Raw genomic sequence first — 57671 nt, forward strand, 5'->3', positions numbered from 1 at the left:
GGTCCGGCCTACAGTTCGCGATGTCAATGACGCGGGCCTTACGATCAAGCTTGCCGTGCTGCTGTGACATGCGGCAAAGAACGTGATTGCTCACTTGGTTTCTCGCGTCAGGCACCCGCGAGACACGTCGTTGCCTCACACCTGTTTGAACCGCCAAGCGTGTTCCGGGAGTCGGATTTCAGGGTTGGCTTGCGCCAATGCGGCGTAGAGCTTGGCTCGGTTGTAGTGATAGTTGTTCGTGATTTGAATCCGCTCGCCCGATCTCATCTGCATCATGATCGTGTTGTGATTGCCATGCTTTTGGTGGTTCTGTTGGATCTCAACGATCTCATTCACCGGAACGGAAAAGGAGAATGAGTCAAAGAGCGGATCGTTGGTTTCAAAGCGTTCGGTATCCACGGTGATTCGGAACGTCCCGTTTTTGATCCAAAAGTAGACGGCGGCCAGCAACAGGCACAGCTCCACCACCGGAACGACGATGTTCGCCCAATAGAACAATTGCCTGCTCGCTTCGGACGGTTCGATCAGCCACCGAGCGGCCAGATACATTGCCAGCAACACAAACATGTTGAGAACGAGGATCGCTGCGGTACGGCGTTGTCGACTCTCGTAACGAAAGAGTTCATTCATGGGGACGATTGTCGGGTGAGTAGGCGGAATCGTGTGTCGTGGTCTCGCTGTTTCCAGGCTTTCGTGGATCCGGTCGGTCATGCTCGGTTCGGTCACCACAACATGATAGACTGATCGGTTGTCACCTCCACATTACCAGTGTCGTGGTCTCCGAGCTAGCGTTTGTCTCTGAGCTAGCGTTTGGTGACCCCAAGACGGTGACTGGGTAGAATGGCGAATCACTCCCGACCCACTTTGGTTGGCCCTTTCCTGCTTCATGATTCACGATATGGCTGGATGCTCATTGATAACACGGTGCTGTAGTCGCTGCGGACACGGTTGGCGTCCGTGGATAGCGGTTCTCCTGCTGGTGTCGCTCGCGGTCGGTTCGTTTGCGGAATCGCCCAGCGACGTCGAAGTGGAACAGTGGCGAAGCCAGAAATTGCAGACGCTTGCCACCAAGATTCGAAACACCAACTCGGATGACGAGCGTCTGGAGTATTCGGCCAGGCAATCATGGCTTCGCCGATGGGAACCCGGGCAAATGCCCACGGCACCCGCCGATGCACCGGATGAATCGGGCCTGGTCGAGGAGCCGTTGCTAAAAAAATTGGAACGTCCGGAAACACTCGAAGCGAATGTTTGGCGAGGCATGATCGCTTTGCAGACTCGGTTGCTCGAGGTCGACAACGACGATGAACGCAAAGACAATTTGCGGACAACCATTGAATTGTCCGGCCAACTTGAAGCCGCCCTTTCGACGGAGCTTCCGTCTGATTCGCAGACGTTGGCAACGCCGACATCTTGGGTGCTCGCCTACACCCGTTACCGCTTGGGGCGAGCATTGGCTTACCGCGAATTGCCAGAGGTCGCAGAAGTTTGGCCGATATCCGATCCAGACCGTTATGAAGAACAGCTGTTATGTGTCTATGAACGCCTGATCGAGCAAACGAAGGGCAATCGTCGCGAGTTCATTTTGTTGCAGGACCGGATGTATCGGCGATCCGGCAAGAAGGGCCGGGCCCTCGAATTGCTGGAAGCGAACCGGCAGTCGATCGATCCCAAATGGTACCTCAAAAAGCGGCGTGATCTGCTACAGGAACTCGGTTGGGAACCGCCCTATCAAGAAGCCGCCCGATTGTACTTGCAAGCCGGCTATGATGATGAGTCGTGACCTGCCTTCGTCTTTAGCGGAGCGGCGCAAGCCGCCCGGTGTGTTACCTAAACGCTCCGGTGTGTTCTCGATGGGCACGCCTGATCGCAGCATTCACAAAGACCGAAATGGTTTCCCTGCGAGCGTTAGGCCAAGAATCACGCCAGACGACCTGACTTCGATCTTCTCCCAAACTTCTTTTTCTACTCCAACAAGCGACCTGTCTTCCTTGTTAGCGGAGCGGCGCAAGCCGCCCGGTGTTTTACCTAAACGCTCCGGTGTGTTCTCGATGGGCACGCCTGATCGCAGCATTCACAAAGACCGAAATGGTTTCCCTGCGAGCGTTAGGCCAAGAATCACGCCAGACGACCTGACTTCGATCTTCTCCCTGACTACTTTTTTTACTCCAACAAGCGGTCATTCCTCCGCATGATGCTTTCCCTTTCTAGCACTGATATCCAGCTTCCGACTCCGCAACCGGTGGGGCTTGCCAAGTACCACGATCTGACCGAGATGGCGCGGGGTGGTAACGGAGTGCTGTATTCCGCCTACGATCAAATTGTCGGTCGCACCGTGGTGCTCAAGATGTTGCTACCGGAGCATCGCTTGGACCGCGGATTTCGACGCCGTCTGTTGCGTGAAGCCCGGGTGACGGCGCAGTTGGAGCACCCCGGAACGGTCCCGGTGCATGAAATCGGCGAGGACGAAGAATACGGTATCTACTACGCGATGAAACGTATCTCGGGCGAGAACTTTTTCGCAGTGCTGCGTCAGCTCGCTAAGGGCGACGAGAATGTGGCTGATGCGTTCCCGCTGCACCGACGGATTGAGATCATTCGGGACACCTGTCAAACCCTCGACTTTGCACACGCATCGGGTGTGATTCACCGCGATGTGAAGCCAGAGAACATTTGGGTCGGTAATTTTGGTGAAGTCACGCTATTGGACTGGGGGTCGGCAAAGGTGTGGGGCGAGCCTGCGTTTGGCGACGGTCGGTATCCGGTCTCAACCGTTCGACGCCGTGAACCGGCTGACGCATCGTTGACGGTCAAGCACGAAGAGCAAAGCTACGAGGTACCGCCGCTGACACCTGTCGACCAGTTGGTTGGAACACCGACGTACATGTCACCGGAACAGATTTCCAATCGAGACATCGATGAACGCAGTGACGTGTTCTCAGCGGGTGTCTGTCTGTACGAGGCGATGGCGATTGCGGAACCGTTTCGGGGAAGAGACCGTGATGAAACGTTCGACAACATTTGCATGCGGCAGCCAACGCCACCAAGCGAACGCTCACCCAAACAACGCATCCCACCTGAAGCAGACCGGATCGTTTTCAAAGCCATCGCCAAACAAAAAGATCGTCGATATCAGTCGATGCGTGAACTGATTGCGGAACTCGACGAATTGTTATTAATCGTCCGCCAAGAAGAAACGGAGTAACGGTCCTCACAGCGACGCGGCGGTGGAGATTTGAATGGCTGGTTGTTGCGCCCATCGTCGCCCATTTGCTCCGCAAATGGTTCGGGACACATTATCCATTTGCGGAGCAAATGGGCGACACTCTATTTCCAACCGTCGCCCATTTGCTCCGCAAATGGCCAGCGACCAATCGTCCATTTGCTCCGCAAATGTTTTGGAATAGATGGTCCATTTGCGGAGCAAATGGGCGACTGTTTGCCGCTTGTCGTGCATACGAAAAAGGGCCGCTGCAGGTGGGAGAAATCCCAACCCGCAGCGGCCCGTGTGATAGTGAGTGGGAGACTGTCGACGTCGCTCAGTTTTCGCTTTCAGCGTCCGCTGCTTTGGCGGTGTCTTCCTCTTCCTTGGCCGCTGCTGCTGGTTGCTCCTGCTGTTGGCGTTCTTCCTTACGCTCTTTTCGTTCTTTCGCCAACGCTGCATTGGCCTTCTGTAGCTCGTCCTTCGCAGTCTTCAGTTGCTGTTGCAAATCTGCGGTTTTCGATTGCAAATTCTTTTTGAGATTCGCAATCTGCTGTTGCTGTTTCTTTTGCTGTTGCTGAGCTTCTTCTTGGGCCTTTTCGGACGCCTGGTTCGCTGCCACCAGCTTCGCCTGAGCCGCTTCGGCTCGTTTGGTTTGAGCGGCAACTTTGGCCTTCAATGCAGCCAGTTCGTCTTTCATCGCCGCCAGGGCTTGGTCGGCTTCCGCGATCTGGGTGTCTTTCGCTTCGAGCGATTCGTTGGCTTCCGCAACTTGCTCTCGCAGCGCCACCAATTCTGTCGTCAGAGCCACGTTCAGTTCGCTGGGGTTGTCAACGCTGCCCATGTCGTGAGCGGACATTCCCCCGGAACCAGCGGCGCAACCCACCGGCTGGCTGGAGCAGGCGGACTGGGCCGCACAGGGGGTGCTGCACGTCGATTTGCGAAAACAATTCCCGGCAAATGCGGGAGCGGCGAACGACATCGCCATGGCCAAAACGGCCGTCGTGGTGTTCTTCATCATGAGTGAAACTTCAAAGGTGGGTCAAAATGGTGGGAGGCCGAGCCGGTCCTCGACCCGACTGGTCGAATCCCATCTTAATTGCGACCGACCGGCTCACCGAAAAATCTGAAGCAAAAAATCAACCTCGCACGACATCGGTTGATCGAGAGAGTCGTCGGAGGGCAAACGCCGACGAATCATTCCCCGGGCCATTCCAACAGCTGGCAACAAAGCGACAAGAACCGCTGACAGGCATGCGGCCAATCGTCGCCCTTTTGCTTGGGGCGTCGACTTCGTCACCGCGGGACCGGACGGCTTGCGAGGTTCCGCTAAAAAATTGTCGCCCATTTGCTCTGCAAATGGACAGTGCTTTACCGAATCATTCAGGGCGTTTGACCCGGAGGCCTCGCTGGCAGTTGATTGACTGGCCAGCGGCTCAAGCAAGTCAATCCGTTGCTCCATTTGCTGTCGCGCCAGGCTGATATTGATCCCCGGAGCAGTCCCATACGACCCAAACAACAGCCCGCGATCCGTCCGGTGACGCGGGACCGGACGGCTCGCGCCGTTCCGCTAAAAAATTGTCGCCCATTTGCTCTGCAAATGGACAGTGTTTTACTGAATCGTTCTGGGCGTTTGACCCGGAGAACTGGCGCCCCGCCGCTGACAAACCTCGTGGGATACCGCGAGCCGAATTGTCGCATTTCGGAGTTTTGATGCCGGCAACGCACCGAGAGCCAAAACGAACGGCTCTCATATGCCGGCGGCCGATGAGAGCGCACGTGATCACTTTTGCGTGAGCCGCTTAGTTTTGTGCGGCTTGAACTTCGAGTGCGGTCTTGACCGCTTCGCGTAAAGATTCGCCACGGAGGTCGCGGGCAACGATCTTGCCATCGGGGCCGATGAGCCAGATCGATGGAATCGTTTGAATGCCATAGGCTTCGGCGATTTTTTCGTGTCGTTCGGTATCTCCCACCCAACCCTGACGGTATATCGACGGGCTTTCTTCGAGCAATTCTCGGGGAAGGTCGATGGATTCATCAACGCTCAAGCCAACCAGCTCGAGACGCTCACCACAGTATTCTTCGTAAACAGCTTCGAGGTTGGGGAATTCAGCTCGGCACGGCCCGCACCAAGTCGCCCAGAAATCCACCAGCACAAATTTGCCACGGAAGTCCGACAATTGAAATTCGGTGTCGTCGTATGCGGTCGCAGTCCAGTCCGCGGCAAGGTCGCCAGGCGCCGGTACGTTCTTGAGCTTGAGCGTCATGTCGGCACGAAAAGGCTTGTCGACGTTTTTGATGATGAACTGCCGCATGGCATAGCCCCGCGCCAAATGCAACGTTCGCTCACCTCCCGCATAGGGATGCATGATGGTGGCGGTCAGCTGGTACCAAGCGGGTTTGATGTTTTCGAAAGTAAAGGTGCCATCGGCCGCAAGCTTCGTTTGGTGGGTTTCTCGTTTTGCACGGGCCTCTTCGACTTTGCGGAGATAGTCTTTGTAGTCGTCCGATTTCATGTAAGCATTACGCCACTCAGATCGTTCTTCGGGCTCCATTGAACTCCACTCCGCAGGATAGGGCATGCGAGGGTGCTTGTAGTTGCCTTCCAGCGTCACCACGACTTGGTCGAGTGATAGTCCTTCGGTGTGAATGCCTTCGGATACATCTTTGGGCATCGAGACCTTTCCTTGCACAGAACACGTGACAACCTCAGCAGTCTCCGATTGAGGCGGCGAGTCTGCCTTCGCATCGCTTTGAGCGGAAGCCTCGAATGCACAAACGAGACTGAGCATCAACGAGAGAATCGACTTCGTGTTCATGGAAAGACTCATGACAAGCTTCTTTATTTGAGATGGGCACATGGGAACTGGGGTGCGGTGTGGCCAGTTTAGTGCAGGAGCAGAAAAGATGTCAGTGATCAGTGACGACATGTTTTGCGGGACCTGAACAAAAGCTCTCAGACGCAACTGACGGGTCAGCAAAAGGTGAGGTGGAGGGGGGCCGGAGACTCACGCATTTTGGCCCACGGGAGCAGTCCGGGAGTTAATGTTGGAATCGTTGGTTTGCGTGATCGTTTCGGTTGAAGCACCCATCGGTTTTGATGGTTGTGGGGCTGCGCCAGCGTGTATGTATTGACGACTCGCGTGCTACACTACGGCCGACCTTCGTCGCTTGTCTCAACCTCGTTCCGCCCAAGGTGTTCGCTGATGTCCGATAACCGTTACTCGCTGCAAGCTTTTCTCGAAAAGACCGCTGATCGTGAACTCAATCAAGGGCTTTTTGAACTCGAGACGGAACGGATGCTTGACATCAACCTCAACGGTGAAGTCTGGACCAAACTCGGGGCCATGGTGGCCTACACTGGTAATGTCAAGTTTGAGCGAGAAGGGATTCTTTCACGTGGCATTGGGAACTTGCTCAAGAAAGCGGTGTCGGGCGAAGGATCGTCTCTCACCAAAGTGAGCGGTCGCGGTTCGGTGTTCTGCGCCGACGCGGGAAAGAAGATCACAATATTGCAGTTGAACAATGAAGCAATCTGTGTGAACGGCAACGATCTGCTCGCGTTTGAAACGTGTCTATCCTACAACATCAAGTTGATGAAACGGATGACCGCGATGCTAGCGGGTGGACTCTTTAACGTCCGGCTCGAAGGCACGGGAATGGCCGCGATCACCAGTCACTACGACCCGGTGACCCTGCCCGTCACGCCAAACCAACCCGTCGTCACCGATCCAAATGCGACGGTGTTATGGTCAGGAAACCTCGAGCCGGAACTAAAGACTGACTTGCAGTTCAAAACGTTTCTGGGACGCGGTTCGGGCGAGTCTGTGCAGTTGCTCTTCCGTGGCCACGGCTTCGTTGTCGTTCAGCCCTTCGAAGAGGTTTATTTCCAACACACCAATTAGGACCATGGGTGCGGGACTGAAATTGTCCTAATTCGATTGTTTAGCAGCCAGGATGCAAATCCAACGAATGCTTGCCATCTGACCAAATCAAATAATTGCTCTACACTGGGTGAAAACAGACATTCACGCGAGTGCTTCGTCTAAGCTGATACTTGAGGGGTGCCTGAACCGAAGGGCTCGCGCCCAATACCATCTACTTTCGCACTAACCGGGTGTTTTAATAGCGGAGCGGCGCGAGCCGCCCTGTAAATTTCGAACATCTTACGCGCTGCAACCGGGCGGCTTGCGCCGCACCGCTACCAAAGTAGAAGGCATTGGACTCACGCCCTGCCGCTAAATGACTTAGCGGAACGGCGCAAGCCGTCCGGTGTCACACCAAATTTGAATGCTGACAAAGTACTCGCAACGCACGCAATAATCGGACTGAGTTTCAAAGCATGATCGCCATTCACGTCAATGGAAAAGAGGTTGAGATCGAACGAGAGATGTCAATCGAAGAGTTGTTGCAGACCGTCGAGGTGCCGAAGAACTACTTGGCCGTGGAAGTCAATGAAGACGTGGTTGCCAAAGAAGACCACGGCAAGGTGATGGTCAACGAAGGCGATCGTGTCGAAGTCGTGACTCTTGTCGGTGGCGGTTGAAAGCGGTCGATGGCCCGCAAGTCATAACGCAATCAGACGCTTGTTTAGCGCCGATGCATTTGCTATTCGTGGACGCGTCGCAAGGCTTCGTTTTGCGAAATGGGTTAGCTAGAGACACACTTTCTGTCAGGCACATTGGAGCGTTCGCCTCTCACCTAGCGGAGCCTCTTCGAGGCTCCGAAAATGCGTTGCGCTTTCAATTCTCATAATGGGGACAGCGATGGTGGTAGTGCTCTTCTTAGCGGAACGGCGCAAGCCGTCCGGTCCCGTGTGACCGAGCAGCTCGCGCCACTCCGCTACTTTTGAAATCCCGCAGTAATTGAATCGACGTCCCGAGGCGAAGCAACGTGGCCGTTTGCTCCGCAAACGAAGCTTGTGGGAACGCTCGTTCGCGGAGCGAACGGCCACGCTAATAACTTCACAACCTCTCCGAGGCTCCGAAAACGCGTTGCGCTTTCAATTCTCATAATGGGGACAGCGATGGGTGTAGTGCTCTTCTTAGCGGAACGGCGCAAGCCGTCCGGTCCCGCATTACCGGACGGCTTGCGCCGTTGCGCTACTTTTGAAATCCCGCAGTGATTGAATCGACTTCTTGGGGCGAAGCAATGTGGCCGTTTGCTCCGCACACGAAGCTTGCGGGAACGCTCGTTCGCGGAGCGAACGGCCACGCTAATGGCTTCACAACCTCTCCGAGGCTCCGAAAACGGGTCACGCTTTCAATTCTTATAATGGGGACAGAAGTAGGTTTAGGCTTTTCTTAGCGGAACGGCGCAAGCCGTCCGGTCCCGCGCGACCGAGCAGCTTGCGCCGCTCTGCTACTTTTGAAATCCCGCAGTAATTGAATCGACATCTTGAGGCGAAGCAATGTAGCCGTTTGCTCCGCAAACGAAGCTTGCGGGAACGCTCGTTCGCGGAGCGAACGGCCACGCTAATAACTTCACGACCTCTCCGAGGCTCCGAGAGCGGGTCATGCACGCAATTCTCAGACTCGGGGACAGCGATGGGTGTAGTGCTCTTCGTAGCGGCACGGCGCAAGCCGTCCGGTCCCGCATTACCGGACGGCTTGCGCCGTTGCGCTACTTTTGAAATCCCGCAGTGATTGAATCGACGTCTTGGGGCGAAGCAATGTGGCCGGTTGCTCTGTAAACGAAGCTTGTGGGAACGCTCGTTCGCGGAGCGAACGGCCACGCTAATAACTTCACAACCTCTCCGAGGCTCCGAAAACGCGTTGTGCTTTCAATTCTCATAATGGGGACAGCGAAGGGTGTAGTGCTCTTATTAGCGGAACGGCGCAAGCCGTCCGGTCCCGAGTCACCGGACGGCTTGCGCCGTGCCGCTACTTTTGAAATCGCGTAGTAATCGAATCGACGTCCCCCGCATGTGCCCGCATCGACTCTGTCGCCGACGTCGTTGGCGACGATCCGCGGACGGCGAGGCATTTAACTGGACGGTGTGTTTTGAATGAGTAATTCCAACCTCATGTCGCCAATAAAATCTCCATTTTTGATTCCGTCTGTCTACACTTGGACGCCGTTGACTTGTTTGGTAGAACTGCAGGCGTGGGGAGCGAGCCGTCATTCGGTTTCGTGTTAAGTTTGGTTCGTTTTTGTTCAGCTTCGTTTCATCGATCCGTCTCGCCAGATTCCGCTGGCAACACGCCGTTAGCAGTCTCTTACTGCTGGTGATGTCGTTTGGAATCGTGGGGATTCCGCTGACGAATCCCGTTCCGGTAAAAGAAGGCCGGTTCCCTTGCGAGCAATGCCCTTGCGGTTGTGCCACTTCCGAATTCTGTTGGGATCAGTGCTGCTGTCACTCTGATGCCGAGAAGTTGCGATGGGCGGACGACAACGGAGTAGAGCCTCCTGAATTCTTGGTGGCCAGAGTTGCTGCTGCGTCTCGCGTCCCCACGTGCGATGTCGCTGACCGATCCAAGTCCGCTTGTTGTTGCCAGTGTGGCTCGGGGCAATCCGATTCCCGTTCGCAACCGAATGCGACGTGTGGGAAATCGGCTGCGGCAGACAAGCCTTTAGAAGAATCGAGTGATTCGCCCGGGGCTGCCGAGCCAACCGTCTTCCGTCTTGTTCTCCTTGAAAGTGCTGCCAGATGTCGCGGCATTGAACTCGTGTGGACGCTTTTGTCGAGTGTTGTTGTGGATACGCGACGCGTGCTCGTGCCAGAGCCGGATGCGCCGCTTCTTTTTGTAATGCCCATTACAAACGAGTGTGCCGAGTCCGCTGCCGCGAGTGTTGATCCGCCTATCCCGTAGCTGTCGCGAGTGGATCCGCTGGTTTCTTTTTCTCGCTAGATCAGCAGGGATGTTTTTGCGCGCTCACTGCAACGCGTGCAACGTCCGTTGTTGATCAAATCGAGTTTGCGAACCGGCTTTCCTAGCTGACCGATGAGGCGTCTGAAACGGCTCGGGCTCGTTGCGAGTTCAGGTAAGTCGATTCGTTGTCGATCACACCACTGCCACGATGTGAGATGGCATTTTGCTCCGCATGTCTGTGTGGTTCATAGCTGCGCGCATCAATGCGGCCCGTAGTTTGATCGGCTATCGCGACGACGTTCAAGATCGCTGTCGGTCTGTCTATTCGCAACCTGCTTTCACAGCGATGTGTGAGTAGGGGTATGCCCTGTCGCGCGAGCAGCAACGGCTATGTCTAAACACAATCACTCACCATTTATTCGTTCCAATCAAATGCAACAGTACGTTTTCGATCCGGGTGTGAACCTCCGCGTTGGAGGTAAGCATCGCGCCGGCTTTACACTTGTCGAATTACTTGTCGTGATCGCCATCATCGGCGTGCTCGTCGGATTGCTTTTGCCTGCCGTTCAGTCGGCTCGCGAAGCGGCCCGGCGGATGTCGTGTAGCAACAACATGAAGCAGATCGGGCTCGCGCTTCACATGCACCACGACACGCTGAATCGGTTTCCTTCGCAACGCGACCAGGCAAAGGCACCGGTGCCGGTTGCCGAGCAGTCGTTTTATCGCTGGGGACCGCTGGGACTGTTGACGCCCTATCTCGAGCAGTCAGCGATCTATGAAGCGATTGATTTGAAGAAGCCGCTTTACATCTTTTCGCTCGGGCCTCCACCCAGTGTGATTACTCATCCGGACTTGGCGGCGGAGGTCGCCACGCAAGTGCCGACGTTCCTCTGTCCCAGCGATGTCAATTCGCGGGTCAGCGAAGAGTGGGGAGCCACCAACTATCATGCCAACAACGGGACCGGGCAAGACGGCGGTGTCTATGAAAAATGCGACGGTCTGTTTTATATCGATTCGCAGAAAGGCTTTCGCGACATTCTCGACGGAAGCTCAAACACGGCGGCCTTTTGTGAAACGTTAGTCGGCTCCGGATTGGCTGATAGCACGCGGGGAGTCGCGAATTTGGGAGCCGAACGCGTGACGGCATCGGTGTGGAACGCGGTAGCTCCGACGATCGAAGACTCGTGGTGTTTGGACGATGCAAGTCCGGTGATCTTCAAACGCGGAGAAAAATGGGCTGACGGATCAGTTAACGATACTGGCTATCACCATTTTCGCGGTCCAAACGCACGCGAGAACGATTGTTACTCGCGATATGCCGCGATCAAGAGCGGGCGGAGTCGTCACGTGGGTGGCGTCACGGTGCTTTTTGCCGATGGGTCAGTGCGTTTCGTTACCGATTCGGTGGATCTGAAAGCTTGGCGTTTACTCGGTTCGATCGCTGATCGCGAAGTCATACCCGAGTTTTAATTTGACTTCGTTGAAGTGTGAAAGTCCGTCTCGTTTTTAACCAACCAGAATAAGAGTGTGAACAATGAATCGAAATCTAGTTTACTTGATGCCTGCGATCTTCCTGTTTCTTCAACCACCAGGTAACGCTCACGACCTTTGGACTCAATCCAACTCGGCGCAGGTGCGGACGGGAGAAGTCGTGCACGTGGACCTTTGCTTAGGAAATCACGGGAATCACCATCGTGATTTCAAGCTCGCCGGTCGTATTTCGCTCGATTGGATCCATTCGGAATTGATCTCTCCAGATGGAACGCGTGTGGATCTGCGCGAGGGGATGACGTCCAACGCATCGGCGGAGACGGAGGGATGCTGGACGCGGCCCGTGATCGCCGAGTTGCCCGGCGTTTATTGTGCGACGATGACGCTCGATCGCGTCATGAATCATGGAAAGAGCGTTCGGGGTGTGCGGACCGCAAAGACGTATTTCCTAGCGAGTGACTCGTTGGATCGTGCGAAGGTGCCGCAGCACGCTCACGAGCAACCGTTGGGAATGCCGTTTGAGTTGGTTTTAAAAACGTGTCCTTTTACGCAAACGCAAGTTGGTTCGCCGATTCGGGTCCAGGTTTTGCATCGTGGGGAGCCGATGTCGGATGTCGTCGTGAGTTTTATCCCGCAAGGAACGCAACTGGCCGACGAATTTGATCCCGAGTATGAGTCCCGCACTGACAGCGACGGCATGGCAACATTCGTTCCGAAGTCGGGAAATAGGTATCTGGTCGTTGCTCATTACACCGCAGATGACGAGAAAACAGATGCGTACGAATCGACGAGCTACGCTGCGACCATTACCTTACACGTTCCCGTGACGTCACCGCTGGCATCGCGTTAGCGTTGTTGTCAGTCGGTCCCCTCCACGCATTATTTCCGATCGAACAAAGGAACTCGTTGATGGTTTGGTTTGCTCTTCTAGTACTCGGCGTCCTACCCGTCGGTGTCGAATCTTGGCCAGCGTTTTTGGGGGCGGGCTCGCAAGTGAAGCCGGAGGCTTCGCTGCCCTTGGAATGGTCGCCTACCGAAAACGTTGCTTGGCAAGCGACATTGCCTGGGCACGGACAGTCGAGTCCCGTCATTTGGGGCGGGCGTGTGTTTGTGACCAGCGTGGAAGGTCCGAACAAAGATGACTATCACACGATGTGCATTGACCTCGCCACCGGCCGTGAATTGTGGCGTAAGACGATTGCGAATTCGGCGCCCGTGCCGAATAGCTACTACGTCAGCCGGGCAGCACCCACGCCGGTCGTCGATGGCGAGCGACTCGTCGTTCTGTTTGAAAGTGGTGACTGCGTTGCCTACACGCACGACGGTGAGGAGATGTGGCGGCGAAATCTCATTGACGACGTCGGGCCGCTGGTCGCTGAGTTTGGTTTAGGCGCCTCGTTGTGTCAGAATGAAACGCACGCGTTCGCGTTGCTGGAACATGATGGGCCGAGCTATTTGCTGGCGCTCGATAAGTCGACTGGCAAAACGGATTGGAAGGCGGAGCGTTCGGAGCGGCGAAGTTGGAGTTCTCCGGCGATGATGCGGATAGCGGGAGTGCCACAAGTCGTCGTCAGTTCGGCGGGGACGGTCGATGGGTATGACCCCAAAAACGGAGAGCTGCTTTGGTCGTTTGATGAAGTGGGTGGTAACACGGGGACGACCCCGATCGATTCCGGCAATGGTCGCTTTTTGATCGGGGCGTCGCCGGGGCGAAACGGCGAAAACGCGGGCTCGGCGGCTGACTCGAATTGTCTGTTGGAAGTGATGCGAGATGGCGACGGTTGGAAGGTGAGCCGCGAATGGGTTGCCCAAGGGGCTCAGCCGAGTTGGGCGTCGCCGATCGTGCATCAGGGGCTCGCCTACTGGATCAATCGCGCCGGAGTGGTGTATTGCTTTGATGAGCAGACTGGCGAAAAGGTTTTCACCGAGCGGATCGAGCAATCATCTTGGGCCACGCCGATCGGCGTCGGCGACCGTGTTTATTTCTTTGGGCAGCAGGGCGTGGTCACTGTTCTGGCGGCCGGTCGTGAGTTCAAAGTGCTCGCCGAAAACGAGTCTTGGTCTGAGGAAACGTTGCCACGAGAGCTCGAGTTGGCAGGGGAAACAACCGAAGAACGTCGTCGCGGTGCGGCGATGTTCGGCAAGCCTACGCTGTACGGTGCCGCGATCGCTAATGACACGATTGTCATGCGAGTCGGCAACTGCCTGATCGCGGTCCGCTAGCCCGGATATTGCGTAAGCCGGACCGAGATCGCAATAAAACCTGCCGTATCCGCATCAACCTGATTTGCTCGACATGCAGTCTGTGATTTTCAAAATCAATCGATTTGCGACCGAAGTTCCGGCTTGGCAATGGTTAATGCGATACGGCCTACGAATCGCGTGCGATATCCGGGCTAGCCCTGTGTTTTCTGCGACGCGGTTCATTGAGATCTGACGTCGTTTGCTAAAGCGAATGGAAGCCAGTCTCCATGCTCGACGATGGAGACTGGTGCGAGCTAGCGAGCGACGATAATTCGGTAACATCCGTGGCCGGACCGTAGGGAACGGGTTGCGTCTGGAGTTTCGGTAGGGACGCACTGTCGCAGGATTGGCGAGTCAAGGATTGTGCCGAGAGACATTGGTTTGATGACATACGAGGGTTCAAATTTAGCGGAACGGCGCGAGCCGTCCGGTGACTCGGGACCGGAAGTCTCGCACCGTTCCGCTAGAAAACATGGGAACAAGCAACGTCCCATGAAGCGGGGATGGCCGAATTGACGGGATTGGGATCGTGTGATTCCACGTTGGAGAGGCCGGTTTTTGAGTAGTTGGTGCTAAGCATTTCGGGGCGTTGATTGCAGTCGCAACGTGGCGGACGTAAACTCGTACCGTCTGAAACGGTTACCGATCGATCACCCTGCACCCCGGCTTCGAGAAGATGTGTTCCATTTTTGCCCGACTTTTGACATCCATCTGTGTCTGCGCGAGCCTATTTAGCTTTGCTGAAGCTCAAGAAACCAAACTCGCCAAACTGCTTGAGGAATCACCTTCTCCAGCCAATGCGATCGCTTACGTCAATGTTCCCTCGCTGAACAAGCTGATGAGCGACGCGGAATTTTCGTCGCGATTGACGGAACAGGTAAATGACATTTGGTTAATTTCCGATTTGGATTTGGCGAATCTGCGGCCTCGCTGGGAAGCCGGTTACGCAACGATGAAAATGGCACCTGATGCTAAAAAGATCGCTTCGGTGACTGGTGGCTATGTCGACTCGATTATAGGGACATCCGTCGTTTGGTCGCCGCGTCAAACGTACTACGTTCCGCTTGAAGAAAATCGTTTGGGATTTCTTCGTCCGGCCAATCGTTCGTTGCTGTCGCGTTGGATCCAATCGGACGCCAATATTAACGATTCGACTTATTTGGCCGAGTTGTCCAAGAAGCCCGAGTCTTACTTGTCGTTCATGTTCGCCGCCGACGTTCGCAATGTCATCTCGCCGGTGCCATTGGCGGCCAAGCTGACCAAGTTTACTTCCCTCAAAGCGAACAAGCCTGATTCGGTGGCGAACACTCTGGCATCGATTAAAGGTATCAGCGTGATCATCGGACGCGAAAGTTTGAACCAGTGCATTCTCACTTTGGACTTCGAAAAATCGCCTGCCGGACTCACTCAGATTGCAACTGAATTGTTGGCGGAAGTTTTGGAACGCAATGGAACCGCCGCTGCCGAAGTGCTGTCTTGGGAAGTCAAAGTCGAGGGGAATCAACTCGCTTTTAGAGGCAAGATCACGGAATCGTCGCTCGGCGGATTACTCAATATCTTCACCTTGTCCGATGAAGCAGGCAGTGTCTCGGACGGGATGCTGAAGCTTACCGATTCGCCCGGATCTGCCAGCGAGCAGGTTGCTTACACGACCAAGCACTACTTCGAAGCAGTCAATAAATGTGTTGACCAGGTCCGTAAACACAAATCTCAAACGACGGGCGGTTTGGCGAAATGGAATGATCAGCAAGCTCGCCGGCTCGATCAAATGCCAACCTTGAACGTGGATCCCGCGATGGTGCAGTACGGCAGCGATGTCGCGGAGTTGCTGCGAGGCAATGCGTTGACGGTAAGATCCGGAAACATTGAAGCGGGCAAGACTAAGGCGAGCCAAGGTCTTTCGAGTGGCACGTACTACGGTTACGGCTATGGCTACTACGATCCGAATTCGTCCGTTGACTATCAACGGGTAACCGATGCCTATGCTCGCGGTAACGCGTACGCGGACTTTCGAAGCGTTTTGGCCCAGATCGACAAAATGTCGGCTTCGATGCGTCGTCAGATGACAGATAAATACAAGATTCAGTTCTGACTTTTGTTCAGTCCTCGTTGACACCTTCCGGCTGGAATCGTTTTTTTAGTTGTTGCAGGTCGCCGTCGGTCCATCGATCCGGTTGGGTCACGGCGACCCACGCGTCGATATAGCTCGATGGTGCGTAGTTGTGTCCGTAGCCGATCGGGACGCTGGTCGACATCGGCAAATCGAACGCGATTTGCAGGAATGTCACGATCGGGTACCAACGCAATGCAGGTGAAACGTCCGGGCCTCGCGGGTGTGTCAACCATTGCGGCCGGTGCCACGCGAGCGATGGGGAGAACCAAACCATCGGATCACTCGCGTGTTGGATATAGACGTTGCGGATTTTGCCCCACGGTTTGCCCGCGTTCAACGTGTTTTCCTGGGACGTGAACCGGACCATCGACTGGTCGCGAAACGTTGGCAACCAGATCGGTGAATCTTCGTTACGTGAGGCAACGATCGATTGCCATTGATGGCTGGGGAAGGGAGGTCCACTGAGTACCGCGCCATTGATCGGATCTTGGAACGTCTCGAGCAAGTCGGCGGCGTCTTCACATCCGAACGAACCCAAGCTCAATCCGAACAGATACAAACGTGGTCGTGCCTGTTTGGGAAGCTTCGTCCAGTGAGCGTAGACCTTGTCAAACAATGCCGCCGCCGATCTTCGCGATCGGGAGGGATCTATCAAGATCGTGATCCAGCTTGGCAGGTACGAGTACTGCGCGCTGACGATTGCGGTGTCTCCACGGTGCAGATATTCGATGGTGTCGACGGCTCCTTCGTCGAGCCATCCGGTTCCGGTCGGTGTGGCAACGATGAGCACCTTGCGTTCGAACGCACCGACACGTTTGAGTTCTTCGAACGCCAGTTCCGCGCGGCTTTCTTCGCCGTCGACCGAACGCATGCCGACGTAAACGCGAATCGGCTCCAACGCGTCTTCGCCGGTAAATTCACTGATCTCGTCGGCTGTAGGGCCGCCGGCGATGAAATCTTTGCCGCGGCGTCCGATCGATTCCCAATCGACCAGCGACGCGTCACTGCCACATGCGATCGCGCGGCTCGGTTGTTCGATGGGGTCGTCGATCAGGAGATCCGCTCGAAAGAAAAAGCGATCGGCCATGTTCAATAAACCACGTGCGATCACTCCGTTACCGATGAATAAGGCAACGATCAATACAACCGTGGTGCTCAACGAAATTGCGATGCGGCGGGGGACGTAACGTTGTAGGCCTTTGGACAGTTTTTGACCTCCGTAGATCATCACGCGGGCGATTGCGACCAAGACGCACGCGACCACGATTGCGATCAAGAAAAACCAAAACGGATCGGATGATTCGACGGGGGGCATTTCCATACGCTCGCGGATCGAATTTTGCCACGCGGTCGCTCGCCAAACGTAGATCACGAAAACGAGTGAGGTCACCGCGATCGAAATCTCTTTCGCCCGCATGGCGATTTTCGCCTTGGGGACAGGCAGTTCCAAGAACGACCAAAACCAAACCGCGAAGACGCCAACACCGTAGCCGATCGCCATGGAGAACCCGGAGAGCACGCCTTGCACAAAATACGGACGGGGAAGGAGCGACGGCGTTACCGACCCGCAAAAAAACAGAGTCGCGATCACCAAGCCCACGAAGCAGAACGAGTCCCAATAGGACCGCGTCCACGATTTCAACAATGAGTGGGCACGGCTGAACACGCTAGCTTTCCGTTGGCTTGGAGGTGCGATTGGCGAGCAGGAAATAGAAGACAGGTGTCAAGAAGATGCCGAAAAACGTGACACCCAACATCCCTGAGAACACGGCGATGCCCAACGTCGAACGCATCTCCGCACCGGCGCCGCTGCCGAGCACGAGTGGCACGACGCCGAGGATGAACGCGAGAGAGGTCATGATGATCGGCCGCAACCGCAGTCGGCAGGCTTGGATCGTTGCGTCAAATTTACTGAGGCCTTGTTCCTGTTGTTCCTTGGCAAATTCAACGATCAGAATCGCGTTCTTGCTCGCCAGTCCGACCAAAACGATGAATCCAATTTGGACAAATATGTTGATGTCCATGCCAGCCATGGCCACGCCGATGACCGAACACAGCAAGCACATCGGGACCACCAGCACAACCGCCAAGGGCAGTTTCAAGCTTTCGTATTGCGCGGCCAGTACCAGGAACACCAACACAACGGCGAGCGCAAACACGATCAGCGCGGTGTTGCCCGCTTGGATTTGCAAATACGTCAGTTCGGTCCACTGGGTGTCGAAGCCAAACGGGAGTGTGTCGGCGACGACTTTTTCGACGGTCTTGATCGAATCGCCTGAACTCACGCCTGGCATGGCCATGCCGTTGATCGCGGCCGCCGCGAATCCGTTGTAACGCTGCACCGCGGCGGGGCCGGTGGTGTCCTTGACTTGCACGACCGAGCCGAGCGGAACCATCTCGCCGCTGTTGGACCGCACGTAGAGCTGGGTGATTTGGTCAGGTGTCAAACGGAACATCGGATCGGCTTGCAGGTTCACTTGCCAGGTGCGTCCGAAGGCGTTGAAGTCATTGACGTAGTAACCGCCCAGATACGTTTGCAAGGTTGTGAAAACCTCGGTCAACGAGATGTTCATCATCTTGCATTTGGCTCGATCGACATCCACGAACATTTGAGGTGTGTCGGCGCGAAATCCGCTCTGCATCCCCAAAATCTCGGGTTCTTTGGTGCCGGCCGCCGCCACTGCGGTGGTGACCTTTTCGAGTTCGGTTAGCCCCATTTGTCCCACGTCCCGAACCATGATTTTGAAGCCGCCACCGCTGCCCAAGCCGTCGACGGGGGGCGGTCCAAAGACAGCCACGCGGGCATCCAGGATTTCATCCGCAGCGGCTTGTCGGACTTTCATTGCGATGCGTTCGGAATACAACTCGTCGTCTTCGCGATCGTGGAAGGGATCCAAGATTACGAACACCGATGCGAAATTCGAACCGACTGCGTTTTGCACGAAGGATTGGCCGACGATCTCGAGCGTGTGATCGACACCCGCCATCGCTTCAGTGGTGCTGGCGGCGCGATGGTGTTCACCGTCGTGAGTGCGTGCTGTGGTGACGGATTTCGCCAATTGCAGGCTATTGCCGCTTCGTTCGCCCAGTAATGCTTGACTCAATTTCGTGACCACCCGTTCGGTTCGTTCAAGAGACGCCGAGTCCGGCAATTGAATGTCGACGAGCAGGTAGCCTTTGTCCTGGGCGGGCACGAAGCCGGTCGGCACCGTCGTCATGCCTTTGTAGGTACCCCACAACAACCCGGCATAAATCAGCATCACGACAAACGAAAGTCGAACCAGCCATCCCGCCGCCGACGCGTAGGCTTCCGATACCGCGCCAAAGAATCGATTAAAGAGGTTGAAGAACCAACCGAACAGGAAATTCATCCCACGCGAGAACCAATCGTTCTGTTCCGATTTCGGACGCAGTAGTAACGCACTCAACGCGGGGCTGAGGGTGAGCGAGTTGACGGCGCTGAAGAACGTTGAAACCGCGATCGTCGCGGCGAACTGTTTGAAAAATTGACCGGTGATCCCTGAGATGAACAGACACGGGATAAACACGCACATCAACACGAGCGAAATCGCGATGATCGGTGTCGTGACTTCTCGCATCGCTTGCTCGGCCGCTTCCACCGGACCCATGCCGTGTTCGAGTTTGTGTTCGATCGCTTCGACCACCACGATCGCATCATCAACAACGATCCCGATCGCCAGCACGAGCCCAAAGAGCGACAGGTTGTTGAGGCTGAAACCGATACCCGCCATCACCGCGAAGGTACCAATGATCGCGACCGGCACGGCGATCAAAGGGATGATGGCCGCGCGCCAGGATTGCAGGAATACGAGGACAACGATCGCGACGAGGATGATCGCGTCTCGCAACGACTTGAACACCTCATGGATTGATTCGCTGATAAACGGGGTGGTGTCGTAGCTGATCGAGTACTCAACGCCGGCGGGGAAGTTCGTCCGAAGTTCCTCCATTTTGGCACGAACCAGGTTGGCGGTATCGAGTGCGTTGGAGCCTGGTAATTGAAAAATCATCAAACCTGACGCCGCGACACCATCGAGCTTGCATTTGGTGTCTTCGAATCCGGATCCGAATCCGATCCCGCCGAATTCCTTACCGTCTTCGTCGACGCGTTTGTCGGTGACGACTTCGCTCAGACGCACGATTTGGCCATCTGCACCGGTCTTGACGACGATGTCCGCGAATTCTTCCGCGGTGGATAGCCGGCCAAGCGTTTTGAGTGTGTATTGAAAATCCTGGCCACTGGGGACCGGCGGTCGGCCGAGGGCACCGGCGGCGACTTGGATGTTTTGTTCTTTGAGCGAAGCGATGACATCGCTCGCGGTGAGACCGAGGGCGGCCATGCGATTGGGGTCTAACCAAACCCGCATGCTGTAGTCACGCTGACCGATGATGGTGATGTTGCCGACACCGGCGATTCGCGCGAGTTCATCTTTAACGCGAATCGTGGCAAAGTTGCTCAGGTACAACTGATCGCGTGATTGATCGGGAGAGAAAAACGTAACCGCCAGCAGCGAGCTGGCCGACGCTTTGACCACCGAGACGCCGATGCTTTTGACTTCGGCGGGCAGGACCGGTTGGGCGAGGTTCACGCGGTTCTGCACGAGCACTTGAGCCATGTCGAGATCGGTACCCACGTCGAACGTGACGGTGAGTGAGTAACCGCCGTCGTTGGTCGATTGGCTCGACATGTAGAGCATGTTTTCAACGCCGGTGACCTGTTGCTCGATCGGTGCGGCGACCGTTTCGGCGACCACCTCGCTGCTGGCACCCGGGTACTTCGTCGTGACGAGCACCGACGGCGGCGTGATGTCGGGATACTGGGCGATCGGCAGCGTCCAGACAAAAATACCGCCCGCCAAAACGATCAGGACCGAGATGACGCAAGCGAAGATCGGTCGATGGATAAAGAATTGGGACATGGTCGTGTTGTAAGTGGAAGGCCCGTCGGATGTGAATGGTTCTCAGGGCGGTCATTCGCGATCTGAGAACTGCTTGAAACGGCCTCTATTGGCCCCTCAAGACCGGCGTGACTTTCATCCCCGGTTGAACCAATTGCATTCCGGCAACCACGACGGATTCGTCCGGTTGCACTCCCGAAAGGATCACTCGCATGTCGTCTCGGCGGTCACCGATTTCGACGGTTCGGTGTTCGATCTCGTTCTTGTTATTAATCACGTATACGAATTTCGTTGCTTGATCGTTACCGACGGCGGAGTCGGGGATCAGGACCGCGGGGTGCGGATCGGAAACCGGCACTTTCAAACGGGCAAACATTCCCGGTTGCAGCAACCCGTTGGTGTTGTCAAACACGCCGCGGATTTGTGATGTCCCGGTTTGTTCATTGATCTGCACCTCGGCGTACTCGAGTTCGCCTTCGTGTGGGAACCCGGTTTCGTCTTGCAGTTGCAGATAGCAGGGGATGTGAAGTTCGTCGAGTTTGTCGGCTTCTTTGAAATCATCGCCTGCCACTTCGCGCCGGCGTCGCATGAATTTCAGCCGCACGTTTTCGTTCACGTTTGCCACGGCTTTGATCGGTTGGTCTTTCACCACGGTCGTCAAAACCGTCCCGCCCGCCAATCCGCCGGTGACGAAGTTACCTTCGTCGAGCAGGGCCCGGTCGACTCGGCCGGTGATCGGCGAAAGGATTTTGGTGTATCCGACGTCAAGTTTGACGCGTTCGGCATCGGCGCGGCTCGCGATCACTTGCGCGGCGGCTTCGGCAACCGAGGATTGGTTCTCGTCGAATTCTTCACGAGAGATCGCGTCGTTTTCGATTAGCTTTTTCGAGCGTTCGAATTTCTTTTTGGCCAGGTCGAGTCGAGTTTCAGCGACCGAGATTTGAGCCTGGGCTTGATTGTAAATCGCTTCGTACTCGTCGGGCTCGATCGAGAACAGAAGATCGCCAGCATTGACTTGTTGGCCATCGACAAAGTGAGTTTTGAGCAAAAAACCCGAGACGCGCGACTGAATCACCACGCGTTCATCGGCAGCCAACCGTCCTACGAGTTCGACGTAGTCGATCACATCTTCCTTCGTCGCAACGGCGTAGGAAACTTTCTGGGCCGGACGCTCGCTGATGCTGCTTTTGTCTCCATCATCTGTCCGGTCACACGCGCTGAATATTGGTAGGCCAACCAACAGCGCCAATGCTAACAATGTGTTTGGTTTCATCGTCGATCTCTACGGTGCGGGAGACGTCGCCCGTGGCGGACGTTCAAAGAGGGCTGCCTCTTGAACATAGTGCGAGATGGATGGACCTGCGAGAGGGCGAGATGCCGGGTCGTCGAAGCCGAACTATTGATCGCGATCGCAATATGGGTGCGTCAAATCAAAGGTCATGTGAGGATTTGTGGAGGCGATGTCGCTGGGGACCGCGGTGACTCGGGGAACAGACGTTGGATTAAGTATGACTGACGCCGAGAGACTGTGTATGCGACAATACCATGATGCCGTTTTCGTTGATCAGCCAGATGTTGCGACAAAGCGGACGACACCGCAGCGACGATGATGGTCACGACGCTGCGATCGGGGATCGGGGCAGCGAAATTGTGTCGGATACCGCCATTTTTCATTGTCCGGTAATCCGGAGCGTGAGTCGATCAGCGGCTTGCGCGGCGAACGCCAACGACTCGGAATCCGGGATGTTTTTGCAGTACCATCTGTTCGGCGGCTGCGCTGTTCTGAGCCGGAACCATCACGCTGGTACGGCGATAGTAGTTGCCTTGGGCCGGTTCGAGGATGACTTCCCAAATCGATACGACACCGGTGGCCGTGGCGAGGAGTCCAAGTTTGAGTGCCTCGATTTGGTTTCGGTTCTGGCGGTCGCGTTGATACTCCATCGCTTGCGTTTGTAGCATCAAACTCTCACGCTGCTGAGCCTCTGAGTTCGATTCGCTTTCGAGCCACGTCTTCCAGCCCGGTTGAAGAAGTTCCTGTTCCTCTTCGGCAAACAAGAAGAACGGCACGCCAATTTCATCACCGCTTTCAAGCTTCATCAAAACGCCTTCGAGCGGAAACGTTCTCGTGTCGGCGCGGAGGGTTTTGCCCCATTCTTCGAACGCCTTTTCGTCCTCAATTTCCTGACCGACGAGTTTGGAGATGATTGTCAACGTGATTTTTTGATGAAGCGGATCCATGGCGGCGAACCGCTTGTCATTGACGATCATTTTGCCGAGTTGTCGGCGGACGGTGAGATCTTTTCGTCCGTAGGCAAGGATCCGGCCGCGGACTTTCATTCCGTCGTCGGCGGTCCATGTTTGCATCTGGTCGACTGATTGGGCGTACGCTTCTTTGGCCTCACGCGATTTGACGTAATCCTGATCCGCGGGGCTGAGTTCGGCCAATTCCACGGCAAGGAGTTGACCGGTTGGTTTCTTAAGGACGACGGTTTTGTCGTCAAACGCGATTGCTTCGGCTTCAACGCGATAACGGCCATCTGGCGATGACCACTCGCGGGCGTCAGCGACTGCGGCCGACGCCAAGTAGAAACAGCAACAGACCAGACCGGGGAAAAAGTGACGCATGGGAGTTCATCGGGTGGCTTGAGTTTTCAAAACGTGACAACGTACATGCGAGGGTGCACGCAGACGTCTCATTGTAGCCTCCCGAGCGTCACAGCTGTTTCAAAACGCCGGGTTGCGAAACACAGCCCTCGTTCCAGACGCGGCGGTTTTATTGTGAACTGATGAGCAGGTTCGGCTTAGGAGAGTCCTTGGGCCCGTCGCCACGTTCGCTTTTGGGTGGGCAAGTCATATTTGCGATGCAAACGGGCCCATCGGTCCGTGAGCTCGGCGCAGGCGTCCTGTGCCGATTGATCACCATGGACACACGATCGCACGACTTCGTCGAGGACGTCGTAGTATTCGGCTGCCCCGATTAACTGCAGCGTCGTGACGAAACTCGCGTTGGACAATTGAGTGTTGAGCCAACCGCGGTAGTTTTCGAGTGGGTTGTTGGTCGACTCGCTCGGCGCGGTCCGGGTGTCGACGATGGAGCTGATTCCGCGGTACAACGGTTCGCTGCCTTGCCCACCGGAGATCCAATTTAGGAACGTGTCCGCGGCTGCGGTTTGGCGGCATGACGCGGCGAGGGAACCGACCAACATAAAGGGGTCAACCATTCCACGACTGGGGTCCAGCCGCAGGCCGAGTTGTGTTTGCTCAAGCCGTTTGCTGCTCGAGCCCGCCGGCAACGACGCGAGCGTCACCGTCCCGCCTCCGTCGTTGGCGGACTCGGCGGTTGCGCGGGCGTGATTGGGTTGTGGGAATCCGATTCCGCCTAGCAGTTCACCTCGCATGACCGCGTTGTAGATCTCGCCGGGAGTGCGGCCTTTGGACGCATCAGCGGATTGTTTGACGGTTCGTCGCATCTGTTCCAGAACGGCGACATATTCCGGTTCGCTAAAGAGCGGTTGCAACGACTCGCGTTCGAAGAGCCACGTCGCGGTCAGGCTGCTGGCCAATCGCCATAGATACATTGATCCGGCCCAGGTCGGTGCGGTCGGCTCGCAACATGCTCCGCCCGACGATTTGACGAACGCTTCATAGGCGTCCCAGTCGTCGAGAGCAATGTTTTGCGATTCTTCACCCAGCACGAGCGCGGGTAGGTAGCCGCCCAGCGGCGTGGCGAGGCGTTCGCCCGAAAAACTGGTCGCGATGCGAAGGGCAACGGGGATGGGCGATGTGTCCGAGTTGGCGAGCAAAGCGGCGGCATCGTCGTCGGTTTGATCGACGGTTTGCTTTTTCGCCGCTTCCGAACGGGTCAGCAGCGGCATGAGGCGTTTTTCCGCAACGAGTTCCGACATCATCGCGACGGGATAGATGATCACGTCGGCGGCGCCCGCTTTGTCGAAAAGTTCCCGCCCGAGGTTCAGCTTCGCGTCGGCGGCGGAGTCGGCGTCCGGCTTCGGACGGGGAGCATCGACGAGGCGAATGTCGAGCGGTTGCTCGCTGATCGAGCCCCAGGTTCGGCGGAGAATTTCGGTTTCCGACTCGTCACCGACCCAGACGATCCGCAGCGGCACGTCGGTCCGACGGGGACTCGCCGAGGAGTCCGTCGTCTGCGTTTCCGAGCGGCAACCGGCAAGGGAAATCACCGATATCGCCCCGGCTAACCATTCGCGGCGTGGCAAGTCGGATGGCGTTGGCGAGCGGTGGGGACGTTCGCCGGAGCGGTCTGGGAAACGCATGGAAAGATGATCGATGTGCGGGAATAAAAGTTTGCGGGGAGACTGCGGCCCGCTTAACAAAGCGAGCGTGCTACGCGTTATAGTGCTGCCTTGTTCAAACCCGTTTTGCTCCCTCTTTTTCATCAGTGATCTCGCTCCATGTCTTACTATCTCGGAATCGATGTAGGTACCAGCGGCACGAAAACCCTGCTTATCGACGAATCAGGCAAAGTGCTTGCCGAATCCGACGCCACTTATCCGATGGAGCAGCCCCGTCCGGGCTGGACGCAACAAGATCCCGAAGATTGGTGGAAGGCCACCGTCAAGACCGTCAAAGCGGTCATGCGTCAGGCCAAAGTCGACAAATCCGAAGTCAAAGCGATCGGTTTGTCCGGCCAGATGCACGGATCGGTTTTCTTGGACGCGAAAGACCAAGTCATCCGGCCCGCAATCCTGTGGAATGATCAACGCACGGCCGAACAGTGTGACGCGATCACGTCAGCGGCCGGCTCACCTGAAAAACTGATCGGCATGGTCGCCAACCCGGCTCTGACCGGGTTCCAAGCTCCCAAAATTTTGTGGCTGCGTGATAACGAAAAACGCAACTACGACCGACTCGCAAAAGTGTTGCTGCCGAAAGATGAAATCCGTCGGCGCTTGATCGGCGACTACGTGACCGAGGTCAGTGACGCCAGCGGCACGTTGTTGCTCGACGTGAAAGCACGTCAATGGTCGTCGGAGTTGTTAGGCAAACTCGGCCTCGATACGGATCTGCTGCCACGCGTGGTGGAATCCGAAGACGTGACTGGGACATTGACCGCGGAAGCTGCCAAGCAGCTCGGCCTCACGACAGCATGCAAGGTCGTTGGTGGCGCGGGTGATTGCGCGGCGGGGGCGATCGGAAACGGCATCGTCAAGAAAGGACTGCTCAGCACGTCGATCGGAACCAGCGGCGTGATGTTCGTTCACAGCGATGAACCGAGCATCGACAAGGGCGGCCGGTTGCATACGTTCTGTCACGCGGTTCGCGGCAAGTGGCACATGATGGGCGTGAACCTGACCAGCGGCGGATCGTTGCAGTGGTGGGTCGAAAACGTGTTGCAAGGGTTGGCTGGTGTTCCAGCGGCGAAGAGTTATGAAGCGGCAACCCGGGAAGCCGCCGCGGCGCCGGCGGGTAGCGGTGCGTTGTTGTTCCTGCCCTATCTCAACGGAGAACGTACCCCGCATGCGGACCCACGAGCGCGAGGTGCGTTTGTCGGAATGAACTTGACTCACGATCGCGGTGCGATGACCCGCAGCGTGATGGAGGGGATCACGTTCGCTTTACGTGACAGCCTTGAGATCATCGAGTCGCTCGGTGTGCCGGTCCGTCAAGTTCGTGCGTCCGGAGGCGGCAGCAAGAACAAGCTGTGGCGTCAGATGCAAGCCGACGTGTTTGGCAAGAAGATCACCACCCTGCGGGTCGAACAGGGCGCCGCTTACGGCGTGGCGCTGTTGGCTGCGGTCGGTGACGGCGCCTACAAGTCGGTGACGTCCGCGTGTGCGGCCACGATCGAAGTCGCCGAAGAAACCAAACCGGACGCCAAAGCCAAGGCGATCTACAACAAATTGTTCCCTGTCTACCGCGATCTCTACGGCAATCTCAAAGACTCGATGCACTCACTCGCCGAAATGCAGTGAGTTCGAGCATGACAGGTCGGGGCGGGCAATGTCCGCCCGCTTCTCAATCGATCGCTTAAGCAGGTACCTAGAAGTGATTCGGTATAACGAGAATTCCGCTGATCGGAATGTTTCGGCGTAGGCCGGACCAAGGANNCGGAACTCGCAAAGCCTCGGTCCGGCCTACAGTTCGCGGCAGTTTCGCCAGATGATTCCTGCAGACCTGCTTAACAGTTCGTGCAAACGTCAACGCGGTTGATGACTTGACGTCCAGCGGCGATGGGACGAATCGCTTCTTGAGCGAGTTGTTTGTGATAGAAGCTGCGAACGCTACCGCTCAAATGGATTTCAGCGTCGTTCTCGTCAACACGTAGAAAACGGAGCTCGGCGACGGCGCTCTGTGCGAGCACTGAAACGGCGGTTTCCAAAGCGAGTGCACCAGCTGCCAGGGGCGTTTCGGCGGCATCCAATCGAATGGAACGCTCATCCGATTCTAAGATCCGGGCTCGTTTGTTGGCTGATGCCTGAGCGATCCCTTCGACGTCGGACAATTTTTTGGCGGGCGAGGTGGCGGGAGGGGAGTTGGCGGGAGCCCCAGTAAAACTTGAGGGGGCCAGGGGAGCGAAAGTCGACATAAAAACCCAATCCTTGCGGGAACGTAGACCAGTAACGTGGTTCACACAAGTATTTGAGATAAACCAGCATTTGACCATGTCAAAATGTGCTTATTTTCGGGAGTTAAGCAAAAGAGGCGGTAAAACAGGAGGAATGGGTGCAATGGGTATCGTCCCTTGGTGGCTTCTCGCTTTCTTTTTGACTGCCTCCTAATGCGAGCTATACATCAACTGGATATTGGTACAAAGCGAGCATTGCATAGGCAGGGCAGAATTAGTGTTACTCGACATCATTATTGCGGGCAGTTGCGGCGGTGCAGGGATTTGTTGCGGCTGGGTCATGCACGCCTTGCATCGAGCGGGTGGACCCTCTCCAGGGATGCCCCAGAACGTCACCGTACCCGCGGACGATCAGTCGCCGCGGGATCTCGACTCTGCGGCCGGTCGAAGGAATAGCACCGATAATCCGTCCAGGGTATCAATCCGAGAGAAGGCCCCGGATTCGCTCACGCCTGAAAAGGTCGCCACGGTAGCCGACCGCATCCGCGCCTTCGCCGCGATCGTTGCCGCCAACGTGGACGAGCACCAAACCAAAGTGGATGCCGTCAACGGCGTGCTCCACGCGAGCGATTTATCGGGAGCTCCACCAGAAATTATTGATGCGGTCGAGCAACTTTTGGCGGCGAATGAAACGATGCGCAGCCAGCTCGAAGATGCCCAGGAACGATTGCGTGAGCAGACGAAGCAATTGCAATCCGCCGAACAGCGTGCCGAGACCGACGCACTCACGCAGCTCTCCAACCGTGGTGCATTTGACAAGCGTTTGGATTACGAATTCTCCAAGGGGTACTCCGGTGCCGGAGTGCTGGCGATCCTCGATATCGATTTCTTTAAGCGGTTTAACGACGAGCACGGGCACCGGATTGGTGACGAAGTCCTGAGGAGCGTCGCGAGCATGTTGGAGGCCAGGCTGCAGCCTTATGGCTTGGTCGCGCGGTTTGGTGGCGAAGAGTTCTGTGCGTTGATCGACGAGTCGGACTACGAAGAAGCGATCGATCTGATCGAAAAAACGCGGCACGCGGTGAGTAACCGTGAAATCCGCTTTGAAGGAAAACGTCTTAAAGTCACGATGAGCGTTGGAATCGGCAAACTCCAACCCCAGCAGTCTTCCGACGAATGGTTGCAACGTGTCGACGACGCGCTCTATCGGTCCAAGGAAGCCGGACGCAACTGTGCACACTACATCGAGGCGGAGCGTTTCATCCGTGTCAACGAGAAGGTTGAGGCGGATGCCGGACCAGCGGCTCCGGTCGCGGCGGCCTTGGTGAGCAATCCGTCGAAACTCCCCTCGGCGGATCCCAACCCGATCGAATCGGCAATCGGGGAAAACGATCCGGTCGTTTCGTCGATCGCGTCGGACGCGTTGGCGGTCAGCGAGAGCGTTGAAGAAGCGGTCCAGCCGAAGGGCGTCGATCATGCGGCTGAGGTGGAGGCCGTGCAACTCGCGAAATTGTCCGCCACATTGCGAGCCGATGGAGACTCCGAACCTCCGCGAGGACTCGCCTACCTGCCCGACCGAGAAACGATGATCGACGGGATCGCCGAGACGTTGGCCGTTTCACCCGCTGGAGGACGCTCGAATCTTTTGATGGCAGTGACACTTTCGGGGCAACCGGGAGCGGCGACCATGCGTTCGCTGTTACAACTCGTTCGTGCGGCGATGCGGAGTCAGGACCGGATCGGTTGTTTAAACCACTCAACGTTGCTGGTGTCGTTGCCCGACTGTCAGGAAAGCGAGTCGCTGCATCGTGCCGAGCAAATCTGCGGTGCGGCCGCGTCGGTCGGACTGAGCCTCGCGTCGGCGGATAAATCGGACCTCGGAGAACGGCTTTCGATCGGGATCTTGGGTTTGCAAATGAACGACGAAAATGCGGAGGCGGGAAATCCTAGCCGCCCATCGCTGCCGAGCCCCGTCATGATCGATCGCGCGATTTCACAGGTGCAAGCCGTTGCGATGTTGGGCGGTCGAGTCACCGGGAGCGGCCTGCAAGCCAAATTGCCGATCCTCGCTCGGACGTGTTCGTTGGAGAATCTGGTGCGGGAATTGAGCGTCGGCAGCGAGGCCTGAACGCGCGTCGGGAAATCAATGTGATTGCGTCGCAAAATGAGAAAATACCGCTGGTCGCAAATTGAGATGACGGGTATTCTGTTGTCGTTGGTGGGTCTCACCAGCCATGGCCTTTCTTCTCCCGCGTAATTTCGCCGCATCCGAAGGCGCAACCTCTGATGTTCCCGCCGTGGGCATCATGTTCACGCCGTGGGCACCGCAGCCGGGCAAGATTTTGGTTTCCATGCTTCTGCTTTGATTCCTGAATGGCTTGCATTGACGATGATGGTATGCCGGGGCGTACGCGGTGCGACGACAGTCGACACTGACGATCGAGACGAAATCTTGAAGGCAACGACTCAGTTGCTGGCGCTGATGATTCGGCGTAACGAAATTCAAACCGTCGACGTCGCGAGTGCGATTTTTACGGTAACCAAGGATCTGCAGAGCGAATTCCCGGCCCTCGCCGCTCGCCAGCTCGGATGGCTGGAGGTCCCGTTGTTGTGTAGTTACGAGGTTTCCGTCGAGCGATCGCTGCCACGCTGCATCCGGATTCTGCTGCACTGGAATACTGATCGGGCGCAGTCAGAGATTCATCACGTCTATATCCGCGACGCGGTAAAACTTCGTCCCGATTTGAATGTGCTGCCCTCGGTCGATTTCGAGGAACTCGAACAGTGGATTCAAGAACACTTGCGAGACGACTGTTGAAACTTCACTGGATCGCGTCGACATCGTTAAGTCTCGTGCGTGCGGTGCAGTCGTGCGCCGCACCCAATTTCCACGCGCACGCCGCGACCGCGGGCGGACGGAAGTCAGTGGGCGGTTTCGCGTTAAAAGATGCTCAGGCGACGTCGCAATTCATCAGCGAAGCCGAACGTTTGAGCGAGCGTTTGATCTCGGCAGCCGTTTCCGAACGGATGTTTTGGGATCATCTCAGCGACGAATTGGTTTCCGCCGGAAACGACGCCCCGATCACACCGCAAGCCTGTGAGGTCGCGTTGCTGCGGTCAGGGCATTCGCAATTGCAATCGGACCAAACGGCGGCTGCGATTCATCGTTCGATCGACAATTGCCGCCGCATGTTGGCTGCCGATTCGCCACGGTTCGCCGATCAATTGCGTTTGCGGTATGCGCCCCTGAAGCAAGCGTATGAGGCGTACGGTCCAGGGATGGTGCGTTCGATCGGAAAACGCATTTGGAACGGTGCCCCGCCTAAAAATTGGTGGCCCAATCGCGTCACCGTCCACGCGGTGCAGCCGCTGCGAACCGGGGCGGCGGGACGGAGCAGTTATCAATGCTGCGTTTGGATCGAAGCGGTCCTGACTGACATTTCGCCGAGCGTTCCGGAGTGGCTGCGACTGGTCTATCAGATAACACAAATCGCGATCGACTCGCACACTCGCACGCACGCATCTACCGGAGTTGCGGGCCCGAACGCTCCGCAGGGTCTCGGTGCCGCGAAGCCGGGCGGCGGTAGTAGCGTTTCGAGTGCCGCGGACACAACGGTCGATTTTGAGAGTAAACCGAATTTAGAACTGCCGTGGTCGATCGGCTGTATTCCCTTGGTGCTCAGCCAAGCGGCCGATATCGGTTTGTTGGCCGGTGATCGTTTGCCGATTGCCGAGGCACTCGATCTTTGGTGGTCGTCGGAGGAGTCGTCGTCGCTCGATTCGGCGTCGAGTGATTGGGCAGTGGGGAAAGGATTCGACGAAACCGCTGAAACGCTGGAACGATGGTGGATCGAGTTCGGCAGTGAATCCAAGGCGTTTCCGATCGCGTTGAAACAACTCGCAAAGATGTTTGCAGAACCAGCAGAAAGGAAGGGGCACTGATGGCTGCTTACCTTGCCGTACAGACGGGGCAGGAAAAAGGGATCCAGTATCCGCTCGATCCCGATCGACCGATGCACATCGGGCGGGCGATCGGATGCGATATCATGCTGTCGGATCCGAACAGCAGCCGGTTCCACGCGGTCGTTTATTACGAAGATCACGCGTGGCATCTGCGTGATACCAATAGCCGCAACGGCACGCTCGTCAACGGGCAGCGTGTTGATGACGCGCGTCTGATTGATCAGACCAAGATCGTTATCGGAAAAACGACGCTGCAATTGGTCACGACCGCGGAAGATCCGATGGGCGCCGATGCGTTGCAGCAAACGCTCTACCACGACATCGATCATTGGAAGGCTCGTGATTCGGACGTGGTTCGGGAGTCGGGCCAGTTGGTGTCTCAGCCCGAACATCTGCTCGATCTCTACCAACTCAGCCTTTCGCTCTTGAATGGTCAGAAGCCGAGCGAGGTGGTCGACACGACGTTGGAGTTGTTGCTCGATCGAACAGGGTCACAAACCATTTCATTGGCGGTCGATGCGGGCGATGGGCGTTGGAAAATCCGGAGACAGTTCCCGCAAAAGAGCACACCGGTGAAATTCGACCGGGCTCAATTAAAACGCGTCGCCAAAGGTGGCGAGGTTTATCTCAGCGAACACCCCGGGACGGTCGAGAACGGCGGCATTCCGACTCACTGCCTGATCGTGCCGATCGTCGAAGATAGCAAGTCGCTGGGCGTTCTGATCTTTCACCGTCAGACCGATGCCTACACCGACACGTTGGTGGATCTGGCCGTGGGGGCGGCGGGGTTGCTCGCGATGGGTTTGACCCAATCGACGTTGACCGAAAATCTCAAGGTGGAAAACCAACGCATCGCCGATCGCAATGCCGACCAGGGAGAGTTGATCGGTGATAGCAAAGCGATGCGGAAACTCAAAGAGCGTATCTCGCGTGTCGGACGGGCCAGCGGTTCGGTGTTGATTCGTGGCGAGAGCGGATCGGGTAAAGAGCTGGTGGCCCGTGCGGTCCATCGGTCGAGCAATCGGAACGACCGGCCGATGTTGACGGTCAACTGCGCAGCGATCCCGCGAGACCTGCTCGAGAGTCAATTGTTCGGACACAAGCGAGGTTCGTTTACCGGAGCGGACAGCGATCACACCGGTCTGTTCGAGCAGGCCGACCAAGGGACATTGTTCCTCGACGAGATCGGGGAAATGACGTTGGAAGGCCAAGCAAAATTGCTGCGGATCCTCGAAGGGCACCCGTTCCTGCCTGTCGGGGCGAGCAAACAGGTGAGGGTGGACGTGCGAGTGATCGCGGCGACGAATCGCGACCTCACCGAATTCGTTCGTGATGGCCGCTTCCGTGAAGACCTGTATTATCGGCTCAGCGTTTTTGAGTTGCCGGTGCCGCCGCTGCGAGATCGTGGCGAGGACTTGAATATCCTGATCGATCACTTTCTCGTTCACTTTTTAAAACAACACGGCCGGCCTCAGTTGTCGTTATCGGAGGATGCCCGCGAACGGCTGTTGACGTATCCGTGGCCCGGCAACGTTCGGCAGTTGCGCAACGTGATCGACAGCGCGGTTGTGATGGCGGATGAACCGGAGATCGTTGCCGACGACTTGGGGCTTCGCGACGCGGGGTTGTCGAACATCGACACGCTGCGGATCGACGTCTGGGAGCGACGGCTGATCGAGAAGGCACTGAGCCGGACCAGCGGCGGTGTTCCCGAAGCGGCCAAATTGCTCGGTATCAGTCGGGCGACTGCCTATCGAAAGATCACCGAATACGACATCGACCGGACGTGAGCGATTCCCAGGCGAACCGGGATCGTCCGCTCGCGATTTTGTCCGCACCGGGCTCACGCGGTGACGTCAATCCGATGGTCGCCATCGCCCGCGAACTCGATCGCCGTGGCTTTGAATGTCACGTCAGCGTGGCGGAGCCCTACGCCGGTTTGGTGGAAGCCTTCGGTCTGCACGCCCACGTCTTGATCGACAGTGAGTCGTTTCACCAGGTTGTTTCGCAATCTCGATTCTGGCGGCCTTGGACGGGAGCCCGTCGTGTGCTGACCGAGGTGGCGGAGAGGTTTTTTCATCCGCATCTTAAAATCATCGATCAGCTTTACCGACCCGGCCGCAGCGTCTTGGTCGCCCATCCGTTGGATTTTGCTTCGCGGGTCTTTCGTGAAACGACACCGGGATGTCGGTTGTCGAGCGTGCATCTCGCACCGGCGATGCTCCGCCATGTCGAGACGCCGCCCCGATTGTTGCCTGAACACGGTTTGGGTCGGGCGATGTTGCCCAAGGGATGGTCGCGTTGGAATCGCTTGACGTATTTCCTTGCCGATCATGTTTTTTTGGATCGCGCGATCGGAGCACCGCTCAACGCGGAACGCCGGCGCCGCGCTGGACTGCGTCCACAGCGACGCATCATGGAACGGTGGTGGTGTTCGCCGGATCAGGTGCTCGGCCTGTATCCGTCGTGGTATGCGCCCGAGATCTACGAAAAATACTCGTCCGGTGATGGGCTCGCGGCGCCGTTGGAGTGCCTCGGCTTTCCGCTCGATGACGGGATCGTCGACCGCGGTAGTTCCGACGCCGATGTTTCAGAGGATCGAGTCGCGGGTAAGCACGATGGCGGGGGATCGTCGTTGCAAGGTGAGGAGTTGCCGGCGGGGCGGCCGTTGCTGGTAACGACCGGTTCGGCACATCACGGCGACGAGTCGTTCGTCAGCCGCGTGGCTGAAATATGTGAATTGCGGAGCGTTCCGGTGGTTTGGTGTTGCCCCTCGAATCCCGGTGGTATCGTGTATCGAAACGTCCGCTGCGTCGGATACGTGCCGTTGGGTGAGTGGCTGCCGCGGTGTCGTGGCATTATTCATCATGGTGGCATCGGGACGACGAGCCGTGCGATCGATGCAAAAGTTCCTCAGATCGTTCGTCCGATGGCCTTTGACCAGTTTGACAACGCGGAGCGAGTTGAGCGTTTCGGGTTGGGGGTTTGGCTGAGACGCGATCGCGATCTCACGCCGGCGATTGCGAAGTTGATCTCGATGAGTGAGTCTCCGTTGAACGTGCCCGATGATGTCCCTCGCGGCTCGTCAGTTTCAGCGGCCCAACGGGCTGCGAAACGGATCGCGAGCTTGCTAGATCACGAACCATTCGCTGCAGACTGAACGGTTAGCGGATTCTGGGGGGGAAGCAGGTTGAGCGGTCTGCAGCGATGCAAGAATAGGCACCCTTGAGATCGCGGCGTTTTTCAGTTTGTGCACCAGTGATCATTCATCTCGATTCTGCGGTGATGGTAACTGATGGGACACAGTGACGCGCTTACCGGTTGTTAGGTTGCCGTCGTGAAGCGGCCTTCAAAATCACCCCGAGTTGCGTTCCTAATGCCGTTGTCAAATTTAGATCGCTGTGTAATAGTGTCGCACAAAGCTCACTTCGGTGAGCTTTCCCTCAATCCGACTTTGTTACATTTTTCACAAAGTGTTTGCGTTCATGCCCGCTACTCAACACCGCACGGTCGTCAAAAAAGGCCTTGATCTACCCATTCTCGGTTGTCCCGAGCAGCGTGTCGAAGCCGGTCCGTTGGTTCGTACCGTGGCATTGTTGGGTGACGACTACGTCGGAATGAAGCCGACGATGCTGGTTTCCGTCGGTGATCGTGTTTCCCTCGGTCAGCCCCTCTTTGAAGACAAAAAGACACCGGGCGTAATCTATACGTCGCCCGCGTCAGGGACCATCTCGGAAGTTGTCCGCGGCGCGAAGCGGAAGTTCGAATCGATCGTCATCTCGGTCGACGGTGACGACGCGGTGGTATTCGAGAACGCACGCGAGAAAGATCCCGTCGCGATCGGTGGTGAAGCGGTCACCTCAGTGCTCGTCGAGAGCGGTCTGTGGCCATCGTTCCGCACGCGACCGTTCGGCAAAGTTCCTGTGATCGGGTCGAAGCCGAGTTCGATTTTCGTCACCGCGATTGATACCAATCCATTAGCCGCTGATCCCGCGGTCGTGGTGAGCGAACGCAAAGATCAGTTTGTGCTAGGCCTGCAGGCTCTCACCCAACTCGGTGCCGGCAACGTTTATGTTTGCAAGGCTGAGGGTGCTTCCGTTCCTGGTGAAGGAGTCTCGGGCGTGACGTTCGCCGAGTTCGCCGGCCCTCACCCGGCCGGGCTTCCTGGCACACACATTCATTTCTTGGATCCTGTCGGTCCGACCAAGACAGTTTGGTATGTCGGTTACCAAGACGTGATCGCGATCGGTTCGCTGTTCCAATCCGGACGCCTCGATCCGCGTCGCGTGATCTCGCTGGCGGGTCCGAAGGTGAAACAGCCTCGCTTGATCGAAACTCGTGTCGGTGCTTGCATCGACGACCTGCTCGAAGGTTCTGTCGAAGAGGATTGCAAACTGCGTCCGATTTCGGGTTCCGTTTTGTATGGTCACGCCGCGACGGCACCTCACAACTATCTCGGCCGCTACCACCAGCAGGTGTCGGTGATCGAAGAAGGTGACCATCGAGAATTCTTGGGCTGGCAGATGCCGGGCTTTGACAAGTATTCAGTCACGCGGGTTTACGCATCGGCGATGAAACCTTCGCAGAAGTTTGCGTTCACGACGTCCACGGGCGGTAGCGAGCGTGCGATGGTGCCGTTGGGTACTTATGAGAAAGTGATGCCGTTGGACATCCTGCCGACGCAGTTGCTGCGATCATTGATCGTCCGCGATACCGACTCGGCGCAGGCTCTCGGTGCGTTGGAACTTGAAGAAGAAGATCTTGCCTTGTGCACGTTCGTGTGCCCCGGCAAATACGAATATGGATCGCTGTTGCGACAAAATTTGACCACGATCGAACGTGAAGGCTAAATCAATATGAAACCACTGCGTGACGCTTTCGACCGCGTTCACCCCTATTTCGCAAAGGGGGGGATCTTAGAGAAAGCCTACCCCATTTACGAATCAATCGACACGTTCCTGTTCACGCCTGGTGAAACCACCGAAGGCCGGACGCACGTTCGCGACGCCATCGATCTCAAACGCATGATGATCATGGTCGTCGTGGCGTTGATCCCGGTGACGTTGTTCGGGATGTGGAACACCGGTTACCAAGCGAACTCGGCGATCGTGCAAATGAATGAAGCCGGCGTGCCGGTTGAGTTCGATTGGCATCACACGGTTCACGAGGCGATTGGTTTGGGGCATAACCCGAACAGTTTCGTGGACAACTTTGTGTACGGGGCGATTTTCTTTATCCCGATCTACTTCGTTTGCATGTTTGTCGGCGGTCACATTGAGATGATCTTCTCGGTGCTGCGTGGCCACGAAATCAACGAAGGATTCTTGGTAACAGGATTGTTGTTCCCGCTGACGCTGCCCGCATCGATCCCGTTGTGGCAGGTCGCGTTAGGGATCGCGTTTGGTGTTATTGTCGCCAAAGAGGTGTTCGGTGGCACGGGGCGTAACTTCCTCAACGTCGCACTCACCTCACGGGCGTTCCTGTACTTTTCGTACGCCGGTGATATCAGCGGTGACAAAGTTTGGACGGCCGTCGATGGGTTCAGCGGTGCAACCGCTCTGGGCCAAATGGCAGTCGTCGAAAAAGGAGCGATCGAATCGCTCGGCAGCGTTCAGTACGTGTGGGGCGAAACCGGCTCGATCACGTGGATGGACGCGTTCCTCGGAACCATCCAAGGTTGTGTCGGCGAAACCAGCGCCCTGCTGTGCCTCGTCGGTGCGTTGATCCTGGTCGCGACCGGCATCGGTTCATGGCGGATCATGTTGGGAGTGATCGGTGGTGTCGTCGCAACGAGTTTGTTGCTCAACGCCGTCGGCAGCGAAACCAACGCGATGTTCGAAGTTCCGTTTTACTGGCACCTCGTGATCGGTGGACTCGCCTTCGGGTTGGTTTACATGGCGACTGACCCGGTCAGTGCCTCGATGACCCAAAAAGGGAAATGGATTTACGGGGCGTTAATCGGTTTTATGACCGTTCTGATCCGCGTCATTAACCCCGCGTTCCCTGAAGGAATCATGTTGGCGATTCTGTTCGGCAACGTGTTCGCTCCCTTGATTGATTATTTTGTCGTCCAAGCCAACGTCCGCCGGAGGGTCGCCCGCTATGCCAGCTAAAGATTCCGTACCAGGAACGATCCTGATCGCGACGCTGTTGTGTGTCGTTTGTTCGCTCGCCGTGAGTGCCGCGGCCGTCGCGCTGCGTCCTTACCAGATTGCCAACGAAGTGCTCGACCAGCAAAAGAACATCCTTGACGCTGCCGGACTGCCGACCGATGAGTTCGGAAAGCCCGCATCGCAGTTGTCGAAGAAAGAGATCGATAACCTTTACACCTGGGTTAGCGAGCAGATGGTCGATCTCGATACGGGTGAGTTCAACAACGAATTGGACCCGACCAAGTTCGATCTCGTCGAAGCTTCCACTGATCCGACGTTGAGCATCGAGATCGTTCCGGACCCTTACGATCCGGGTGAAGATCGTCGTCCCAAGTCGATGAAGGTTTACTTCGTCCGTCGCAACGGCGAAGGTCCGATCCGCCAAGTCGTTCTGCCGATCTACGGTAAAGGCTTGTGGGGAACGCTCTACGGTTACCTCGCATTGAAGAGTGACTTGGAGACGATCCAAGGGATCACGTTCTATCAACACAAAGAGACACCTGGTCTCGGTGGTGAAGTCGATAACCCTGCCTGGAAAGAGCAGTGGAACGGTTTGAAGCTCTACAACGAAAACGGTGAGCCTTCCGCCCAGGTCGCTAAGGGGCCTGCTCCCGAAACCGACCCATACAGTGTCGATGGCTTGTCGGGTGCGACGATCACGAGTCGTGGTGTCACGGCCCTCGTCCAGTACTGGGCCAGCGACCAAGGTTACGGTCCGTTCTTGAAAAAGCTCGGCGCGAAACTCAAAGAAGAATCGACTGCGGATCAAACCGCTGCGGCCTCGCAGCCCGATAACTCGACGAACAAGGTTGGAGCATAAAACAATGTCCAAAAAACCAATCGACGTGCTCGTCGATCCCGTAATCAACAACAACCCGATCGCCCTGCAGATCCTTGGTATTTGCTCGGCTCTCGCGGTGACGACCAAGATGGAAACATCGTTGGTGATGGCTCTCGCCGTGATGGCGGTGACCGCATTCAGTAACCTCGCCGTCAGTGCGATTCGGTCTTACATCCCGAGCAGCATCCGGATCATCGTTCAGATGACCGTGATCGCATCGCTCGTGATCGTGGTCGACCAGTTCCTCAAGGCGTTCCTGTTCGATATCAGCAAGCAGCTTTCGGTGTTCGTGGGGCTGATCATCACCAACTGTATCGTGATGGGACGTGCCGAAGGATTTGCGATGAAGAACCCCGCGGGAATCAGTTTCCTCGATGGCCTAGGTAACGGCATGGGATACGGATTCGTGTTGCTCGTCGTCGCGTTCTTCCGCGAACTGTTTGGCAGTGGCTCGTTGTTCGGTCAAACGATCTTGCAACTCGACCGCAACGGCGGTTGGTACGCTCCGAACGGATTGTTGCTTTTACCGCCGAGTGCGTTTTTCATTATCGGAATCATGATTTGGGTGATCCGAGCTAACAAACCTGAACAAATCGAAGAGGCCTGAGAAAGCTATGGCTACTTTTGAGACTCACCTCAGCATTTTCTTGCAGGCGGTATTCGTCGAGAACTTGGCGTTGGCCTTCTTCCTCGGCATGTGCACGTTTCTCGCGGTTAGCAAGAACGTCAAAATTGCAATCGGTCTGGGGATCGCGGTGATCGTGATTGAAACGATCACGGTGCCCGCAAACCAGTTGATCTACTCGTTGTTGCTCAAGAAAGGTGCACTGGGCTGGGCGAACGGGTTCATTCCCGAGTCGACAATCAATTTCTCCGAAGTCGACCTGACGTTCCTCGGGTTCATCAGCTTCATCGGTGTGATCGCGGCTCTGGTTCAGATCCTCGAGATGTTCTTGGACAAGTTCCTGCCGTCGCTTTACAACGCACTCGGGATTTTCTTGCCTTTGATCACCGTGAACTGTGCCATCCTCGGTGCGTCGTTGTTCATGCAAGAACGCAATTACTCGTTCCCTGAATCTTGCACCTACGGTTTTGGTTGCGGCGTCGGTTGGGCGTTGGCGATCATGGCTCTGGCGGGGATTCGCGAAAAACTCAAATATTCGGACGTTCCTCCGCCACTGCGTGGTTTAGGGATCACGTTCATTACGGTTGGATTGATGTCGTTGGCGTTCATGTCGTTCAGCGGAATCCAGCTTTAATCGCTCATCACGCTCGATCCAGAGCGTGGAGGGCAACCCATCACCACGCTCGTCACGGGCGTGGGGCCGCCGACCAACGGCGGTAGTCAAACAAAGAAACAACCCGGTGGCCGGCGTCTTCTGTTCCGCCACACAATTCATGGCAGTGAGTCTTTCCTGATGTTTACGTCTACCCTTATGATCGGTGCCGCAGCGAGTGCGATCGTTGCCGTCGGCGTCGCGATGTTCACGCTCATCGTGCTGGCGCTGGTGTTGCTGATTTTGGCCGCTAAGAAACAGCTCGTTTCTTCCGGTCTGGTCAAGATCATGATCAACGATCAGAAAGAAATTTCGGTCCCCGCGGGCGGGAAGCTCCTCGGCGCTCTCGCTGACGCGGGAATCTTCGTGTCGAGTGCCTGTGGTGGCGGTGGTACCTGTGCTCAGTGCAAAGTCAAAGTCGAAGAGGGCGGTGGCGATCTGCTGCCCACCGAAGCTGGACACATCAACAAGAAAGAAGCCGCCGAAGGCGAGCGACTGAGTTGCCAGGTGGCGGTCAAGCAAGACATGAAGGTCGAAGTGCCGCCGGAAGCCTTCGAAACCAAGAAGTGGGAATGCACCGTCCGCAGCAACAACAACGTTGCGACGTTCATTAAAGAGTTCGTCCTCGAACTCCCCGAGGGCGAAGAAGTTAACTTCCGCGCCGGCGGTTACATCCAAATCGAGTGTCCTCCTCACGAGGTTCACTACAAGGATTTCGATATCGAAGAACGCTTCCACCCAGATTGGGATCAATACAAGATCTGGCGATACGTGTCGAAAGTCGACGAGCCTGTGGTTCGTGCCTATTCGATGGCCAACTATCCCGGCGAAAAGGGCATTATCATGCTCAACATTCGGGTCGCATCGCCACCGCCCCGCGCTCCCGAAGGAACGCCTCCCGGTAAGATGAGCAGTTGGATCTTCTCGCTCAAGCCGGGCGACAAGGCCACGATCAGCGGTCCTTATGGTGAGTTCTTTATCAAGGACAGCCAAGCGGAGATGGTCTACATCGGTGGTGGTGCCGGTATGGCTCCGCTGCGAAGTCACATCTTTGAATTGTTCAAACGCCAAAAGACCGATCGGAAGGTCAGTTACTGGTACGGCGGTCGAAGTGCTCGCGAGTTGTTCTATGTCGATCACTTCCGTGAGATCGAAAAGGAGTTCCCGAACTTCAAATTCAACATCGCGTTGTCCGAGCCTGCTCCCGAAGACAACTGGGACGGGTATGTCGGGTTCATTCACCAAGTGTTGTTGGACAACTACCTCAAGACACACCCCGCACCCGAAGACATCGAGTACTACATCTGTGGTCCACCGATGATGAACGCGGCCGTGTTCAAGATGCTCGACGATTTGGGTGTCGAGCCTGAGAACATCGCCTATGACGACTTCGGTGGCTAGATAAAGGCATCCATGTCTGAACGAAATCGCATGACGCGACGAGGTTACTCACCCGTCGCGTTTTTTATTGTCATCACGATGTGTCTCATCGGAATCACGCCGTTCGGTTTCATCGCCGGGCAGAGGGTGTTTGCGGGCGATTCGTCTGGCGAAGCCTCCTCGCCGTTGGTGCTGGTCTTCCGCGGCGCGACGATGGGAACGACGTACTCGGTAAAAGTCTCCGACCCGCCACCCGGTGACGATTGGGCGTCGGAGGCTGCGCTGACAATCGAGGCGGAACTTCGCCGCGTTAACGATCAGATGTCGACTTATTTGAAGTCGAGTGAGCTCAGCCGGTTCAATGCCTCCACGTCGACGGATTGGTTTGATGTCAGCCAAGAAACCGCTGACGTGGTCGCATTCGCACTCGAAGTGGGCGCCGCATCGGACGGACGATTCGATGTCACGGTGGGACCGTTGGTGGATCGTTGGAGTTTTGGTCCCGGCAAACGCAATCGAGACGTTCCCAGCGACGAGGAGCTCGATGAGATTGGGCAACGTATTGGACAACAGCATCTCGCCGTGCGACGTGATCCGCCAGCGTTGAAGAAGGACATCGCTCAGCTGCGAGTGGATTTGTCGGCGATCGCCAAAGGACACGGCGTGGATCGCGTGGTCGAGTTACTGTTAAGCCTCGGAGCAAAGAACGTTTTCGTCGAAATCGGCGGCGAAGTCCGGGTGACGGGGGCGAAACAATCCGCCGGCGGTAGCCAGCCGTGGCGAGTTGGCATTCAAAAACCGGACGCGGCGAGCAACGAAATCGTGCTCGCTCATCCGATGGAGGATTCTGCGATGGCGACGTCCGGCGATTATCGGAACTTCTTCGAAGTCGACGGGGAACGCTATTCGCACACAATTGATCCGGTGACTCGCCGGCCGGTGCGTCACGATCTGGCGTCGGTCACGGTGATTGCACCGACATGCATGGCGGCGGATGCGTGGGCGACGGCGCTCAACGTGGTTGGACCGGAGATGGCGGTCGATTTGGCGAATGAGAATAACTTAGATACGTTGCTGATTACCCGCGGCGTGGTGGCGGATGTGACTCAGTCAGACGTACCAAACCAAAATGAAGGGATCCAGATGAATGTGATGGGAACGGGCTCGCTGGCGGTGGTCGCTGAGCGAATGATGGCGACAGCGATGACCGCGCAAGCGGCGCCGGCCGACCCCGGCTTTGGTACACGATGGATGCCAATCCTGGTGCTGACCGGGATCGGGTTTGCCGCGATGTTGATCGCGATGGCGGTGGGCGTGATGTTTGGACGCAAAAGTATCGGCGGGTCGTGCGGCGGTTTGAACGCACGAACGGATCCCGATGGCGTGTCGCGTTGTTCGATGTGCAGTACGCCATCGGAGGGATGCAAAGAACTCCGGGAAAAGATCGAGAACGGGCAATTCGACGCCAAAGCGGGCGAGTAGCCGAGTTAGAAGCATTGCCGACGCCAGACGGGATGGGCAGGCAGGCCGTTTGCGGCGGGGCGGTGTCTGATGGAGTAAGCCGAAATTCAGGTCGGGGGCATCGAGCCGGTCTTGGCAACATGTTGCGTTGGTGGCTGATTCGCAACGGATAAGCAAACTCGCCAGCGAGTTTCTTCTATACTGGGCAACAAGTCGGACTGCCCACGCTTTCCGTGGTGTCCGAGGCTCCTTTTCTTTCGTCCTTCCGACACAGTTTTCCTGCGAATGGATCCTATCGCGTTATCCGTTGACGATTTGACGGTGGCCTACCACCGCAAGCCTGTAATTTGGGATGTCGAGTTCGATATCCCACAGGGCAAACTCGTCGGCATTGTCGGTCCCAACGGGGCCGGCAAAAGCACGCTGCTCAAGGCGATCATGGATCTCATTCCGCGGGCGTCGGGTCGGGTCGAAGTGTTCGGGAAACCGTATCACCAATCGTTGCACCGAGTCGGTTATGTTCCTCAGCGAGAGAGCGTTGATTGGGATTTTCCCGTCGACGCACTCGATGTCGTGACGATGGGTTTGTATCGGCGAGTGGGTTGGTGTTTGCCGATTCGGAAGAAACACCGGGACGCCGCCCGCGAGGCGCTGGCTCGGGTCGGGATCGCCGATCTGGCGCATCGACAAATCAGTCAATTGTCGGGCGGTCAGCAGCAGCGAACGTTTCTGGCACGCGCGTTGGTGCAGGACGCGGATTTGTATTTGATGGACGAACCGCTCGCGGCAGTGGATGCGGCGACCGAAGCGGCGATTGTCGAATTGCTCAAGCAGATGCAAGCGGACGGGAAGACCGCCGTCGTGATTCATCACGACTTGCAAAGCGTGCCGGATTACTTCGATCATGTTGTGTTGTTGAACATGCGAGTGGTCGCGACAGGGCGAACCCAAGACGTCTTCACCAACGAAAATCTGCAGAAGACCTATGGCGGACGTTTGACGTTGCTCGATGAGGCGACCGAAGCGATGCGACGACGGGAGCGGGGGATTTGAGCGAGCACCTTTGGCGCGTGCTGAGCCTGCAAGACCACAACACCCGGGTGGTCATTTTTGGCACCGCGATTCTTGGTTTTGCTGCCGGGCTCGTCGGCTGTTTGACGTTGCTGCGTCGGCGCGCCCTCGTTGGTGATGCGCTTGCGCACGCGGCGCTGCCGGGAATCGCCGGCGCGTTTTTGGTCGCGACGGCGCTCGGCTATGATGGCAAATCGTTGCCGCTATTGCTCGCCGGTGCGACGGTGTCGGGGCTGTTTGGGATCGTCTCGATCCTGTTGATCCGCCGGATGACTCGGATCAAAGAGGATGCCGCGTTAGGAATCGTGCTGAGTGTTTTTTTTGGACTCGGCGTGGCGATGCTCGGTATCGTGACGCAGATGAATCGAGGGAATGCGGCGGGGCTCGAGTCGTTCATCTACGGTAAGACCGCGACGATGACGGAGAGTGACGCGCGACTGATCGCGACGGCGTCGGCATTGTGTGTGCTGGTTTGCATCGCGTTGCTCAAGGAACTCAAACTGTTGTGTTTTGACGAGGCGTTTGCGGGCGCGCGTGGTTATCCAGTCGTGCTGCTCGACATCGTGCTGATGAGTGTCGTGGTCGTGGTCACGATTGTAGGTTTGCAGGCCGTGGGATTGGTCTTGGTGATCGCGTTGTTGGTGATTCCGGCGGCGTCGGCGCGGTTTTGGACGGACCGCTTGGTGGTGATGATGGTGATCGCGTCGCTCTTAGGGATGACCGGATCGTTCGTCGGCGCCGCGGTCAGTGCGATGCTGCCTCGGTTGCCTTCGGGGGCAATGATTGTTTTAGCGGCGGGTCTAGGCTTCCTCGTTAGTTTCTTGATCGGGACCCAGCGTGGCGTGTTGGTGCGATTTTGGCGTCGTCGCCAACTCAATGAAAGTATCGATCATCAGCACTTGTTGCGGGAACTGTACGAGATATTCGAGCACGATCCGGATCGAGTCTCGGTTCCTTACGAAGAACTGTTGGAACGGCGCAGTTGGTCACGCAAGCGACTTCGCCGGATGCTGGAACAGGCATCACGTAACGGATGGATCACCGAGAATGTTTCGAAAATGGAGTTTGCCTTGACCGATCGCGGCGAGACCGAAGCGAAGCGGTTGACGCGCCGTCACCGGTTGTGGGAGCTGTACCTGATTCGATACGCCGACATCGCCCCCCAGCGGGTCGACCGCGATGCCGATGCGATCGAACACGTGCTCGAACCGGAAATCGTTGCCGAGTTGGAAACGTTGTTGGACAAAGAACTCGGCAAGACTCGCATGCCTGATGATCCTCACGCCGGTGGGGTCGGGTCATGATGGGGTTCGACTGGAATTGGCAGCTCGACGGTTGGATCGTGGCAGCGGGGATGTTGTGCGCGGTCGCCTCGTCGTTGCTCGGTTGTTTCTTACTGCTGCGGCGGATGAGTTTGCTCGGCGATGCGATCTCACACGCCGTGTTGCCGGGGCTCGCGGGAGCGTTCTTGATTTCGGGATCGCGTAGTAGTGTTTGGATGTTTGTCGGCGCCGTGATCGTGGGTGTCTTAACGGCGTTGTTATCCGATTTCATCCACCACCGTGGTCAGGTCGACGAGGGCGCATCGATGGGCGTGGTCTTCACGACCCTGTTTGCGAGCGGATTGTTGATGATCGTGGTGGCAGCCGATCGTGTGGATTTGGATCCCGGTTGCGTGCTCTATGGTGCGATCGAGCAAACTCCGTTGGACAAATGGGAGGTGCCCGGATTGCCGTTTGCGGTGCCGCGGGTGGTGGTGGTCTTGTCGATCGTGACGTTGGTAAACGCGTTGTTCGTCGGGCTGTTTTTCAAAGAGCTGAAGATCTCGACGTTTGATGCGGCCCTGGCCACGGCGAGCGGTTTTTCAGCGAACCTGATCCACTATGTCCTGATGACGTTGGTCGCGATCACTGCCGTCGCCTGTTTCGAAAGCGTCGGCAATATCTTGGTCGTCGCGATGCTGATCGTTCCGCCCGCGACGGCGTACTTGCTGACCAATCGTTTGCGGACCATGGTGATCCTATCGTGTTTGATCGCGGCGGTATCGGCGTGGGGCGGACATGTGATGGCGATCGTCGTGCCCTCGTGGTTCGGATTCCGCAGCACCACCACGGCGGGAATGATGAGCGTCGCGACGGGGGTCGCGTTCATGGTCGCGTTCCTGTTCGCGCCCCAACAAGGGTTTCTGCCGCGATGGGTGCGTCAGCAATGGTTGCGATGGACCATCCTGGCCGACGATGTTTTGACGTTGTTGTATCGGATCGAAGAATCGGCACGCGAAGTCGGCGGTCATCCGGCGACGGCGCCTGGCTCAGCGTTTGCGGTGACCGCCGCGCCGCTGGCCCAAACGGTGCCTTGGGTCGCCGAGACGTTGTTGACCAATCGGTTGGCGGTGAAGTGGGCGATGCGATATTTGACTTGGCGAGGTCGCGTGAGGCCGGTCAGTGCAAAGGACGGCGGGGCAGATTCGGGCCCAGCTGAAGGTGGCGGTGAAGCCAGATTGCCGGTGCTCACCGAAGTCGGGAGACGCGAAGCCGAAACGATCGTGCGTTCGCACCGGTTGTGGGAACAGTACTTGGTTACGAAAGTCGACGTCGCCGAAGAACGGTTGCACGCGAAAGCCGACCGGCTCGAACACTTCACCGATCGTGAGATGCAGGATCAACTCGACGAACAAACCGACTCGCCCTCGATCGACCCTCACGGTCGTCCGATCCCGAATCCGGACCAGCCCTGACCCGTCGTCTTTTGCCGTAGCCACCGTCGCCAGACGGTGGGCCACGTTCTGGCGAACGTAGCTACTTTGCATGAGCAGCGTTCTTTTTCAGAGATCCTCTGCCCTGTGGTGTAATTGACGGCAGAGTGTTGTCAGACGGATCTCTTTGAGATGTTCGCGTTGTCAATGCGATTGCACTCTCGACATGCCGTTTCGCCGTGGCGGAATTCGGAAAAGCGTCGTAAGTCGTTCATTGGTAACGTCTTAGCGGTCGAGGTTCCCTTTTCTCGCACCTCTCTGGCACGACGCTCGCATTAAGAGGCATTGTTTGCCGACGACGAAGAAGGCGACCTCTCAACACGGAAGTGTGCTTCTCTCTACCCTGCCGGTGCTTTCGATTTGCGAAAGGCACCGGGGCAATGAAAGTTCTTAGAATATGAAACGTTTAATCGGTTCGGTTGTCGCCGCGTTCATTGTGATCGTGATCGCCGCCACTCACGCAGATGCTCAGTACTACGGTTCTGCCTCTTCGCTGCATCAGTCCAACCGCGTGCCCAGCCAATACGATCAAAGGTACTCGTCATCGTTCGGGCAACCGACAGCTCACTCGCTGTACCAAGCCGCTGAGCAATATCATCACTCGGTTGATCACTTTCTCGAGGAAGCGAACCGGTTGCGAGGGGTTGATCCGTTTGTTTTGAGATTAATCGATCGGCTCGCGGATCAATCGGCGAATGTTGAAAGGGCAGCTCAACGCGCCAACGATGTCTCAAGGTTGTCCTATGAGTTCAACGAAGTCCAGTCTTTACACTCGGCGGTTGAGTCGGCCGTATTTGGCAATCGGCGATCGAATGTTCAGGCGGCGTTGGGCGATTGTTGGAACGAAACCGAGTTCGCTTTTGCGGCACTGGCGAGAGAGATGCAACGCATCCCAGTTCCACGTTACGGTTCCGCCTATGGAGCCGGTTCCGGGTACGGTTCGTTGCCGGGATATGATCATGGTCATTCGATCAATCGAAATCCGCTGATCGACTCACGCAGTCGCGGCTACGACTCGCGATACCCGGCGATTGCGCGACACGATGTCGGGCTGCCGTATGGACCCTCCTCACGCGGTGGCAATACGTTGAGCAGGGCGGTGCCTTCTCATCCGGTCTCGCCTCCGATTGCGGCGGCACCACGTTACCGGACGGGTTCAGGCTCGGCGATCATCGGCGGGCTGCTGTCGCGGTTGGTGCGAGGAATCTAAATCCTCGCTAACAAAACGCTGCGTGCTTACGCGAGTCGATAGGCACGCGTGGCGTTTCCGGCAAAGAAGTTTTCTTGCTCGTCGTTGCTCAGCGGGGCGGCGAGTTCACGCACCGTGTCGAGCCACCGGGTGTACTCGGTAGCGAGCAGGCACACCGGCCAATCGCTGCCATACATCAGGCGATCGGTCCCGAAAGCTTCGAGGGCGACGTCCCAATATGGACGAAGCGTCTCGATCGACCAACTGGGATCGCGAACTTCGGTCGCCACACCCGAAAATTTGCAACTGACATGATCGCGGCGGGCGAGTTCGCAGAAGTCGCGCCGCCAGGTCTCGTCGAAGTTGGCCGACTCGATGGCGGGCTTCGCGATGTGGTCGAGCACCATCGGGATGTCCGGGTGCCGGTCGGCGAAATCGATTGCCGCGGGCAATTGTTTGGGGAAGACGAGCAGGTCGTAGACGAGATCGCGTCCGGCCAAATTTCGCATGCCGGCGTTGAAATCGGTGCCATCGAGGAATCGGTCGTCGGGTTCGTCCTGGACGACGTGCCGAAATCCTTTGAGCAAGCCGTTATCAGCGAATTCATCGATCGCCGACGCCACATCCGGTTCGGCAAACGGCACCCAGCCGATGACGCCACGGATGAGCGGTTCGGTGGCCGCGATTTTCAATAAATCCCGTGTTTCCGCAACGATTTGCCGAGCCTGGATGCTGACAAACCCGTCTATATCGTTACTTCCAGCTATTTCTCTCAGTTGGGGGGCGAGGAAGTCCTGCTTCAAGACGCTCATCTCGTCATTGATCCACCCGTATTCTGCCGGATCATATTTCCATAGATGGTGGTGGGAATCGATCAGCATCGCCGGAAAACCTCTGTGTTGGGTTGTTCAATTGTTAATGGGGAATGATGATAGCGGTTCAAAAGACCTCTCACCAAGTAGGCCGGTCTCCACCCGGTCGCTGGTAGTCGAACTCCCCACTATTTTCTTCTTTTAACGGCCCCTCCGTAATAAGACATGTTGCTATCTTCCTCGACCGACCAACAGATTGCCGAACTGATTCGTGAACGCGTGTTGCTGCTCGACGGTGCCATGGGGACCATGATTCAGCGGCTGAAACTCGATGAAGCTGGCGTGCGGGGCGAGCGATTTGCCGATCATCACAAAGATCTCAAGAACTTTTCCGATATCCTCTGTCTGACTCACCCCGACAAGATCACCGCGATTCACTCTGCCTATTTCGAAGCGGGCAGCGATATCGTTGAAACGAACTCGTTTGGGGCCTCGCCGGTCGGAATGATCGAGTTTGATCTACCGCTCGAACTCGTCGATGAGATCAACCACGCCGCGGTGGCGTGTGCCCGTCGGGCGGCCGAAGAGTGGTCCGACCGGACGCCGGATAAGCCACGCTTCGTTGCCGGGTCGATTGGCCCGACGACGAAACAACTCGCGATCAGCACGCAGGACGATCCGGCTCACCGTGACACCACGTTCACCGAAATGGCCGATAGCTATTACGCCCAAGTGAAATCGTTGGTCGAGGCGGGCGTTGACATCTTGCTGCCCGAAACCGCGATCGACACGTTGAACCTGAAGTCGTGTTTGTTTGCGATCCAGCGATTCTTCAATGAGGGCGGACGCCGCGTTCCGGTGATGGTCAGCGGTACGTTTGCCGATGGCGGACGAACGTTCGTCAGTGCACAGAGCGTCGAAGCGTTCTGGACTTCGATCAATCACTTTCCCGTGCTCTCGGTCGGCATGAACTGCGCTCTCGGCCCAGACATCATGCGTCCTCACATCGAGGAATTGTCTCACGTCGCAGGCGTCCCGATCAGTTGCCACCCCAACGCCGGGTTGCCCAATGACATGGGTGAGTTCGACCTCGGTCCAAAGATCATGGCGGAGAAGGTCGGCGAATGGGTCGACAACGGATGGCTGAACATTCTCGGCGGTTGCTGCGGAACGACGCCCGATCACATCCGCGCGATGGCCGAACGGACCAAGGGAGCCAAACCCAAGCAAGAGACCCCCGGTCCCGTCTACACACGATTGTCGGGCCAATTGCCGATGGTGATGCGGCCGGAGATTCCGTTCACGATGATCGGCGAACGTACCAACGTGACCGGCAGTCGTAAATTCGCACGCTTGATCCGCGACGAGAAATATGAGGAAGCGGTCGAAGTTGCGCGCGAGCAAGTCGAAAACGGTGCGACGATCATCGACGTCAACTTTGACGACGCATTGCTAGACGGTGCCGAAGCGATGACGCGGTTCCTGCGGTTGATCTCCAGCGACGATGTCGTGGCGGCGGTGCCTGTGATGATCGACAGCAGCAAGTGGGAAGTGCTCGAAGCGGGGCTTTGCAACGTGCAAGGCAAAGCGATCGTGAACTCGATCTCGCTTAAAGACGGCGAAGAAGAATTCCTGCGTCGTGCCCGCTTGGTGCGCCAATACGGAGCTGCCGCAGTCGTGATGGCGTTTGACGAAGAGGGCCAAGCCGCGGATGAAGACAATAAAGTCCGAATCTGCAAACGGGCTTATGACTTGCTCGTCAATCAAGCCGGCTTTCCCCCCGAAGACATCATCTTCGACCCAAACATCTTGACCGTCGCGACGGGCATGGATGAACACAACAACTACGCGATCGACTTCGTCAACGCGGTCGCCCGGATCAAGAAAGAATGCCCGGGTGCGAAGACGAGTGGCGGGGTCAGCAATATCAGTTTTAGTTTCCGCGGTAACGATCCGGTTCGCGAAGCGATCCACAGTGCGTTTCTGTACCGCGCCGTCGCGGCAGGTTTGGACATGGGGATTGTCAACGCGGGACAGCTCGAAGTTTACGAAGAGATTCCCAAAGATCTGCTAAATCACGTCGAAGACGTTTTGTGGAACCGGCGTCCCGACGCGACGGATCGGATGTTGGAATTCGCCGAAACCGTCAAAGGTAGCGGCAAGAAGAAAACCGGCGAGGATCTCACTTGGCGTGAAGGCACCATTGCTGAGCGGATGAAGCACGCGTTGATCAAAGGGATCGACAAGTACATTGTCGAGGACACCGAAGAGGCACGCCAGCACTACGACCGTTGTCTGCACGTCATCGAAGGTCCGTTAATGGACGGCATGAGCGTGGTCGGTGACTTGTTCGGCCAAGGCAAAATGTTCTTGCCGCAGGTCGTCAAATCGGCTCGCGTGATGAAGAAGGCGGTCGCCTATCTCGAACCCTTCATGGAAGAGGAAAAGATCGCTGACGGCACTCAAGACCAATCCGCCCGCGGGAAATTCCTGATCGCAACCGTAAAGGGTGACGTTCACGATATCGGTAAAAACATTGTCGGTGTGGTGTTGCAGTGCAACAACTACGAAGTCATCGACATGGGCGTGATGGTCGCGGCTGAAAAAATTCTCGACGAAGCAATCAAACAGAATGTCGACATGATCGGCCTCAGCGGTCTGATCACACCGAGCCTCGACGAAATGGTTCACGTCGCACGCGAGATGAAACGGCGAGGAATCACGTTGCCGTTGTTGGTTGGCGGTGCGACGACCAGTGCCAAGCACACCGCGGTCCGTATCGCGCCGGTGATCGAGTCTCCCGTGATTCATGTTCTTGACGCGAGTCGAAGCGTCGGTGTGGTAGAGAAACTGCTCAGCCGTGATTCGCGTGACGCGTTCTTGGAAGCGAATGTGAACGAGCAGGCTAAACTCGCGGCAAGCTATCGTGACCGTCAACAGAAACTCGTTCCCTACTCCGACGCATTTGCCAATCGTTACCAAACGGATTGGGCATCGGTGCGAATCGACAAACCAGAGTTCACGGGCACGAAAGTGTTGAAAGACATCGATCTTTCGGAGATCCGTGACTACATCGATTGGTCGCCGTTTTTCATGACGTGGGAACTGAAAGGGAAGTACCCCAAAATTTTCAAAGACCCGGTCGTGGGTGAGCAAGCCAAAGAGTTGTACGAGAACGCCAACGCGATGCTCGACCGTGTCCTCGCCGATCATTCTTTAACGGCCAACGCTGTGTATGGGTTTTTTCCTGCCGCCTCGGATGGCGATGACATCATCGTCTACACCGACGAATCTCGCACGACGGAGAAAACTCGCTTCCATTGCTTGCGTCAGCAATGGGAACGCAAGGGGCAAAAGGATTACCGGTCACTCGCCGATTACATCGCTCCGGTCGATAGCGGTCGGGAAGATTACATTGGCGGATTCGTCGTCACGGCGGGGATCGGTGCCGAGGCCCTCGCGGCGAAGTTCCGTGCCGAACACGATGACTACAACGCGATCATGGTATCGGCCGTCGCCGACCGATGTGCCGAAGCACTCGCTGAATGGTTGCACCGTCGGGCGAGAATCGAATGGGGTTATGGTTCCGAAGAAAGCTTGACCCGTGAAGAACTGATCGCCGAAGCCTATCGTGGGATTCGTCCGGCGGCGGGCTATCCGGCCTGTCCCGACCACACCGAAAAGCGGACGTTGTTCGACCTGCTCGATGCGGAAAAGACGACTGGTGTCGAGTTAACCGAAAGCTTCGCGATGACACCAGGTGCCGCGGTCAGTGGTTTGTATTTCGCTCATCCCGAGTCACGGTACTTCTCGGTCGACCGAGTGACGAAAGACCAGATCAAGTCTTATGCGTCACGCAAAGGATGGGCGATTCGAGACGTCGAGCGTTGGCTTTCGCCAAACCTCGCGTACGAACCGGACGCGTAACGTGCGGGCAGCGGCCCGGCTTTAAGTTTGGTGCGACGGACGTGGACGTCCGTCGCACGCTTAACGTCAGCCTCGGACAGGCCGTGAAGTAATGAGTGTGGCCGTTCGCTCCGCGAACGAGCGTTCCCGCAAGCTTCGTTTGCGGAGCAAACGGCCACATTGCTTCGCCTCGAGACGTCGATTTAATTACTGCAGAAGTTCAAAAGTAGCGTAACAGCACAAGCCGTCCGGTAACGCGGGACCGGACGGCTCTCGCCATTCCGCTACTTTTGAAATCCTGCAGTTGTACAATCGATGTCCCGAGAGGTGGACCTACGTGTTGACACTCCGTGATGTTTAGACCCCGGTTAGGACACCGTCGCCGCAGAAGTCGGGGTTGCCGAAGGATGCTTGTGGGAACCCCATTCGTTCGGCGATCGTCATCAGGAACCGGTTGTGAGGTGTCCGTTTGAAATCGATCGCTCGGTTTCCTTGGATGCCGAGTCCGCCGCCGACCAAGACAAACGGGATGTTGTCTCGGGTGTGTGAGTTGCCTTTGCCGAGTTCGTTCGTCCAGATGATGGTGGTGTGATCGAGCATCGATCCTTCGCCACCCGGTTCAGGCGTGTCGCTCAAACGTTGGGCTAGCATCGCGACTTGTTCGCAATACCATGTGTTGATCTGAATCAACTGTTCGTACGACTTCTCGTTGCTGTCGGGTTCGTGCGAGATCGCGTGGTGCCCTTCGTTGATGTCGAGCCAACGCATCTTCGCACCGCCAACGCTGTTGGTGATTTGGAACGTGGCGATGCGGGCGAAGTCGGCGGCAAACGAGTTGACCAGCAACTCGATTTGCATCCGCGTGATCTCGGGCATGTTGTCGTTTTGGTCTTCGACATTGGGGGGCAGTTCAGGAACGGCATGACCAATCTGTGTCGTCTGTGCAGCTAGCTCAACTTTGAGATCTTTTTCGACTTTGCGAACGAGGGCTTGGTGTTGCTCGAGCAGTCTGCGGTCTTCCACGCTGACCATCTTTTCGAGTTTGCGGAAGTCATCGGTCAAGTCATCCAGAACGCTGGCGAGCAGTTCCCGGTTCTTGGCTTGCCCGTAAAGTTTGTCGAACATTTTGTAAGGGTCGTCGATCGGCGCGACCGGTTGGTTCGGTCCGCTGTAGGACATCCGCGTCCACGTGTCGGCGCGGTCGGGGACCATGACGCCAAACTCGAGCGAACCGAATCGGGTTCGCGTTTTGGCATCGGCTTGCAATTGGTTCTTAAGGAATTGATCGATGCTGATCCCTTGTGACCATCCCGCCGGCGTATCGCTGCCGCCTTGGATGTCACCGGGGAAGAGTTCGACGCCGGTGAGCAAGCAACCGATACCTCGCATGTGCCCGTCACCGTCACCTTTGATCTGATTGCAAAGGCCGTGCATGGTGACGGTTTGGTCACGAAACGGTTCGAGCGGTTTGAGAATTCGCTTGAATTCGATCGCGGCCTCATTCTCCTTTTTGCCTACCGTCGGCCAGAAATGATCCGGGATGACGCCGTTGGGGCTGAACACAATCACCAAACGTTTGCGGTTGGTCGACTCAGCACCGAGAGCGAGGCTCGGCAGGTTCATCGCAAAATGAGCCGCTGCGGCGCTGATACCGGTTTGCTTTAGGAAGCGACGCCGTGATTGACGCATAGCAATCTTCGAATGGGAGTGAAGGACTTCGTAACGATTCGGCAGAGCGGTGTGCCCTGTGTGTTCAAGGCGTGGCACGAGTGAGGACAGTTTGCCCCGTGCGTTTGTCTCTCTCAATCTTCTGAACAAATCATGGCAACTTCAACAAGAAGTTTGCGGATATTGAAATTTGATTCGCGAAATTTCCGTGTGAGTTGGTCGAGTCGATCGGGACCATAGGCAGCGATCGGCTGCTTGACGAAGTACTGAAAGACTCGCGACACGAACGCGGTTTGCGCGTCAGGACTGGAGGCAACGTAATCGCCCAAATCCCGAGCGTTGCCGAACTGAATATCTTCGTCGTCTCGTGTTGTGTATCCGCCCGAGGCATCGATCGGTTTGCTGTTTTCGGTCTTTCGGTAACGACCGACGGCATCAAAATGTTCGAGTGCGAATCCGAGTGGATTGATCTTTGCGTGACAAATCTGGCAACTCGCGGGACTGGTTTGCAATTCGACGCGTTGACGCGTTGTCAAATCGGGATGCAAGTCAGGGCTCAGCGGCGCGAAGGCGGAATTGGGAGGTCGCAACGTTCGCCCCATCACGTGTCGGATTAAGAACACGCCGCGGTGAATCGGTGACGTCGTTTGATGATGGGCAAATTTTGCCATCACGAGTGGATGCGTCAGAACGCCGACATGTGTCTGGCGATCGCGGACGGACGCACGAAAGCGATCGACCTGGGGGCTCGCTTCATCTTCAGACGGTTTCCATGCGTCGCCATAAAACTCAGTCAAACGCGGTGACGTGATCGTCCAGTCGGCAGCCATCAATTCTCGGTAGTCACTCGCTTCGCTCCACACGACCGAGTCGATGAACAGATCTAGCGATTGACGCAGGTCACTGACGACGGATGCATCGAAACCGGCAAACCGTTCTTCGTCTTTGCGAAGATCATCCGTCGGTGTCACTTCAAGCCAATGATGAAACATCTCGCGGACTTTGGCACGCGTGCGAGCGTCATCAACGAGTTGGATGGCAGTGCGACGTCGTTGGTCGGCGTTCTCAAGTTCGTTCTTGTTGATCTTGTCAACCAACCATCGATCACCCGGCAATGAATCATGCAATGCGAGCGAGAGTTGAACACCCGCCCGCCAGGAACGTGTGCGGTCACGATCAATTGACGGGTAAAGGAAGCGAGGGGATTTGATCGTCAACAGGATTGCATGACGGATGCGGTCCGCTTCGACTTCGTTCTCTTTCAAGACGATGTCGACGATTCGGTTGGCATCGGATTGTTTTGGCGGCGACCGATGAGCCACTTCGATTAGCTGCGTCAGAAACTCGCGGAGTAGCTCGTCGCGAGAGAGCTTGCTCTTTTTGTTTTGCTTTCGGTAGTCGGGCCACGCTTCGTCAATCACGCGATCGGCGAATTCGAGTGCTGCCGACGTGACGGCGTCGTCCCACGTGGGATCGACTGAGATGCCTCGTTGGAATCCGTAGGTGCGATCATCGGGAGGCATTTGCGTCGACAGTCGCAGTGTTGGTGGCACCCAACCGGGAACGAGATAACGCGACGGAATGATTTCCTCGACACCTCCGGGGGGAACCCACGACAGCGAGATGCTCGACGGGGGCGTTGCGCCTTTGCGTTTGCGTTGGTTCAGATTGATCGTGATCAGATAGGTGCGGCCACCGGTGAGGTACAACGAGCGGCGGAACTCATTGCGTCCTTCCGATTGGACGTGATTGTCGATCAGCTTGTAGGAATCGTGAGCGAATGTGCATTCGAACGACGTCGTGCTGCGGACAACGATTTCATAGCGACCGGTTTGTTCGACCCGAATGCCGCCACTCCAGAGAGTATGGAAGTTCGTGCCGTCGATTCCGGCGTCGCTTCCGTCAACATTCTTGGGACCGTCGACGCCAAAATCAAAATCGATCTGCGGGTCGGTGCGAGTGATCTTGCGATCCCTGTCGTCCCATTTCGTCCCGGTGTAATACTTTGCTTCCATCCCATTTTCGGTTTGTCGCGCGTTCCATTCGTCACGTCGGATTTGGGAGAAGACGCCGTACAAGTTCGAGAGGCTTTGGCGTAGCTGGTCGCCGGTCAAACGTTGCAACGCTAACCGCGGAGGGCGGTTACGCAGCTGTGCGGCTTCGCTGTAGAACTGATGGTGGATATAAGTGGCGACGGCCTTGGCGTCATCACCGACGCACTGATCCGGATCCTCTTCAGGCATCGTGTCGGAAATGAGTTCGGCAAGTTCACCGATCGAGGCGTCGCCGGTCAACGGATCCGGATAGTTTTCTTCGGTGCCTTCGCCATTGTTTCCATGACAGCTCGAACATTGGCCGGCAAAGATTGAGGCTCCCAGCTTGACTTGATCGTCCGATGGATCGTCGATTGCGGATGCCGGGCTCGCCGCGGTCAACGACCACGCGACCGAGATGACAAAGAGCGTCAGTGCGAGGGAGGACTGATTCATGCTGTGTCGCAGACGGGGCGAACGTTGTCAGAACGTTGCCGCGGACTTTGATGGTGGGAGGGGGAGTTGCGACTTGGAAGGCAGGGGCGGAATCGGGAATGATGCCCGATTGCGAATTGGCACAACACCAGGTGGGTACGGTTGATTGTACGCTGGGTGCGTCAAAAAGCCAGTCCCTAGGGCGTCTTATCGAACTTTGCTCACGGTCAGTTTCGCCCTCCAGAGTGATCTCGCGTGTCTGGCACGGGACCGGAAATCGGCGGAAAAATTCACGTCAGGACGGTAATTATTCCGATTGATACAATCTGTATCTTCGTCAGAGAACGGTAAAGCGTCAGGGCGATTGCTATCTGCGTGGCACCTCATTTCACTTGGCACGTCGCGCTTCGTGCAGCGTGTGAACCTAAAAAAACCGGAAGGTTCGTTGCAATGAGTGTGTTACGGAGCGGTGCCATGGCGCTGATGGGAGGCATTGCGTTAGCGTTTGCTTCCGTAGGCATCGCCGAGCAGCCCGAAATCCATACACTTTCTAGCGACGCGGGCGAGTCGACTTATGATCAGTTACCCCTGTTGCTGACCCAGAGCGTGGGCTCTGGCCTGGGCGGGGCGGAGGAATCGTTCGACCTGCCTGCCGATGAGGCCTCGTGGAACGATTACGATAGCGCCGTCTCGCTATCCAGCCTCAATTCGCCTGCAAATGACGGTGCCGCTCCGAACGAACTCGACGCATGGTCATCGGATTTGCCCGACGACGTGATGCAGCAATCCGTCGTTGAGGCGATTTCAGGGTCGCTGCCTGGCAGTCAGGAGCGTGACTGGCGGTTGTTGCCTGACGGTCTGCTCTACCACTCGTATCTTGCCGGCCCGCAAGAGCCACGGATTTCCGCGATCTTGTTTGGCGATGACAACGGCGGCTACTTTTGGGACGCAACCCTCGGCGGCCGTGTCGGCTTTTTGCGGTATGGGACCGACGACGCGAAAAACCCTCAAGGGTGGCAATGGGATCTCGAGGGAGCCGTGATGACCCGGTTAGATCTGCTCAACTCCGAAGATGTCGAGTCGATGGACTTCCGCTTCGGAACGTTGATCACGTGGTCAGAAGGTCCGTGGGCGATGAAGTTTGGTTATTTTCACTTGAGTTCTCACGTGGGCGATGAATACATGATTCGCAACCCCTCGTTCGAACGAATCAACTATGTCACCGAATCGTTGATTTATGGGGTCAGTCACCAACCGATCGAACCGGTGAGAGTTTACGGGGAAGCTGCGATCGCGGTGAAATTCTCCGGTGGCGCCAAACGCATGCAATATCAAACCGGGGTTGAGTGGAGTTCGCCGCCTCGCAAGCGAAACGCGATGGCTCCGTTCGCGGCAGCTAACTTCGG

39 protein-coding genes (1 of these 39 running past the window's edge) are annotated in these 57671 nt (G+C 56.7%); 27 read left to right on the forward strand and 12 right to left on the reverse strand.

The features are described 5' to 3' along the window. Positions 1 to 135: 135 nt before the first annotated feature. On the reverse strand, positions 136 to 630 hold the full coding sequence (locus NB063_RS16150; RefSeq protein ID WP_250929776.1) for a hypothetical protein: 495 nt from the start codon (positions 628 to 630) through the stop codon (positions 136 to 138). Positions 631 to 979: 349 nt separating this feature from the next. Here NB063_RS16150 and NB063_RS16155 point away from each other — a divergent pair, with 349 nt between their 5' ends. Both NB063_RS16155 and NB063_RS16160 read left to right on the forward strand, forming a co-directional pair. Next, positions 980 to 1783: a hypothetical protein gene (locus NB063_RS16155; RefSeq protein WP_250929777.1), complete on the forward strand. Its 804-nt coding sequence runs from the start codon at positions 980 to 982 to the stop codon at positions 1781 to 1783. 408 nt (positions 1784 to 2191) lie between these two features. Then, positions 2192 to 3205 (forward strand): serine/threonine protein kinase, encoded by a 1014-nt coding sequence (locus NB063_RS16160; protein WP_250929778.1) that lies wholly within the window; start codon positions 2192 to 2194, stop codon positions 3203 to 3205. A gap of 334 nt (positions 3206 to 3539) precedes the next feature. Here the strand turns inward: NB063_RS16160 and NB063_RS16165 are convergent, their stop codons facing one another. Both NB063_RS16165 and NB063_RS16170 read right to left on the reverse strand, forming a co-directional pair. Continuing rightward, on the reverse strand, positions 3540 to 4223 hold the full coding sequence (locus tag NB063_RS16165) for a hypothetical protein (RefSeq protein WP_250929779.1): 684 nt from the start codon (positions 4221 to 4223) through the stop codon (positions 3540 to 3542). Between the two features lie 781 nt (positions 4224 to 5004). Further along, entirely contained in the window at positions 5005 to 6033 is a 1029-nt protein-coding gene (locus tag NB063_RS16170; protein ID WP_250929780.1) for a TlpA family protein disulfide reductase, read from the reverse strand. A gap of 375 nt (positions 6034 to 6408) precedes the next feature. Here NB063_RS16170 and NB063_RS16175 point away from each other — a divergent pair, with 375 nt between their 5' ends. The 6 genes from NB063_RS16175 to NB063_RS16200 all read left to right on the forward strand — a co-directional run bounded on the left by NB063_RS16175 (position 6409) and on the right by NB063_RS16200 (position 15841). After that, positions 6409 to 7107, forward strand: a complete 699-nt coding sequence (locus NB063_RS16175; RefSeq protein WP_250929781.1) for an AIM24 family protein — start codon at positions 6409 to 6411, stop codon at positions 7105 to 7107. A gap of 437 nt (positions 7108 to 7544) precedes the next feature. After that, a complete protein-coding gene (gene thiS, locus NB063_RS16180; RefSeq protein ID WP_250929782.1) occupies positions 7545 to 7748 on the forward strand; it encodes a sulfur carrier protein ThiS in 204 nt (67 codons plus the stop codon). A 2656-nt stretch (positions 7749 to 10404) separates the two neighbouring features. After that, the gene (locus tag NB063_RS16185) at positions 10405 to 11484 is read left to right on the forward strand and encodes a DUF1559 domain-containing protein (RefSeq protein ID WP_250929783.1); all 1080 of its coding nucleotides are present in this window, start codon (positions 10405 to 10407) and stop codon (positions 11482 to 11484) included. 64 nt (positions 11485 to 11548) lie between these two features. Then, positions 11549 to 12355 (forward strand): DUF4198 domain-containing protein, encoded by an 807-nt coding sequence (locus NB063_RS16190; protein ID WP_250929784.1) that lies wholly within the window; start codon positions 11549 to 11551, stop codon positions 12353 to 12355. Between the two features lie 59 nt (positions 12356 to 12414). Further along, complete coding sequence (locus NB063_RS16195; RefSeq protein ID WP_250929785.1) at positions 12415 to 13728, forward strand: outer membrane protein assembly factor BamB family protein; 1314 nt, start codon at positions 12415 to 12417, stop codon at positions 13726 to 13728. Positions 13729 to 14425: 697 nt separating this feature from the next. Next, on the forward strand, positions 14426 to 15841 hold the full coding sequence (locus NB063_RS16200) for a hypothetical protein (RefSeq protein WP_250929786.1): 1416 nt from the start codon (positions 14426 to 14428) through the stop codon (positions 15839 to 15841). Between the two features lie 7 nt (positions 15842 to 15848). Here the strand turns inward: NB063_RS16200 and NB063_RS16205 are convergent, their stop codons facing one another. The 5 genes from NB063_RS16205 to NB063_RS16225 all read right to left on the reverse strand — a co-directional run bounded on the left by NB063_RS16205 (position 15849) and on the right by NB063_RS16225 (position 25070). Next, positions 15849 to 17528, reverse strand: coding sequence for an alpha/beta hydrolase (locus tag NB063_RS16205; protein WP_250929787.1), 1680 nt, complete (start codon positions 17526 to 17528; stop codon positions 15849 to 15851). 1 nt (position 17529) lies between these two features. Beyond that, a complete protein-coding gene (locus tag NB063_RS16210) occupies positions 17530 to 20802 on the reverse strand; it encodes an efflux RND transporter permease subunit (protein ID WP_250929788.1) in 3273 nt (1090 codons plus the stop codon). A gap of 85 nt (positions 20803 to 20887) precedes the next feature. Then, positions 20888 to 22054 (reverse strand): efflux RND transporter periplasmic adaptor subunit, encoded by a 1167-nt coding sequence (locus NB063_RS16215; protein WP_250929789.1) that lies wholly within the window; start codon positions 22052 to 22054, stop codon positions 20888 to 20890. Positions 22055 to 22482: 428 nt separating this feature from the next. Continuing rightward, on the reverse strand, positions 22483 to 23406 hold the full coding sequence (locus NB063_RS16220) for an SHD1 domain-containing protein (RefSeq protein WP_250929790.1): 924 nt from the start codon (positions 23404 to 23406) through the stop codon (positions 22483 to 22485). A 176-nt stretch (positions 23407 to 23582) separates the two neighbouring features. After that, positions 23583 to 25070 (reverse strand): ABC transporter substrate-binding protein, encoded by a 1488-nt coding sequence (locus NB063_RS16225; RefSeq protein WP_250929791.1) that lies wholly within the window; start codon positions 25068 to 25070, stop codon positions 23583 to 23585. 138 nt (positions 25071 to 25208) lie between these two features. On the opposite strand from NB063_RS16225, the gene xylB reads away from it, so the two are divergent. Next, complete coding sequence (gene xylB, locus NB063_RS16230) at positions 25209 to 26729, forward strand: xylulokinase (RefSeq protein ID WP_250929792.1); 1521 nt, start codon at positions 25209 to 25211, stop codon at positions 26727 to 26729. A gap of 206 nt (positions 26730 to 26935) precedes the next feature. Here xylB and NB063_RS16235 read toward each other — a convergent pair whose 3' ends face one another. Then, the gene (locus tag NB063_RS16235; RefSeq protein WP_250929793.1) at positions 26936 to 27343 is read right to left on the reverse strand and encodes a BON domain-containing protein; all 408 of its coding nucleotides are present in this window, start codon (positions 27341 to 27343) and stop codon (positions 26936 to 26938) included. Between the two features lie 256 nt (positions 27344 to 27599). Here NB063_RS16235 and NB063_RS16240 point away from each other — a divergent pair, with 256 nt between their 5' ends. The 16 genes from NB063_RS16240 to NB063_RS16315 all read left to right on the forward strand — a co-directional run bounded on the left by NB063_RS16240 (position 27600) and on the right by NB063_RS16315 (position 47432). Beyond that, positions 27600 to 29450, forward strand: coding sequence for a GGDEF domain-containing protein (locus NB063_RS16240; protein ID WP_250929794.1), 1851 nt, complete (start codon positions 27600 to 27602; stop codon positions 29448 to 29450). Between the two features lie 261 nt (positions 29451 to 29711). Further along, positions 29712 to 30140, forward strand: a complete 429-nt coding sequence (aroH, locus tag NB063_RS16245; protein ID WP_250929854.1) for a chorismate mutase — start codon at positions 29712 to 29714, stop codon at positions 30138 to 30140. Next, positions 30137 to 31264 carry a hypothetical protein gene (locus NB063_RS16250; RefSeq protein ID WP_250929795.1) on the forward strand — a complete coding sequence of 376 codons (1128 nt, stop codon included), beginning with the start codon at positions 30137 to 30139 and terminating at the stop codon, positions 31262 to 31264. The genes aroH and NB063_RS16250 overlap by 4 nt, the downstream gene beginning before the upstream one ends. Then, entirely contained in the window at positions 31264 to 33075 is a 1812-nt protein-coding gene (locus NB063_RS16255) for a sigma 54-interacting transcriptional regulator (protein WP_250929796.1), read from the forward strand. Before NB063_RS16250 ends, NB063_RS16255 begins: the two co-directional genes overlap by 1 nt. Further along, on the forward strand, positions 33072 to 34445 hold the full coding sequence (locus tag NB063_RS16260) for a nucleotide disphospho-sugar-binding domain-containing protein (RefSeq protein ID WP_250929797.1): 1374 nt from the start codon (positions 33072 to 33074) through the stop codon (positions 34443 to 34445). The genes NB063_RS16255 and NB063_RS16260 overlap by 4 nt, the downstream gene beginning before the upstream one ends. Before the next feature lie 325 nt (positions 34446 to 34770). Beyond that, positions 34771 to 36135 carry a Na(+)-translocating NADH-quinone reductase subunit A gene (locus NB063_RS16265; RefSeq protein WP_250929798.1) on the forward strand — a complete coding sequence of 455 codons (1365 nt, stop codon included), beginning with the start codon at positions 34771 to 34773 and terminating at the stop codon, positions 36133 to 36135. 6 nt (positions 36136 to 36141) lie between these two features. Further along, positions 36142 to 37398 carry an NADH:ubiquinone reductase (Na(+)-transporting) subunit B gene (locus NB063_RS16270; RefSeq protein ID WP_250929799.1) on the forward strand — a complete coding sequence of 419 codons (1257 nt, stop codon included), beginning with the start codon at positions 36142 to 36144 and terminating at the stop codon, positions 37396 to 37398. Beyond that, entirely contained in the window at positions 37388 to 38257 is an 870-nt protein-coding gene (locus NB063_RS16275) for a Na(+)-translocating NADH-quinone reductase subunit C (protein ID WP_250929800.1), read from the forward strand. The genes NB063_RS16270 and NB063_RS16275 overlap by 11 nt, the downstream gene beginning before the upstream one ends. A gap of 4 nt (positions 38258 to 38261) precedes the next feature. Next, positions 38262 to 38885, forward strand: coding sequence for an NADH:ubiquinone reductase (Na(+)-transporting) subunit D (locus tag NB063_RS16280; RefSeq protein WP_250929801.1), 624 nt, complete (start codon positions 38262 to 38264; stop codon positions 38883 to 38885). Positions 38886 to 38892: 7 nt separating this feature from the next. Continuing rightward, the gene (gene nqrE, locus NB063_RS16285; protein WP_250929802.1) at positions 38893 to 39537 is read left to right on the forward strand and encodes an NADH:ubiquinone reductase (Na(+)-transporting) subunit E; all 645 of its coding nucleotides are present in this window, start codon (positions 38893 to 38895) and stop codon (positions 39535 to 39537) included. A gap of 159 nt (positions 39538 to 39696) precedes the next feature. Next, positions 39697 to 40956, forward strand: coding sequence for an NADH:ubiquinone reductase (Na(+)-transporting) subunit F (gene nqrF, locus NB063_RS16290; protein WP_250929803.1), 1260 nt, complete (start codon positions 39697 to 39699; stop codon positions 40954 to 40956). Positions 40957 to 40968: 12 nt separating this feature from the next. After that, the gene (locus tag NB063_RS16295) at positions 40969 to 42417 is read left to right on the forward strand and encodes an FAD:protein FMN transferase (protein ID WP_250929804.1); all 1449 of its coding nucleotides are present in this window, start codon (positions 40969 to 40971) and stop codon (positions 42415 to 42417) included. A 264-nt stretch (positions 42418 to 42681) separates the two neighbouring features. Then, positions 42682 to 43449: a metal ABC transporter ATP-binding protein gene (locus NB063_RS16300; RefSeq protein ID WP_250929805.1), complete on the forward strand. Its 768-nt coding sequence runs from the start codon at positions 42682 to 42684 to the stop codon at positions 43447 to 43449. Next, positions 43446 to 44771, forward strand: a complete 1326-nt coding sequence (locus NB063_RS16305; RefSeq protein WP_250929806.1) for a metal ABC transporter permease — start codon at positions 43446 to 43448, stop codon at positions 44769 to 44771. Before NB063_RS16300 ends, NB063_RS16305 begins: the two co-directional genes overlap by 4 nt. Then, complete coding sequence (locus NB063_RS16310) at positions 44768 to 46204, forward strand: metal ABC transporter permease (RefSeq protein WP_250929807.1); 1437 nt, start codon at positions 44768 to 44770, stop codon at positions 46202 to 46204. The genes NB063_RS16305 and NB063_RS16310 overlap by 4 nt, the downstream gene beginning before the upstream one ends. A gap of 415 nt (positions 46205 to 46619) precedes the next feature. Continuing rightward, positions 46620 to 47432 (forward strand): hypothetical protein, encoded by an 813-nt coding sequence (locus NB063_RS16315; protein ID WP_250929808.1) that lies wholly within the window; start codon positions 46620 to 46622, stop codon positions 47430 to 47432. A 26-nt stretch (positions 47433 to 47458) separates the two neighbouring features. Here NB063_RS16315 and NB063_RS16320 read toward each other — a convergent pair whose 3' ends face one another. Then, positions 47459 to 48292 (reverse strand): amidohydrolase family protein, encoded by an 834-nt coding sequence (locus NB063_RS16320; RefSeq protein WP_250929809.1) that lies wholly within the window; start codon positions 48290 to 48292, stop codon positions 47459 to 47461. A 156-nt stretch (positions 48293 to 48448) separates the two neighbouring features. On the opposite strand from NB063_RS16320, the gene metH reads away from it, so the two are divergent. Then, positions 48449 to 52150, forward strand: coding sequence for a methionine synthase (gene metH / locus NB063_RS16325; protein ID WP_250929810.1), 3702 nt, complete (start codon positions 48449 to 48451; stop codon positions 52148 to 52150). A 336-nt stretch (positions 52151 to 52486) separates the two neighbouring features. On the opposite strand, the gene NB063_RS16330 is transcribed toward metH, so the two are convergent. Together NB063_RS16330 and NB063_RS16335 are read right to left on the reverse strand one after the other, a co-directional pair. Next, a complete protein-coding gene (locus tag NB063_RS16330; RefSeq protein ID WP_250929811.1) occupies positions 52487 to 53818 on the reverse strand; it encodes a DUF1552 domain-containing protein in 1332 nt (443 codons plus the stop codon). A 113-nt stretch (positions 53819 to 53931) separates the two neighbouring features. After that, positions 53932 to 56286, reverse strand: coding sequence for a DUF1588 domain-containing protein (locus NB063_RS16335; RefSeq protein ID WP_250929812.1), 2355 nt, complete (start codon positions 56284 to 56286; stop codon positions 53932 to 53934). 429 nt (positions 56287 to 56715) lie between these two features. Here NB063_RS16335 and NB063_RS16340 point away from each other — a divergent pair, with 429 nt between their 5' ends. Beyond that, a protein-coding gene (locus NB063_RS16340; RefSeq protein WP_250929813.1) for a DUF1207 domain-containing protein crosses the window boundary here: on the forward strand, positions 56716 to 57671 show its 5' portion. The gene runs 184 nt beyond the window's last position; 956 of the gene's 1140 nt are visible here — the first part of the coding sequence; it begins with the start codon at positions 56716 to 56718; its stop codon lies off the right edge, out of view.

It is taken from the genome of Aporhodopirellula aestuarii (genome assembly GCF_023701485.1).
Lineage (GTDB): Bacteria > Planctomycetota > Planctomycetia > Pirellulales > Pirellulaceae > Rhodopirellula > Rhodopirellula aestuarii.

What these genes read in the sequence shown, in the direction of transcription:
- NB063_RS16150 (WP_250929776.1), bottom strand. Translation starts at nt 630, where the DNA reads ATGAATGAACTCTTTCGTTACGAGAGTCGACAACGCCGTACCGCAGCG.
- NB063_RS16160 (WP_250929778.1), top strand. Translation starts at nt 2,192, where the DNA reads ATGATGCTTTCCCTTTCTAGCACTGATATCCAGCTTCCGACTCCGCAA.
- NB063_RS16165 (WP_250929779.1), bottom strand. Translation starts at nt 4,223, where the DNA reads ATGATGAAGAACACCACGACGGCCGTTTTGGCCATGGCGATGTCGTTC.
- NB063_RS16170 (WP_250929780.1), bottom strand. Translation starts at nt 6,033, where the DNA reads ATGAGTCTTTCCATGAACACGAAGTCGATTCTCTCGTTGATGCTCAGT.
- NB063_RS16175 (WP_250929781.1), top strand. Translation starts at nt 6,409, where the DNA reads ATGTCCGATAACCGTTACTCGCTGCAAGCTTTTCTCGAAAAGACCGCT.
- thiS (WP_250929782.1), top strand. Translation starts at nt 7,545, where the DNA reads ATGATCGCCATTCACGTCAATGGAAAAGAGGTTGAGATCGAACGAGAG.
- NB063_RS16185 (WP_250929783.1), top strand. Translation starts at nt 10,405, where the DNA reads ATGTCTAAACACAATCACTCACCATTTATTCGTTCCAATCAAATGCAA.
- NB063_RS16190 (WP_250929784.1), top strand. Translation starts at nt 11,549, where the DNA reads ATGAATCGAAATCTAGTTTACTTGATGCCTGCGATCTTCCTGTTTCTT.
- NB063_RS16195 (WP_250929785.1), top strand. Translation starts at nt 12,415, where the DNA reads ATGGTTTGGTTTGCTCTTCTAGTACTCGGCGTCCTACCCGTCGGTGTC.
- NB063_RS16200 (WP_250929786.1), top strand. Translation starts at nt 14,426, where the DNA reads ATGTGTTCCATTTTTGCCCGACTTTTGACATCCATCTGTGTCTGCGCG.
- NB063_RS16210 (WP_250929788.1), bottom strand. Translation starts at nt 20,802, where the DNA reads ATGTCCCAATTCTTTATCCATCGACCGATCTTCGCTTGCGTCATCTCG.
- NB063_RS16215 (WP_250929789.1), bottom strand. Translation starts at nt 22,054, where the DNA reads ATGAAACCAAACACATTGTTAGCATTGGCGCTGTTGGTTGGCCTACCA.
- NB063_RS16220 (WP_250929790.1), bottom strand. Translation starts at nt 23,406, where the DNA reads ATGCGTCACTTTTTCCCCGGTCTGGTCTGTTGCTGTTTCTACTTGGCG.
- NB063_RS16225 (WP_250929791.1), bottom strand. Translation starts at nt 25,070, where the DNA reads ATGCGTTTCCCAGACCGCTCCGGCGAACGTCCCCACCGCTCGCCAACG.
- xylB (WP_250929792.1), top strand. Translation starts at nt 25,209, where the DNA reads ATGTCTTACTATCTCGGAATCGATGTAGGTACCAGCGGCACGAAAACC.
- NB063_RS16235 (WP_250929793.1), bottom strand. Translation starts at nt 27,343, where the DNA reads ATGTCGACTTTCGCTCCCCTGGCCCCCTCAAGTTTTACTGGGGCTCCC.
- aroH (WP_250929854.1), top strand. Translation starts at nt 29,712, where the DNA reads ATGATGGTATGCCGGGGCGTACGCGGTGCGACGACAGTCGACACTGAC.
- NB063_RS16255 (WP_250929796.1), top strand. Translation starts at nt 31,264, where the DNA reads ATGGCTGCTTACCTTGCCGTACAGACGGGGCAGGAAAAAGGGATCCAG.
- NB063_RS16265 (WP_250929798.1), top strand. Translation starts at nt 34,771, where the DNA reads ATGCCCGCTACTCAACACCGCACGGTCGTCAAAAAAGGCCTTGATCTA.
- NB063_RS16270 (WP_250929799.1), top strand. Translation starts at nt 36,142, where the DNA reads ATGAAACCACTGCGTGACGCTTTCGACCGCGTTCACCCCTATTTCGCA.
- NB063_RS16275 (WP_250929800.1), top strand. Translation starts at nt 37,388, where the DNA reads ATGCCAGCTAAAGATTCCGTACCAGGAACGATCCTGATCGCGACGCTG.
- NB063_RS16280 (WP_250929801.1), top strand. Translation starts at nt 38,262, where the DNA reads ATGTCCAAAAAACCAATCGACGTGCTCGTCGATCCCGTAATCAACAAC.
- nqrE (WP_250929802.1), top strand. Translation starts at nt 38,893, where the DNA reads ATGGCTACTTTTGAGACTCACCTCAGCATTTTCTTGCAGGCGGTATTC.
- nqrF (WP_250929803.1), top strand. Translation starts at nt 39,697, where the DNA reads ATGTTTACGTCTACCCTTATGATCGGTGCCGCAGCGAGTGCGATCGTT.
- NB063_RS16295 (WP_250929804.1), top strand. Translation starts at nt 40,969, where the DNA reads ATGTCTGAACGAAATCGCATGACGCGACGAGGTTACTCACCCGTCGCG.
- NB063_RS16300 (WP_250929805.1), top strand. Translation starts at nt 42,682, where the DNA reads ATGGATCCTATCGCGTTATCCGTTGACGATTTGACGGTGGCCTACCAC.
- NB063_RS16310 (WP_250929807.1), top strand. Translation starts at nt 44,768, where the DNA reads ATGATGGGGTTCGACTGGAATTGGCAGCTCGACGGTTGGATCGTGGCA.
- NB063_RS16315 (WP_250929808.1), top strand. Translation starts at nt 46,620, where the DNA reads ATGAAACGTTTAATCGGTTCGGTTGTCGCCGCGTTCATTGTGATCGTG.
- NB063_RS16320 (WP_250929809.1), bottom strand. Translation starts at nt 48,292, where the DNA reads ATGCTGATCGATTCCCACCACCATCTATGGAAATATGATCCGGCAGAA.
- metH (WP_250929810.1), top strand. Translation starts at nt 48,449, where the DNA reads ATGTTGCTATCTTCCTCGACCGACCAACAGATTGCCGAACTGATTCGT.
- NB063_RS16330 (WP_250929811.1), bottom strand. Translation starts at nt 53,818, where the DNA reads ATGCGTCAATCACGGCGTCGCTTCCTAAAGCAAACCGGTATCAGCGCC.
- NB063_RS16335 (WP_250929812.1), bottom strand. Translation starts at nt 56,286, where the DNA reads ATGAATCAGTCCTCCCTCGCACTGACGCTCTTTGTCATCTCGGTCGCG.